The following is a 56,271-nucleotide window of genomic DNA, read 5'->3' on the forward strand; positions in this document are numbered from 1 at the left end:
CTGCCCAGTTCTTGTGGATCATAGTCCCTCCATTCCTGTCTGCCTCATGATCAAAAGGCAGACGCCCGAGGTTAAAATGACGGATTAGGGCCACGCGGAAAATACACGCAGCCCCAAGGCGTTTGTTAAATGCTTAGACGCGACGGCGCTTTGGTGGGCGGCAGCCGTTATGGGCCATTGGGGTCACGTCACGGATCGATGTGATGTTGAAACCAACGGCAGCCAGGGCGCGCAATGCGCTTTCACGGCCGGAACCAGGACCCTGCACTTCGACTTCCAACGTTTTCACGCCGTGGTCCTGTGCTTTGCGGCCTGCATCCTCAGCAGCCATCTGGGCCGCGTAAGGTGTCGATTTCCGAGAGCCCTTGAAACCCATGGTGCCAGCAGACGACCATGAAATGGCGTTGCCCTGCACGTCAGAGATCAGGATTTTGGTGTTGTTGAAAGAAGAGTTCACATGCGCCACACCAGCGGCGATGTTCTTGGAGACCTTCTTTTTGGTGCGTCTAGGATCGCGAGCCATAATGAATGCCCTCCCTTACTTCTTCTTACCGGCAATGGCCTTTGCAGGGCCTTTGCGGGTACGTGCGTTGGTGGATGTACGCTGGCCACGGACAGGCAGGTTGCGGCGGTGGCGCAGGCCACGGTAGCAGCCCAGGTCCATCAGACGCTTGACGTTCATCGTAACTTCGCGGCGCAGATCGCCTTCAACCATCAGGTTGGCGTCGATATACTCGCGGATGGATAGGATCTCAGCATCAGACAGATCGTTCACACGGCGGTGACGCTCAATCTTGGTTGCTTCACAGATTTCTTCGGCTTTGGCGTTACCAATTCCGGTGATGTAGGTAAGGGCGATTGGAACCCGCTTCGCAGTGGGTATGTTTACGCCGGCAATACGTGCCACGTGTGCAATTCCTTTTCGTTGCGGGTCCGTAGTTCCAGACCCTTTTTTCACAACGTAAGCCCGGTGCGTTTGGGCGCCGGGCTGCGTCATATCTAGGTGGTCTGTGGCATCAGGGTGCGACCCTTAACCACAATGCTGATTCTCTTACGAGATGGCGTTGTGTAGGAGGGTTACAGATAAGCGTCAAGGGCTAGAAATGATTGGCCCGTGATCGATCTTAGACGCAGGCGCGGCTTGACCCAAAGGCTTATACTTCACACCCGACAGCATCTTCTTCATGACCGCTGGCCAATATATTAAATAAGCAAAGCCAAGCGTCACAATCGACAAAAATATCCAGATGATCATGTGTCCTATGATTTCGCCAAGATTGACGTCGACATGTAGCTGAGCAAGCTTGTCACCGTTTTGATCAACGACGAATGTCTTGTTGATGGGCCCTTTGAGGAAATAGTACGGTAACACAAACAGCGCCAACCCCAATGTGACGATAATAAGTAAAAACCAAATAACCAATTGGCCGATAGCTTCGCTGACCGAATACTCACACTTCAAACCGCAACCCAACATATCCCCGAACCCCCTTAAAGATAGTAAAGGGACTGAATATCACCCCAGGATTGAAGTCAAGCGCGCCTTACTTCAGAACTTTTGCGATGCTCGCTGCGACCTCATCCATGCTGGCCAAGCCATCAACAGCTTTCAGATCGCCTTTGGCATAGTAATAGCCCACCAAAGGGCTGGTCTGTTTGTAATAGGCAAACAGACGGGTGCGCATGCTCTCTTCGTTGTCATCTGGGCGGACAGGTTGACCGGCGGCCTCCGCCTCTTTGGCGCGGCCAATGACACGCTCAACGATGACATCATCATCAACCTGCAATTCGATCACGGCATCCAGGTTCTCGCCCATATCAATCAGCAAACGGCCCAGTGCCTCGGCCTGGGCCAATGTGCGGGGGAAACCATCAAAGATGTAGCCGCCTGCACCATTGTCCTGTTCAAGCTGGTCACGAATGATACCGATGACAACCTCATCAGGAACCAGATCGCCGCGATCCATGATCTCGCCGGCTTTTTTACCCATCTCAGTGCCTGCACGGCGGGCCTCACGCAGCATGTCCCCAGTGCTCAGCTGCACCATGTTCCGTTCTGCAACAAGCCTCGCAGCCTGCGTGCCCTTACCCGCTCCTGGCGGGCCCAGTAGTATAATATTCATTTACGTGCCGGCCCTTTACGTTTCTTGGCGCTACGCTTGCCACGCAATTGAGACTTCTCAATCAGGCCTTCGTATTGATGTGCGACCAGATGAGACTGGATTTGTTGGATTGTGTCCATACCTACGGACACAATAATCAAAATTGATGTGCCGCCAAAGTAGAATGGGATGGACAGTTCTGCCCGGATGATCTCGGGCAGCAAGGCAACCAGCGCCAGATAACCAGAGCCCAACACCAGAATGCGGGTCACCACGTAGTCCAAATATTCCTCGGTCTTTTTACCGGGGCGAATGCCGGGGACAAAACCATTTTGGCTCTTCAGGTTCTCGGCGACATCTTCGGTCTTAAAGGCCACCTCACGGGTGTAGAAGTAGGTGAAGAAAACAATCATGCCGCCAAAGAAGATCAGATAAAGGGGCTGACCGGGGCCAAACAGGGCCAGGATCGTGGACATGAACGGGCCGGATGTGCCGCCGCTAAAGGTGCTGATGGTCGTGGGCAGCAAAAGCAGGGCCGAGGCAAAAATGGCCGGGATCACACCAGCGGGGTTCACTTTGATGGGCAAGTGGCTGCTTGAGCCATCATAGACTTTCTGACCGCGCTGCTGACGGGGATACTGAATATGGATCTTGCGCAGTGAGCGCTCCATGAACACGACAAAGGTCAAGACAGCGGCAAGCATGACGATGATGCCGACAACAACAGCGGGGCTGATGGCGCCCGAACGGCCTTGGCTCAGGAACTGGGCCATGGCGGCGGGGATTTCGGCGATGATGCCAACAAAGATGATCAGGGAAATACCGTTACCGATGCCGCGTGCGGTGATCTGCTCACCAAGCCACATCAGGAACATACAACCACCCACGATGGTGATGACAGTCGAGGCTTGGAAGAAGAGACCCGGATCAGAAGCCAGACCGCCGGTTTCCAGGCTGACAGCCAGGCCATAAGCTTGGACGGTGGCCAGAACCACGGTGCCGTAACGGGTATATTGGTTCAGCTTGCGACGTCCCTGCTCACCTTCTTTTTTCAAGGCTTTCAGCGGTTCATACATGGAACCAAGCAGCTGCATCACGATGGATGCGGAAATGTAGGGCATGATGCCCAAGGTAAAGATGGCCATCCGGGACAAGGCGCCGCCGGTGAACATCGACAAAATACCGCCAATGCCTGACTGGGCATCTTCCATAAACTGTTGCAGGGCGGCGGTATCAATACCGGGAACCGGGATGAACGTGCCAAGGCGGTAAATGATCAGCAAGCCAATCGTAAACAGAATGCGCTGACGAAGTTCAGTCGCTTTGCCGAAGGCGCTCCAACTGACGTTGGCTGCCATTTGCTCTGCTGCAGAAGCCATATGGGTCTCTTTTCATGCTAAACGCCGCTGCGGTTTCCCGATCAGCGGCGTTTGGGAAAACTTGAAAGGTTATGTAAGCGACGGTTGCGCCGCTCACAAGGTCTTACTCAGCCGCTGCCGGTGTTGTGACAGTCAGTGAACCGCCTGCTTTGGCAACTGCATCAACGGCACCCTTGGATGCGCCTGTGACGGTGATGTTGGCTTTGGCTTTGAATTCACCTTTGGCCAGCACACGGATACCGTCTTTCTTGCGGCGAACCAGACCCGAAGCAACCAGCGCATCTTCGGTGATGTCGGCTTTGGCGTCGATCTTGCCTTCGTCGATGAATTTCTGGATCAAGCCCAGATTTACAACGGCAAATGCCTTGCGGTTTGGCTTGTTAAAGCCACGCTTAGGCAGACGTTGGTAAAGGGGCATTTGGCCACCTTCGTAGCCATTGATGGCAACACCCGAACGGGATTTTTGACCTTTGATACCACGGCCACCGGTCTTACCGACGCCGGAGCCTGGACCACGGCCAATACGTTTCTTACGGCGGGTTGCGCCTGGATTGTCTGAAAGCTCATTCAGCTTCATGTCGCTTCTCCTTATGCCGGAACTACCCCCCAGCGACGGGAGCGGGCAAACACGGCGTTACATCTGAGTCGGGGCAAGAGCGCCGTCCGACCGGGCGCGTATAGAACGAGGGGTGAGAGAGGTCAACAATTGGATGTACGAAGCACATTCGAGCACGATAATCTAACGCAGGAGCACAACCGCAGCAGCTCACTTAAGCTGACATCTTATGCGATACCTTTCCTCCGCCCGCTTGCCTTTGCGGCGTTCCATCTTTCATCGGCCTCTTTGTCTTCCTTCTTGCCTTGCTCGATGTTCTTCATCTCTTCTTCAGTCGGCTTCAATGTTATTGGCACAGCAAAACTAACCCGGCTCACCTGCTCACCGGAATAGGCGGACGTTCCATCTCCCCCTAACTCAAGTGATAAGACGCGGATCCCTGCTTTACCGCCCAGTTCTTTTGATGTTGCAGCGGTGACCGCAACATCAAAAGATATATTCTGTACTCTGCGCATCGTGTAATTCCTACTACCAGATAGATACACGTCAGACCCTGACTGCGCCGACGGCGGATTTATCAGTATTTGCTCATCTGCATACTTTGACTGAAGTTCAGACGTCGCATCGGCGATCGCTGCGATCGTCTCGGATATAAATTCTTTTAGTTCCAATGCATGTCCTCCTTCGACACTGCTTATCACAAAATTTGCCGATAAAAAAACGCCCCGCAGTTCCCTGCGAGGCGTCTTGAAATCAAGCCGGTAAGTCGGGGTTAGCCCGACAAAGCATTTAGCCTTTTTCTTCGATGATCTCGACCATATGGCTGATCGAATTCACCATGCCGCGGACGGAAGGGGTGTCTTCCAGTTCGCGGGTGCGGTTCATTTTGTTCAGGCCCAGACCGATCAGCGTTGCGCGCTGTTTTGCGGGGCGACGGATGGGCGAGCCCACCTGTTTGACAACGATTGTTTTAGCCATCTGTCTGCTTCCTTATGCTTCAGCTTCGGCAGGGGCAGGCGCAGCCTCTTCCCGCTTGGGCAGGATATCAGCAACCTTCTTGCCACGACGCTGGGCCACATTGCGCGGGCTCTGCTCTTTTTGCAGGCCGTTCATGGTGGCGCGGATCATGTTGTAAGGGTTCTGCGAGCCGATGGACTTGGACACAACGTCCTTAACGCCCAGCATTTCAAACACGGCACGCATCGGACCACCGGCGATGATACCAGTACCCTCTGGGGCGGTGCGCATAACGACTTTACCAGCGCCGTGGCGGCCCTGCATGTCGTGGTGCAATGTCCGTCCGTCGCGCAGTGGCACGCGGATCATCTGGCGCTTGGCTTGCTCTGTGGCCTTACGGATCGCCTCAGGAACTTCCTTGGCTTTACCCTTGCCAAAGCCGACACGGCCTTTCTGGTCACCTACAACAACAAGTGCGGCAAAACCGAAGTTCTTACCACCTTTGGTCGTCTTGGATACCCGGTTGATGGCGACCAGACGGTCGGCAAACTCGGGCGCTTGCTCTTCACGGTTACGGCCACGGCCGCGGTTTTCACGTTCTGCCATCTAGGGCATCCTTTTGCTGTGGGCCGCGCGCGGCCCGTTGTCCAATCCAAGTGTCCCGGACCTGATCCGGGACCTCGATCATCGAAGGTGGGTTTCACCCACCCTACAGGTCGTTGGTAGGGTGGGTGAAACCCACCGCCACCTTTAGATTTTCAGACCACCTTCACGGGCAGCTTCGGCCAAAGCCTTGATCTTGCCATGAAAGAGGAAACCACCACGGTCGAAATAGGCAACTTCGACACCAGCTTTCTTGGCACGCTCTGCAATTGCAGTGCCCACTTTGGTCGCGGCTTCGATGTTGTTCTTTCCAACCACGCCCAGTGCTTTTTCGAGCGACGAAGCCGAGGCGATAGTCACGCCGTTGACGTCGTCGATCAGCTGGACGCTGATGTTTTTGTTGCTGCGATGTACCGACAAACGGGCGCGGCCCTGGTTGGCGGTGACGCTGCGCAGCTTGTTCCGAACGCGCATACGGCGCTTCAGAAACAATTGTCTCTTGCTGTTTGCCATTACTTCTTCTTCCCTTCTTTGCGGAAGATATATTCGCCTTTGTACTTGATACCCTTGCCTTTATAGGGCTCGGGCTTACGCCATTCGCGGATGTTCGCCGCAACCTGGCCGACAAGCTGTTGGTCAATACCTTCAACGATCACATCAGTTGGCTTGGGGGCGGTCACTGTGACACCCTCAGGCACTTCGAAGTTCACGTCGTGGCTGTAACCCAGCGACAGTTTCAACACGTTACCCTGCATTTGCGCACGATACCCAACACCGGACAGCTCAAGCTCTTTCTTGAAGCCGTTGGTGACGCCTTCCACAAGGTTGGCCACCTGGGTGCGGCTCATGCCCCACTGCTGGCGGGCGCGCTTGGACTTACCGCGCGGATCGACGGACACAGCGTCGCCATCAACCGTGATGGTGACATCATCTGTGGCCGTAAAGCTACGGGTGCCCTTGGGGCCCTTCACTTCAATGGTCTGGCCGCTGACCGAGGCACTCACACCTGCAGGCAGCTCAACCGGTTTTTTACCAATACGAGACATCGAATTCTCCTTAGAATACGGTGCAAAGCACTTCGCCACCAACATTGGCAGCACGCGCTTTTGCATCCGACATCACACCCTGCGGGGTAGAGACAATCGACACGCCCAGGCCCTGACGGACAGATGGGATGTCATTTGCGCCCATGTACACGCGACGACCGGGTTTTGAGACCCGCTTGACTTCGCGAATAACAGGAGTGCCCTCGTAGTATTTCAGCTCGATGTTGAAAGCAGGGTGGCCATCTTTGCCGTCCTTCTTTTCATATCCGCGGATGTAGCCTTCGTCAGAAAGCACATCCAGCACCCAGCCGCGCAGTTTGGACGCAGGTGTTTCCACCGCTGCCTTGCCGCGCATTTGGCCGTTGCGGATACGTGTGAGCATATCACCGATAGGATCGTTCATAATATGTGCTCCTTACCAGCTTGACTTGACCATGCCGGGGATCTCGCCATTGGAACCAAGGTCCCGCAGCGCAATCCGGCTGATCTTCAGTTTACGGTAATAGGCGTGTGGACGCCCGGTCAGCTGGCAACGGTTGTGCAAACGGGTCGCAGAAGAGTTCCGGGGCAGTTTTGCCAGTTCAAGGGTTGCCTTGAAACGCTCTTCCACAGGGACTTCTTTGTCGTTGATGATTGCCTTCAAGGCGGCACGCTTTTCGGCATACTGCTTGACCAGCTTTTCACGCTTCACTTCGCGTGCGATCATGGATTTCTTAGCCATATCTAATTTCCCCTCAGCTGTTGAACGGCATGTTGAAGTGCTTCAACAGTGCCTTTGCTTCAGCGTCAGTGTTCGCTGTTGTGCAGATGACGATGTCCATGCCCCAGTTCTCATCGATCTTGTCAAAGTCGATCTCGGGGAACACCAGATGCTCTTTCAGGCCGGTGGCATAGTTGCCGCGACCGTCAAAAGACTTGCCAGATACGCCGCGGAAGTCACGGATACGAGGCATAGCAACAGTGATCAGACGATCCAGGAATTCAAACATACGGTCGCCGCGCAAAGTGACCTTTGCACCAAGGGGCATGTCTTCACGAACGCGGAAACCAGCGATAGATTTCTTGGCGCGCGTTGTCATGGCCTTCTGACCGGCGATGATAGTCAGATCTTCCTGAGCGGATTTTGCTTTCTTGCTGTCACGAACAGCTTCAGCACCGCAGCCGATATTCAGGACAATCTTGTCCAGCTTCGGGATCTGCATGTCGTTTTTATACCCAAACTCTTCTTTCAGAGCAGCCCGGATTGTACCGGTATATTGGGTCTTCAGGCGGGGGGTGTAGTTTGCAGCGTCAAGCATCAGATCGCATCCCCTGTTGTCTTGGCATAACGAACCTTGTTGTCGCCATCCATACGGAAGCCAACGCGGGTCGCTTTGCCATTTGCATCAACAATCGCTAGGTTGCTCAGCTGGATTGGCATCGCCTTGGGCGTACGGCCACCTTGTGAGGTCTGAGATTGCTTTGTGTGACGGATAGAGATGTTGACGCCATCGACAACAGCCTTGCCAGTTTTCGGGTCAACCGACGAAATCTCGCCTGTTTTACCCTTGTCCTTACCGGCCAGGACGATGACCTTGTCACCTTTACGGAGTTTGGCAGCCATGATTACAGCACCTCCGGAGCAAGCGAGATGATCTTCATGAAGTTCTTTGCGCGCAGTTCGCGAACGACTGGGCCAAAGATACGGGTGCCGATCGGCTCACCGTTATTGTTGAGGATCACAGCAGCGTTGCTGTCAAAACGGATGGCGGTGCCATCTTCGCGGCGAACTTCTTTGGCGGTGCGTACGACGACGGCCTTACGGACGTCACCTTTCTTTACGCGACCGCGTGGAATGGCTTCCTTCACCGATACGACAATGATGTCTCCAACACTGGCGTAACGACGGTGGGAACCACCCAGAACCTTGATGCACTGAACACGGCGGGCGCCGCTATTGTCAGCAACATCCAGATTGGTCTGCATCTGGATCATTTGGTTTCTCCGACCTTTGGGGGAATGCCGATTTCTGACCGGCGCCCCAGGGTTTCATTAAACCGGGTGTGATGGCCTTAAGAGGCAATCACCTCCCAGCGTTTCGTCTTCGACTTGGGGGCACATTCCTGAATGCGGACTGTGTCACCAACGTTGAATGCGTTGTTCTCGTCATGGGCCCGGTACTTTTTGGACTTACGGACGGTCTTTTGCAGCAGCGGGTGCTTAAAGCGGCGCTCAACCGAAACAGTGACGGTCTGGGCGTTCTGGTTGCTTGTAACAACCCCTTGCAGGATACGCTTAGGCATAGTGTTAAGCCTCCGATGCTGCTGCAGCAGCTTTTTCGTTCAGAATTGTTTTGACCTTCGCGGCGTTACGACGTGCTTTACGCATCGCAGCTGTGTTTTCCATCTGGCCTGTGGCCTGCTGGAAGCGCAGGTTAAAGGATTCTTTCTTCAGATTTGCCAGCTCATCACGAAGCTGATCGGGAGTTTTCTCCCGCAGTTCTTTGGCATCCATTGCCTTGGTCCTTTCAACATCACCGGTGGGCCGTTTGATACGTCACCCGATTCCCGGTGGAGGGGTATAGAAGTGCGCCGTATAGGGGGGAGGAAGAGTTGGCAAGCCTTGAAATAGACTGGGAGAATATTCTCGGTACCGCCGATCTGTTTAGGCTTCATTAATTGTGCAAAAGGCACCATATATCAACCGCGAGGTTACGGCATCAAATTGAGAAGGAGGTCAAATTGGGAAAATCTTCAACAGTACGGTCTCCGGTCAACGGAGGCTGGGTCGCCCGCAGCGCAAAGACCGGTCGTTTTATCGAAGTTCACAACGGCAACGGCAAAAGCGTTGCGCGTGCGACCACATCAAAAGTTGTAAAGGAGGCTTCAGCCAAACGCAGCGCCGCGCTGAAGCGTTTGGCTGATCGCTAGGAGACACTATAAGGTCACGCTAGCAGACGCATTTACGGCGCATGATGAAGCTTTGACATATGGCGGCTTGGATGGTGTGACCAGCCTCCACTTAATCGAATCTGGCTTGTCGCGCCCTTACTCAGGATATCATCGTTTTATCTACAGTAAGGCTGCTGCATTACTGCACAGTATGATCAACAATCATGGATTCACAGACGGAAATAAGCGAACGGCGTGGTTGTTGGTCGAAATCCTGATCTAAAGAAGCGGCTACACGCTCAATATCGATGACGACGCACCTGTGGATGACTTTGTTGTATCCGTCGCCGACAATCAAATGAATTTTGACCAAATCAGCGATTGGTTCATGCACAGAATTGAAAGCCAGTAGTTTTCGCAACGTCAGCGAACCAAACAGCACAACGCTACCACGTCTAGCACCGTCACACGCGACACCACCGTTCCAAACGCCTTCCAGGTCAGGCGTTCCCCTCGGCACACAATCCCAGGCCGTCCCGGACTTGATCCGGGACCTCTACCCCCCCCCAAAAAAAAACCGGGCCCAAGCAACGCCCGCCACCTTAACCTCTCTCCGCCGCATATACCGATACATACGCTCTCTGTACGGCATCTGTACGCATTGCATAACGCCATATCCCTTGTTTCCATGGCCGTTAACCATGTTTAGGCAGAAATGCGGTCTCCGCCCCCTCGCCCTGCCCGATCCGACAGGCTATGAAGCCCCATGCCCGATATTAAATCCCTCTTCGCGACCCGCCTCTACCATGCCCCCCTCTCGGCCCACACGCCGACGATTGACCAAGATGAGCTGGAAAATTCCTGCCTCGTAATCGCCGGTGATGATGAGGCCGGTCAGGACTGGTGCGAGGCCAATGATTTTCCCGGATATACCTCTTATGCGTCGCTGACTGATCTGCCTTGGCGGTTTCCAATCTTTGCTGATCTGGTCAAAGCGCTCGATGCACATGTCATTGAATTTGCAAAGGATTTGCAATTTGATCTCGGTGACGGGAAACTGGTTCTTGATAGTCTGTGGATCAATATCCTGCCCGAAGGCGGCATCCATACCAGCCACATCCATCCCCATTCCGTGATCAGCGGCACGACCTATGTAGCGATGCCGGAAGGGGCCAGCGCGATCAAATTCGAAGACCCGCGCTCTGCCATGATGATGGCCGCCCCCACACGGCAAAAGGACGCCAGGGACGAGCTGAAATCCTTCTTTTACGTCGCCCCCGCCGTGGGTGACGTGTTGCTTTGGGAAAGCTGGCTTCGCCACGAAGTGCCCATGAACATGGCCGAGGAAGAGCGGATTTCGGTCAGCTTCAACTATGGATGGGAAAAATAGCGCAGCCTTATCAATGCGTTACAAAATACGATCCAAATGCGTATAACCCCCATCGACAAAGCACCATTGGCCCGTCGTATGTCCACTGCGCGCCGATAACAGGAACAAAACCTGATTGGCCAGCTCCGCCGGTTCTGTCATCCGTCGGCCCAATGGAATGCGATCCGTAATCTCCCGTTTCGCCGCCTCAGGATCGTCAAACGTCTCTAGCCAGCGGGCATATAATGGTGTCATGGATTCAGCCGGAATGACCGCATTCACCCGGATCCCATCTGGCGCCAAAGCCGCCGCCCATTCGCGGGTCAGCGCCAATTGCGCGCCTTTCGCTGCCGCATAAGCCGATGTGGCGCCCTGCCCCGTCACAGCAGTTTTCGACGAGATGTTGACGATCGCCCCCCTGCTGTTGCGCAGATGTGGTAGACACAGATGCGCGAGCGTATAGTAATGGGTCAGGTTCTGTCCGATAGATCGACGAAACGCGTCCGGCCCGGCCTCTAGCCCAACCTTGTCATTCGCCCCCGCATTATTCACCAGCCCATAGATCCCGCCAAGCAGCGATACGGCCTGCGCCACCGCCGCAGCGCATTGCGCGTCATCGGTCAATTCGGTCTGGATCAGCATGGCTTTGGGCGATTTTTCCTGCAGTGCCGCAAGCCAACCCGCATCAGCAGCACGGCGGGCCAGGATCACCGGGATAGCGCCCTCCTCGGCCAAGCCTTCACAGATGGCAGCCCCAATGCCCGACGCACCGCCCGAGACCAAAACCACCTTGTTTCGCAGACCTAAATCCATCCGTTATCCCCCCGTAAATGCATAGTCCGCCAAGGATTGCGCATGCATTTCAATCGAAAACCCCGGTGCGGTGGGCGGCATATAGGCCGCATCGCGGATGACGCAGGGATCGCGGAAATGTTCATGCAAATGGTCCACATATTCAATCACGCGGCCCTCATAAGTGCCTGCGATACAAAGGTAATCGATCATCGACATATGCTGAACATATTCGCAAAGACCAACCCCGCCCGCGTGGGGGCACACCTTAAGCCCATGTTTGGCGGCCATCAGCATAACGGCCAATACCTCGTTTAGGCCGCCCAGACGGCAGCTGTCAATCTGCACCACGTCAATCGCGCCCTCCATGATGAACTGTTTGAAAACAATGCGGTTTTGGCACATCTCGCCAGTGGCCACCTGCACGGGGGATACGGCTTCGCGGATTTTGCGATGCCCGGCGATGTCATCAGGGCTGGTCGGCTCTTCGATGAACCAGGGCTGGACAAAGGACAGTTTCTTGACCCAGTCAATCGCTTCATCGACCTCCCATACCTGATTGGCATCGATCATCAGATGAACGTCAGGGCCACATTCATCACGGGCGATTGTCAGGCGACGGATATCATCATCCAGATCGCGCCCAACCTTCATTTTGATATGGCGGAAACCGGCATCCACGGCCTCGCGGCAAAGACGGCGCAGTTTGGCATCATCATAACCAAGCCACCCGGCAGAGGTGGTGTAACACGGATAGCCAGACGCCTTTAATGCGGCGACACGTGCCGATTTTCCGGCCGCTTGCTGCGTAAGAAAATCCACAGCCCATTCAGGCGTGATGCAATCGGTCAGATAGCGAAAATCGATGCAGCGCACCAATTCGGCAGGAGTCATGTCTGCGACCAATTGCCAAACAGGTTTGCCCACAGCCTTAGCCCATAAGTCCCACGCGGCATTCACAACAGCGCCAGTCGCCAGATGGATCGCGCCCTTGTCTGGGCCAATCCAACGCAGTTGACTGTCCGAGGTGACATGCCGCCAAAAACGGCCCATATCCTCGGCAATCCAATCAAGCGAAAGGCCAACGACCAATGGGCGCAGGGCCTCGATTGCGGCGATGCAAATCTCATTGCCGCGTCCGATGGTGAATGTCAGACCATGCCCCTCAAGCGCCCCATCGGTTTCCAGAATGACGTAGGCGGCCGAGTAATCCGGATCAGGGTTCATCGCATCCGATCCATCCAGCGCATCCGAGGTCGGGAACCGGACATCGACGCTCCGCAGGCCAGTGATTCGGGTCATGCCGGGCGGACCTTTTGTGTCTGTACACCCAGCTTATCGATGCCAAGGCGCATGACCTCACCGCCTTTCAGATAGACCGGTGGGGTCTGCCCCATGCCTACGCCGGGCGGTGTCCCGGTTGAGATAATATCGCCCGGCTGCAACGACATAAATCGCGAGCAATAGGAAATCAGATGCGGCACCTTATAGACCATCGTGGCTGTGCTGCCGTCCTGATAGCGATGGCCATCCACCTCGCACCACATTTTCAGATTGTCATAGTCACCGACCTCATCGGGGGTAACAAGCCACGGGCCGGTCGGGCCAAAAGTATCGCAGCCCTTGCCCTTGTCCCAGGTGCCTGCCCGCTCAATCTGGAATTCGCGTTCTGAGACATCATTGACGACGCAAAACCCGGCCACATGGTTCAGCGCATCAGGCTCTTCAATATAGCTGCCGCCCGTGCCGATGATAACGCCCAGCTCGACCTCCCAATCGGTTTTGACGGAACCGCGAGGGATCTGCACATCATCATCCGGCCCCACAATGGCCGAGGTCCATTTGTTGAAAATCACCGGCTCTGGCGGGACGTCAAGACCGCTTTCTTCGGCGTGATCGGCATAGTTCAGACCAATACAGATGAATTTCCCTGTGGCGCCGACACAAGGGCCGAGGCGCAGATCACCCTGCGCTGTACCGGGCACCGCAGGCAGCGATTGTGGATCAATTGCGGCGATCTTTTTCAGGCTATCCGGCGCCAAGGCATCCCCTGACAAATCAGGGATCAACTGGCTTAGATCACGGACGATACCGTCCTCATCCAGCAGCCCCGGTTTTTCCTGGCCGCTTGGCCCGTAGCGCAAAAGTTTCATGATAGTCCCTTGGAATATAGTGCAGGTGACCCGGGGCTGTCCCCCGGATCACCCGATTTGCCTGTTTAGTCGTAAAGAACGGCGGCGATTTGCGGCTCGTCCATGTTGCCGGCGTCATAATAGTAAAAGCCGGTATCGATGATCTCGGGCACGGTTTCGCCATTGATGGTCATCACCGCGGCTTTCACGGTTTCATAACCGATGCCAACCGGGTTCTGGGTGATCGCGCCCGCCATCAGACCAGAGCGCACAGCGTCTTTCTGCGCAGCCCCGCTATCGTAGCCAATGATCACAATGTCCGCCCCGCTTTCGGTGACGCCGTTCACCACCCCAATGGCCGAGCCTTCATTGGCGCCAAAAATCCCCTTGATATCGGGGTTCGCCGTCAGGATTGATTTGGTGATTTCGGTTGAGATCAGGTGATCACCACCGCCATACTGGATCGAGACGATTTCGATATCAGGATATTTCTCGGCGACCTGATTGACGAAACCATCCACCCGCTCAATCCCGGTGACACTGGTCTGGTCATGCGAAATAATCGCGACTTTCCCTGCGCCGCCGATGGCTTCGGCCATCTTATCTGCGGCCAGCGCCGCCGAGGCGAGGTTATCGGTAGTGCAGGTGGTCACAGGCAAATCACTGGCCACGCCGCTGTCAAAAGCGATGATCGGTACGCCGGCTGCATCGATTTCACGCAGCATGGGGATTGAGGCCTGACTGTCGACAGCGGCAAAACCAATCGCTGCCGGGTTCTTGGCCAGAGCCGCCGCCAACATGTCGATCTGCCGGTCAACCTGCCCTTCATTGTCGGGGCCTTCGAAGGTAACATCGACGCCGAATTCTTCGGCGGCCTGTTCCGAGCCCAGCTTGACCGCCTGCCAGAACTGGTGTGAAAATCCCTTTGAGATCAGCGGAATATAATGCCGTGTCTGACCAACAGCGACTGTCACACTGGCCAAAACGGTGGTCGCACTCAAGCTTCCAATCATTGTTCTTCTGTTCATCATTATTTGGTTCCTCCCTTAGAATGATGATGTGATGAATGCCGCTTCACGCGGTCTTTTTGCGTCGAACTGTGTCTGCATAAACGGCCAGGATGATGATCACCCCGGTCACAACAGTCTGCCATTCCTGCGCGACGTTCAGGATACGCAGCCCGTTCAGCAACACGGCCATGATCAGCGCGCCGATCAACGTGCCCAGGATTGTCCCTCGCCCCCCCGACAGGGACGTACCACCGATGACAACGGCGGCAATCGCCTCAAGCTCGTATCCAAGCCCCAGGGCCGGCTGCGCGGAATTCAGGCGCGATGCGATGATCAGCCCGCCGATCCCGACAATTGCGCCGGACAAGCTGTAGATCGCGATTTTCCAGCGGTCCGTATTGACCCCGGACAGGCGCACGGCCTCTTCGTTGCTGCCAAGCGCAAAGCAATAACGCCCCAGCACCGTGCGGCTGAGAATATAAGACGCAGCCCCCGCTACGAGAAACAAGATTAACACACCATTGGGGACTGGCACCGCCGGGAATATCTCTCCGATCAGTGACCCACGCGAGATTTGGTCAAAACCTGGCGTGTCGTTAAAGTAAATCGGCCGCGTGCCCGAGACGACAAGGGACATACCCTTGAGGATCAACATCAGGCCCAGCGTGGCGATAAAGGGGGGAATTTTCATTTTGGCGACCAATGTGCCGGACAGGCATCCGGCCATGGCCCCGGTTGCGATCGCGGTCAGAACACCCAGCGGCAAAGGCAGACCCAGATAGGTCAGCACCACGCCGGTCATCACCGCGCAAAAGGTCATCAACGTACCGACAGACAGATCAATACCACCGGTGATGATCACCAACGTCGCTGCGATGGCCAGCACCCCGTTCACGGATGTCGCCTGCAAGATAGCCAGAATGTTGGCCGTTTGGAAAAAATTGGGCGAAGCGATGCTGAACCCGATCATCAACACCACGAGACTGGCGAAGGCGAGCAGTTTTTGGGTTGCCCCGCTTGCGGCCATTTTGGCAAATATCGTTTGGGGTGCGTCGCTTGCTGCGCTCATGCTACCTGCTCCTGCGGGGTGGATTTTGTTTGTGTGGCCAACTGCATAATGCTTTCCTGGCTCGCCTCATCGCGGCTAAGGATGCCGGTCAGATGCCCTTCGCACATGACGGCAATCCGGTGCGACAGGCGCAGAACCTCAGGCAATTCAGATGAGATCACGATGATCGCCTTGCCCTGCTCGGCCAGCGCGACCAACAGTTTGTAGATTTCCGCCTTTGCACCCACATCAATACCGCGCGTCGGTTCGTCAAAGATCAGGATATCGCAATCACGCAAAAGCCATTTGGCGATAACGATCTTTTGCTGATTACCCCCCGACAACAGCCGGACCTCTTGCTGGTCTGACGGCGTGCGGATGTCCAGTTTTCGGATATAATCCTGCGCCACCTGGGCCATTGCGGCCTCATCCAGCACGCCCGTCTTGCTAGCAAACGCCCCCAGATGGGTCATGGCGATGTTTTCGCGCACCGTCATACCGGTCGCTAAGCCAAAATGCTTGCGATCCTCTGACAGATATCCAATCCCGGCAGCCACTGCATCCGCCGGAGACCGTATCTGCACGACCTGCCCATGCGCCTTGATCGTGCCACCCTCACGCGAATCAGCCCCGAATATCGCGCGTGCCACTTCGGTCCGGCCAGCGCCCATCAGCCCGGCAAGGCCTAATATTTCACCCTGGCGCAGTGAAAAACTGACGTCCTTGATCTCGCGCCCTCGGCGCAGGTTTTGCACCTCAAGCGCCACGGGGGCATCCGTCACATCCGGCAGTGCCAGCGCCGTTTCATCCAGCGCCCGGCCCACCATCATCGAAATAATCTGACCAACCGGCGTGGTTGCCGCATCAACCGTGCCGATGGTTTCGCCATCGCGCATCACCGTCACCCGGTCAGCGATCTGTTGCAGCTCGTCCATTTTATGGCTGATATAGATGATCCCCACCCCTTCGGCGCGCAGTTTGCGCACGATGGTGAAAAGCTCTGCGATTTCAGCGTCGTTCAGCGCGGCGGTGGGTTCATCCATCACCAGCACCCGGCTGTTGAAGCTCAGCGCCTTGGCGATCTCAACCATCTGCTGCTTGGCAATGGTCAGCCGCTCCACCGGCACGGTGGGGGCCAGATCAAGGTTCATCTGCGCAAAAATCGCCGCCGTGTCACTATTCAGTTGTGCCTCATCCAGCCGTCCAAACCGGCGGCGCGGTTCGCGGCCGATATAGATATTCTGGGCCGCGGTCAGATCATTCATCAAGCTCAGCTCTTGATGAATGATACAGATACCTGCATCCTGCGCGGCCTTCGGCCCGTCAAAGGCAACAGCATCCCCGTCCAGCAGAACCGTGCCACCATCGGATTGATAGACGCCAGACAAGACCTTCATCAATGTCGACTTGCCTGCACCGTTTTCCCCCATCAAGGCATGGACCTCGCCCGGGCGCAGATCGAAATGGACGTTCTTCAATGCATGCACGCCGGGAAAGCGTTTTTCGATGCCGGTCATGGTGATCAGATTGCTCATGCGGCCTCCAATCCATAAAAACTGCGGGCCGTGCCGCCATAGATCGCAGCGCGTGCAGAGGCGCTAAGATCGGATAACAATGCATCGCTTAACACCGCCCAGCCCGCGTAATCCCCGGCCAAGGTCAAGACCGGCCAATCAGAGCCCCACATCAACCGATCAGGGCCAAACCACGTTAGCAAATCTTCAACGATCGGACGCAATATCCGGGCGGCTTTCGGCAAATCCGCCTTGCACATTTCAGTCAGCAAACCGGAAAGCTTACAAAACGCACCCGTATCCTCCGCCAATTCGCGCATCCCCTGGCGCCATGACGCCCCTTCGGTCCCGTCCATCCCTCCCGCGAGCGGCGGTTTAGCGGCGTGATCGATCACAACCTGCAGATCGGGGTTGGCGCGTGCAAATCCCAGCAGATGCGGTAGATGCCGGGTCGTCACCAACGCATCAAAACGCAGATCAGCGCGCAGCATCGCGGCAATGCAATCGGGATGGGTCTGTGTGCTGATCCAGTCGGACGCAGCAATATCCTGCAGCATCGGACGTAGTCCCTTAAATTTGGGATTGGTCGCCCAAAGTGCGATCTGCGCGACACTTGCTGGATTGCTTAGATCAACCCAACCAACGACGCCCGTCACCTGCGGGGTTTGCCTAGCAAGACCCAGCATAAAGTCTGTTTCTGCCATGGTCGCGGCGGCCTGCACCAAAACAGCGGCTTTAACGCCACAAACGTCCATTTGCGCCCCTAAATCCGCCGGCCCGAAATCCCGGGCAATCGGCGCAAGATCAGGATTGGCTGGATCAAGCCATGCATAGTCACCCCGACCAAGCGACCATAGATGGCAATGGCTATCCACCCGGCCCGCCATCAGATCGTCACGCCGCCATCGACAAGCAGCGCCTGCCCGGTCACAAACCGGCTCTCATCCGACAACAGATAGCGGATCATCGGGACCATATCGTCGACAGTGCCCAGCCGCATCATGGGCTGGCGGGCGACAAAATCCTTTTCGGCCTGCACCGGATCTGCGGCCTCGGCAATGCGCCCCCGCAAAGATGGCGTGTCGATGGTTCCGGGGCAAAGCGCGTTGCAGCGCACCCCCTGCCCGACAAAATCGGCGGCAACAGCCTTGGTCAAGCCAATCACAGCCGCCTTGGTGGCGCCATAGGCGGTTCGGCTTGGAAACCCTTTCACGGAAGAGGCCATAGAGGCCATATTCAGAATTGAGACAGAGCCCGTCTGCTTGGCCCGGTTCAGCATCCCCGGCAGGAATGCGCGGATCATGCGGACCATCGAAGTGACATTCAGGTTCAGACTGGCATCCCAGGCGGCATCATCCAGATCCAGGATCGTGCCGTTATGCACCATGCCAGCACAGTTGAACAAACCATCGAGATCCAGGCTCTCTGCGGCCATTGCCAGAACGGCGTCAGGATCTGTGACATCCAGAACTTTGGCCTGAAGCCGACCGTCAATATCGGGCAAAGCCGCGAGCAGGTCGCGATCACGGTCCGTTGCGATCACATTGGCCCCCGCCTGCGCCAAGGCAATGGCACTGGCACGGCCCATACCTTGACCGGCTGCTGTAATCAGCAGGGTCTTCTCCTCCATCGACATGCCTGTTTCCTCCCGGCGTTTGATCAAATATGGTCCGACTATTCATATTTGGTCAATTGTTTTTTTCTAGCGACTGGCCTATTGATCGTTGCAGCCGTCAGCCAAACAGGATGGAGCCCTGCGTGAACGCCCCTGATACAGCCGTGAAATATCGCGCCCCTGCCCTTGATAAGGGTCTCGACATTCTTGAATTACTAGCTGCGCAGCCCGCAGGCATGACCCGCGGCGAGATCGTCAGGGCGCTAGACCGCGGCCCAAGCGAGATTTACCGGATGATCGAGCGTCTCGTGGCCCGGGGCTATGTTGGTCGCTCGGTCGAAGGGGACCGCTACGCGCTGACGATCAAGCTGTTTCAACTTGGTTCGGCCTTCCCGCCGCTGCGCAGGCTTGTCGCGCAGGCCCAGCCCTTGATGGATTTGTTTGCCCAAGACACCGGACAATCGGTGCATCTGGTGACCCCCGATTTGGGCCAATCATACGTTGTGGCGCAGGCCAGTAGTTCGTCGCCCTGGGAATTTCGGCTGCGGCTAGGGGCAGAGCTGGATTTATTCACCACGGGGTCAGGCCAAACCCTGCTGGCTTTCATGACCCCTGCGCAGCTGGAACATACGCTGAATATGCGGGGCGGCGCAGAGCGCGAGATACCCAGTCCTCTTGCCACAGCACTGGAAGAGATCAGGCTTGCCGGATACCGGATGGCGCCTAGCCAGCAATTGGTTGGGGTCAGCGATATTTCAGTGCCCGTTGCAACAGGCGGACAGGATATCGTCGGGGTATTGACCTGCCCGTTCCTGCCCCTGGTTGGCGCCAAGGGCAGCAGCGTTGAAACGCAATTGGCTGACTGCCTGAGCGCATTGCAAAATACAGCCAATCGGATCGCGTTGATCTAAAGACTGGACGGGAACGCCCGCCCTAAGCAAAGAAAAACCCCCGGCGCAGATGCGGCGGGGGCTTAATTCTTTTTGGTAGAAGGCCCCATGGGGGCCCTATGTTTACCAGTCTTCGCGAACGATTGTCCGTGTTTTAATCGGAAGCTTCATCGCAGCCAGGCGCAGGGCCTCGCGGGCGATTGGCTCGGACACGCCATCGATTTCGAACATCACGCGGCCTGGTTTGACCTTGCATGCCCAAAAATCAACGGAACCCTTACCTTTACCCATACGCACTTCGACAGGTTTCGAAGTCACTGGGGTATCAGGGAAGATACGGATCCAAACCCGACCTTGACGCTTCATGTGACGTGTCATGGCACGACGGGCGGCTTCGATCTGACGGGCGGTGATCCGCTCGGGTTCGATCGCTTTCAGGCCGTAAGTACCAAAGTTCAGGTCAGAGCCACCCTTGGCCAGACCTTTGATCCGACCTTTGTGCAGCTTGCGGTGTTTTGTACGCTTTGGTTGCAGCATATCCTGCCCTCCTTAGCGGCGTGGGCCGCGAGGGACAGCGCCCTCTTGCAGCTCAGCGTTTTTGCGATCATGCGCAGACGGATCATGCTCCATGATGTCACCTTTGTAGATGAACACCTTGATGCCGATGATGCCATAAGGCGTCATGGCTTCGTAATGAGCGTAATCAATGTCAGCGCGCAGAGTGTGCAGCGGCACGCGGCCTTCGCGGTACCATTCGGTACGGGCGATTTCAGCACCACCAAGACGGCCTGCCAAGTTCACCCGGATGCCCAGGGCACCCATGCGCATGGCGTTCTGAACCGAACGCTTCATGGCGCGGCGGAAAGAGACACGGCGTTCCAGCTGCTGACCGATGCTTTCGGCGACCAGTTGGGCGTCCAGCTCAGGCTTGCGGACCTCAACGATGTTCAGGTGCAGCTCTGACGTGGTCAGACGCGACAATTTCTGGCGCAGGCCTTCGATGTCAGCACCTTTCTTACCGATGATGACACCGGGGCGGGCTGCGTGGATCGTGACGCGGCACTTTTTGTGCGGACGTTCGATGATCACGCGGCTGATGCCGGATTGGGCGCATTCTTTCTTGATGAAATCCTTGATGGACAAGTCTTCCAACAGCATGTCGCCATAGTCTTTGGTGTCAGCGTACCAGCGGCTATCCCAGGTGCGGTTCACCTGAAGACGCATACCGACGGGGTTTACTTTGTTACCCATTATGCTTGCTCCTCAACTTGGCGAACCACAATTGTGATTTCCGAAAACGGCTTGATGATCTTGCCGAACCGGCCACGGGCACGGGGACGACCGCGCTTCATGATCAGGTTCTTGCCGCAATAGGCTTCGGCGACAACCAATTCATCAACATCCAGGTTGTGATTATTTTCTGCGTTGGCGATGGCGGACTGAAGACATTTCTTCACGTCGCCAGCGATGCGTTTCTTGCTGAAGGTCAGGTCAGTCAGCGCCTGCTCAACCTTCTTGCCACGGATCATGCCCGCAACCAGGTTCAGCTTCTGCGGGGATGTCCGCAGCATGCGCAGCTTGGCCATGGCTTCATTGTCAGCCACGCGGCGAGGGTTCTTATCCTTGCTCATTTGCGCTTTGCCTTCTTATCGGCGGCATGACCATAATAGGTCCGTGTTGGGGAATATTCACCAAACTTCTGACCAATCATGTCTTCCGTGACGTTGACAGGGATGTGCTTCTTGCCGTTGTACACACCAAAGGTGAGACCAACGAACTGAGGCAGGATAGTCGAACGGCGTGACCAGATCTTGATCACTTCGTTGCGGCCGCTTTCGCGTGAAGCTTCTGCCTTTTTCAAGACATAGGCGTCGACGAACGGGCCTTTCCAGACGGAACGAGCCATAATTACCGACCCTTCTTCTTGGCGTGACGCGAACGGACGATAAGCCGCTGCGACGCTTTGTTTTTGTTACGGGTACGCTTGCCCTTGGTGTCTTTGCCCCAAGGAGTAACCGGCGTACGACCACCGGATGTGCGGCCTTCACCACCACCATGCGGGTGGTCGATCGGGTTCATCGCAACACCGCGAACGGATGGGCGGATGCCCTTGTGGCGCATGCGGCCCGCTTTACCAAAGTTCTGGTTGGAATTGTCAGGGTTCGACACAGCACCAACAGTGGCCATGCATTCCTGACGAACCAGACGCAGCTCGCCCGAAGACAGGCGGATCTGCGCGTAGCCACCGTCACGACCAACGAACTGCGCATAAGTACCAGCAGCACGGGCGATCTGGCCGCCTTTGCCGGGCTTGAGTTCGATGTTGTGAACGATTGTCCCGATGGGCATGCCGCTGAAAGGCATTGCATTACCGGGTTTGATGTCGGCCTTGGCCGAGGCAATCACCTTGTCACCAACAGCCAGACGCTGCGGGGCAATGATGTAATTCTGAGTACCGTCTTCGTACTGGATCAGCGCGATGAATGCAGTGCGGTTCGGGTCATATTCGATCCGGGCGACAACAGCGGACATGTCCAGCTTGTTCCGCTTGAAATCAATGATGCGGTAAAGACGCTTTGCGCCACCGCCTCTACGACGCGAGGTGATCCGTCCGGTATTGTTCCGGCCGCCCGATTTTGTCAAACCCTCGGTGAGGGATTTGACTGGACGATCTTTCCAAAGCTCCGAACGGTCGATCAGCACCAGCCCACGCTGGCCCGGCGTCGTCGGTTTGTACGACTTGAGTGCCATGTTAGCTTCTTCCGTTTGCTTGGCGGCCACTTGCGTGGCCTATGTGGTTAAGGCCCCCGTAGGTGCCCGGTTCGTGGTGGCGTAGGGTGGGTGAAACCCACACGTCGGCCAAATCAAAACACCCCGAACGAATCCGGGGTGAAGCGATTGGCGGCTTATAGGATGGCGAGAACCCTCTGACAAGGGGTAGCGGGAGTTCAACAAAGTAGGGCCGAGGTATTTGCCGGAGACGCGCCTAGACCCTAAAATGAGCGGGCTTCAAAATACGGCCATAATAGCCCGATAGCAGAAACATTGCACATCATGCGATTAGTACCGCAAAAGGAGAAACTCATGACTACCTTAGACCAAGCCACGTTGGTTTGCAGCCATGTTCTTAAAGATGTCGCAGCAGCAGGATTCGTGTGCAATACGATCAGCGGGTGGGCAGCAGGGTGCTCCGAAGAATGCTTAGAGCGTTCCGGACCGAATTCACTCGGAATGGTCTGCCTCGGACACCTTACAAATATTCCCGACTTACCGCGATGGTTTTATGAGACACCTCCTAACTTTGCTTTTCAACATCTAAGCGGCAGATGGCACCTCGACTACTATGAAACTGACGATGAAGGTGAAGGCTTTGAACTGCCTGAGCATAGTTTGATTGGCGCCCCACATGATAGCTTGCTGCGCGCAATGCCTTGTGAAGTGTTAGTTACGGCAATCATCCTACCCGACAAAACTCTCGCGGTTCTTAATTTTGAGGAGACTGGACTTCGTAGCATCCCATTCTGGACCGCCCCCGAGCTACCTTCAGAAATGTTAGAGAAGTTAGACGGAACCGAAACGATATCGGAAATACCGCTTCAGCACATCAGGGATTTCGCCATTCGAAACTCTATTCGCTTTCTCTTGGCCAACAATCTCGTCGGAAGGACATCATTTGTCTTATTGGCGAATGAAGGCTCCCAGTAAGCCTCTGTCATCTGGTACAATCCGCGGGCGCCGGGCGGGCTGGCGCTTGGGTGCCGTTTTGCGTAACGCATCCTCGGCGCATGGGTGGCTGCCATAAAGTGCCAGACATCAAGGGCAGTTGCGCCCGGGGCTCCGCCCGTTTGCGGCTAAAACGATCCACCGGATCGTTTCTACTCCGCCGCAAACACCCACGGGCAGACGCGACCGGCTTCCGCTACCATGGTATAGCCGGAGAGAACCCCGGCCTACGTAGGTCGGGGTTCTCCCCGACAAAGCTTGCCGATTGACCTGATCCGGATCAAGACCGCAAGATATTCTCAAACTTCTTGCCCCGCGCCAGTTCATCCACCAGCTTATCAAGATAGCGGATTTCCTGCATCAAAGGGTCTTCGATATCCTCGACCCGGACACCGCAAACGACGCCCTTAATCAACGCCCGGTTCGGGTTCATCTTGGGCGCATCCGCAAAGAACGCCTCAAAATCCCGCTGGTCCGCGAGCACCGCCGCCAGCCCATCCGCGTCATAGCCCGTCAGCCAAGCAATGATCTCATCCAGCTGCGCTTTGGTCTTGCCCTTCTTCTCAACCTTGGTGACGTAATGCGGGTAAACGCTGGCAAAGCTCATTTGAAAGATCGGGTGCACCATGGGGGTCTCCTGTCTGTGACGACCGGAAGGTAACCGATGAACGGCGGCGGGCAAAAGTTCACGCTGGCGGTCGTCAGCAAGATCACCCCGACCCAGCCCCATACGCCGATAGTGCCCGTCAATGCAGCGATCACAGGTAGCATGCCCAGAACGAAACGCGCGATACGGTCCCAATATGCTAGATTACGCGTCATATGCAATCTCTCCATTTCAGATAGAACAACCTAGCAGCAGACAAATGTTTGGAAAATGAAATGCTTTTGACCGGCCGGCACAAAAAATCCCCGGCTGCCTGCGCAACCGGGGATCAATTTCCAACATAAGCGGCGATCAGAGACCGGTGCTTACGTCGATTGTGTTGCCCTCTTCGAGGGTCACATAGGCTTTTTTGACATCCTTACGAGTGCCGAGCGAACCGCGGAAGCGCTTCACTTTACCTTTGGTGATCGATGTGTTGACCGCTTTGACCTTCACGCCAAACAAGGCTTCAACAGCCTGCTTGATCTGTGGCTTGTTGCTGTCAATCGCCACTTCGAAAACCACGGCACCATTTTCAGAGGCCATTGTGGATTTCTCGGTGATGATCGGCTTGCGGATCACGTCGTAATGTTCTGCTTTCGCGCTCATGACAAACGAGCCTCCAGTGCTTCGACGCCTGCTTTGGTCAGGACCAGCGTGTCAGACCGCAGGATGTCGTAGACGTTCGCGCCCTGGCTGGGCAGTACGTCCAAGGTTTTGATGTTTTGGGCCGCCTTAGCGAAGTTTTCGTTCACTTCAGCGCCGTCGATGACCAAAGCCCGCTTCCAACCAAGTGCGCCGACCTGCTTGGCCAGAGCGCCCGTTTTGGCGTCTTTGACATCGATGCTATCCACGACAACCAGCTCACCCGCAGCCTGCTTGGCAGACAAAGCGTGCTTCAGGCCCAGCTTGCGGACCTTCTTTGGCAGATCATGGGCGTGGCTGCGCGGCGTTGGGCCCTTGTAGATACCACCCGAGCGGAAGATCGGTGCACCGCGCGAGCCGTGGCGTGCGCCACCTGTGCCCTTTTGGCGGTAGATCTTCTTGGTCGAATAGCTCACTTCGGACCGTGTCAGCACGTCATGCGTACCTGCCATGGCCTTGTTACGCTGCCAGCGAACGACGCGGTGCAGGATGTCCTTGCGGGGCTCCAGACCAAAGATGTCGTCGTTAAGGTCAACGGAACCGGCTTTGCCGCCGTCCAGTTTGATTGCATCAGCCTTCATTGGTTTCGACCTCCTCAGCTGGGGCCTCGGTTGCTGCGGCCTCGATCGCCGCCGAGCGCAGACCAGCAGGGTATACTACGTTTTCAGGAACGGGCTTTTTGACCGCATCCTTCAGGGTCACCCAGCCGCCTTTGGAACCGGGCACGGCACCTTTGACCATAATCAGGCCACGGTCGGCATCGGTCTTGACGACCTGCAGGTTCTGGGTGGTGACTTTGGCAGCGCCCATATGGCCAGCCATTTTCTTGCCCTTGAAAACCTTACCCGGGTCCTGACACTGACCTGTCGAACCATGCGAACGGTGGCTGATCGAGACACCGTGCGTGGCGCGCAGACCGCCGAAGTTGTGGCGCTTCATCGCACCGGCAAAACCTTTACCGATGGATGTGCCGCACACGTCGACATACTGGCCTTCGAAATAGTGATCAGCGGACAGCTCGGCGCCCACATCGATCAGGTTCTCAGGGGCCACGCGGAATTCAGCGACCTTGCGCTTTGGTTCCACTTTGGCAGCTGCAAAATGGCCGCGCATCGCTTTGGATGTGCGCTTGGCCTTGGCCGCACCGGCACCCAGCTGAACGGCAACATAGCCGTCTTTGTCAGCGGTGCGCTGTGCAACAACCTGTAGGTTTTCGAGCGAAAGAACGGTCACAGGAATCTGCTTGCCGTCTTCCATGAACAGCCGGGTCATCCCGACTTTCTTAGCGATAAGTCCGGTACGGAGCATCTATCGATCCTCCTTATACGGAAATCTGAACATCAACACCGGCGGCCAGGTCGAGCTTCATCAGCGCGTCCACGGTTTGCGGTGTTGGGTCAACGATGTCGAGCAGACGCTTATGCGTGCGGATCTCGAACTGATCGCGGGATTTTTTGTCAACGTGAGGGCCACGCAGAACGGTGAATTTTTCGATCTTGTTTGGAAGTGGGATCGGACCACGGACAGAAGCGCCTGTGCGCTTGGCTGTGCTGACGATTTCCTGTGTACTTGCATCAAGCACCCGGTAATCAAACGCCTTCAGGCGAATACGGATGTTTTGGCTCTGAGCGGCCATATGTCATCCCCTTATACTGGGGTGAAGATCGGATTGGAGGACACCAGCTCATCCAGCACCCTCATCGCGTCTTTTCGTCCAACGTATAAAGGGCACGCGATGGCGCACCCTTGCTGGATGAGCGGCGTATAGGGGGAGTCGGGGGATGTGTAAAGGGGGATTCCTACTGACCAGAAAATGCAACTGAATTCCACGATGTCTTAGTGTTGCAGCCTGTAGTACAAAACTCGACTATCGGCAAACCAGAGCCGTTCGTCTCTGCTCCCTGAAAGTCTGCGAAGACACGAACTGGCAAATTTGGAATGAAATCGTGTCTCAGCGTGGAATGCGATGTCGCAGTGCGATTTAGTAGCCTTACTCTATTTGATTCATGCCATTCGGAGGTCTCTAAAGCAATCTGGAAGTCTATGCTCCGAAAACTCACCTCTACTATATCCGACGTCAATGCTTCGACTTGAAATTCACAGCTAACCGAACCGCCACCGTTGAAGCAACCAACTAAGTCGACCTGAAGGTCGCCAATACGTTTGGTCTCAAACTCGCTATCAAATATGAACTGTTCGCGCACCTCTGGACTTGCCAAAGCGACCGCCGTTGTTGTTCCAGTTGCTTCGCCTGCAGGACCCTGGTCACCCTGCGGCCCCTGTTCACCTTGAGGGCCGCGCGGTCCCGTATCACCGCGCAATGCGTCGCCGTAGTTTTCGAATAAGGCATCGGCCACATCTGAAACATCAATATCCGCCGTTGCAGCGGCGGGGCGCCGTTCGAGATCAGCAATACGCGCAAGTAACCCGTCGAGCTGATCGAAATCAGTGGGCGGTGGAAGGCTGGCGAGCATCGCCTCCAAACGTTCGACTTCCGCGGTACTTTCTATTAGTCTTTCGGTTAAACGTTCTTGATTACTTTCAAGACGCGAAATTTTCGAGGCATATTCGCTGAAGCTGATGTCATTTGATCGCGAGTTGTCCCGCTCTCCATCGATATAGGTGTACAAAAGCGCCAAAGCAGAAACCCCAACTGCTGTAAGCGTTGCAATACGTTCTACACTCATTCAATTCTCCAAAAACACTCGATTCAATTTCTAGCTTAGGAAAAGAAGCTAAAACAAGAGCGGATCTGCAAGTTAAAGGGTAGCCGGTTGAGGAGGGAATCCTATTTGTTGAGTCGAGACCCATCTTACAGGGTTTGGGACGCATGGCACGTCAATGCGAAAGGCCGCCCCTGATTGGAGCGGCCTTTGGTCTTTGTCCCACGGGTGCGGGTTCTCGAAGTTTTCCTTTGGAAAACATCTGCCACCCGCGCGGTGCGTTTGCGGTCAAAGACCGCAAGCCGCCCCGTACTTACTCGATGATTTTTGAGACAACGCCCGAACCAACGGTCCGGCCACCTTCGCGGATCGCGAAGCGCAGGCCGTCTTCCATCGCGATTGGCGCGATCAGCTCAGCAGACAGTTTCAGGTTGTCACCAGGCATCACCATCTCGGTCCCTTCGGGCAGCACACATGTGCCGGTCACGTCAGTGGTCCGGAAGTAGAACTGTGGACGGTAGTTCGCAAAGAACGGCGTGTGGCGGCCGCCTTCTTCCTTGGTCAGGATGTAGACCTCGGCCTCGAACTTGGTGTGCGGCTGCACAGAACCCGGCTTACACAGAACCTGACCACGCTCAACCGCGTCACGGTCGATCCCGCGCAGCAGGGCGCCGATGTTGTCGCCAGCTTCGCCGCTGTCCAGCAGCTTGCGGAACATTTCAACACCTGTGCAGGTGGTTTTCTGGGTGTCTTTGATGCCAACGATTTCGATCTCGTCACCAACATTGATCACACCGCGCTCAACACGGCCGGTCACAACTGTCCCGCGGCCAGAGATCGAGAACACGTCCTCAACAGGCATCAGGAACGGCTGGTCAACCGCACGGGCTGGTGTTGGGATATATTCATCCACAGCGGCCATCAGCTCGGCGATTTTCTCTTTACCGATGTTGTCATCGCGGTCTTCCAAAGCGGCCAGAGCCGAGCCTGCAACGATTGGAATATCGTCGCCTGGATACTCGTAAGAGCTCAGCAGCTCGCGGATTTCCATTTCAACCAGCTCGAGCAGCTCTTCATCGTCGACCTGGTCAACTTTGTTCATGAAGACAACCATATGCGGGATGCCAACCTGGCGGCCCAGCAGGATGTGCTCGCGTGTTTGGGGCATCGGGCCGTCAGCTGCGTTCACAACCAGGATCGCGCCGTCCATCTGGGCCGCACCGGTGATCATGTTCTTGACGTAATCGGCGTGGCCGGGGCAGTCAACGTGGGCGTAGTGGCGGGTCTCGGTCTCATATTCCACGTGCGCGGTTGAGATGGTGATGCCGCGGGCTTTTTCTTCGGGCGCACCGTCGATTTCGTCATAGGCCTGGAATTCACCAAACTGCTTCGTGATCGCCGCCGTCAGTGTCGTCTTGCCGTGGTCAACGTGACCAATCGTACCGATGTTAACGTGCGGCTTGTTACGTTCAAACTTTTCCTTAGCCATGATGGCCTCCTTGTTTTGTCTTGGGTGGTGGGTTGGCACCCACCCTACGGGTTGGTGGTAGGGCGGGGTTATCCCCGCCGTCCCGGTTATGCGTATTTGGCCTGGATCTCTTCCGAGATGTTGTTTGGCACAGGTTCGTAATGGTCGAACTGCATGGTGAACTGGGCGCGGCCCGAGGACATCGAACGCAGCGTGTTGATGTAGCCGAACATGTTCGCCAGAGGTACCATCGCATCGATGGCAATCGCGTTGCCGCGTGTGTCCTGACCGGACACCTGACCCCGACGGGATGTCAGATCACCAATGATACCACCTGTGTATTCTTCAGGTGTGATCACTTCGACTTTCATAATGGGCTCAAGCAGTTTCGCACCCGCTTTGCGCATGCCTTCACGCATACACATCCGTGCCGCGATTTCAAACGCAAGGATCGAAGAGTCAACATCGTGGAACTTACCGTCCAGCAGTTGCACCTTAAAGTCGATCACAGGGAAGCCCGCCAAAGGACCGCTGTCCATCACGGACTGAATGCCCTTTTCAACACCGGGGATGTATTCCTTTGGTACCGCACCACCAACGATGAGCGATTCAAACGAATAACCTTCACCAGGCTCTGTTGGCATGATGTTCAGCTTCACCTCACCAAACTGACCGGATCCACCGGACTGTTTCTTGTGGGTGTATGTATGCTCAACCGCGTGGCCGATAGTCTCACGATAAGCCACCTGAGGCGCACCGATATTCGCCTCAACCTTGAACTCGCGCTTCATGCGGTCGACCAGAATGTCGAGGTGCAATTCGCCCATGCCCTTCATGATGGTCTGACCGGATTCCAGATCAGTTTCCACGCGGAAGGACGGATCCTCGGCAGACAGACGCTGCAGGGCAAGGCCCATCTTTTCCTGGTCGCCTTTGGTCTTAGGCTCAACCGCGATCTCGATCACCGGATCAGGGAAAGTCATCGTCTCCAGGACAACTGGGTCGTTCTGGGCACAAAGCGTATCCCCTGTTGTGGTGTTCTTCAGACCACCCAAGGCGATGATATCGCCGGCGAATGCTTCATCGATCTCTTCGCGATCGTTTGAGTGCATCATCATCATACGGCCCACACGCTCTTTACCACCTTTGGTGGAGTTGAGCATGGTGTCGCCCTTGTTCAACTTACCGGAATAGATCCGTGTGAAGGTCAGCGAGCCAACGAAGGGGTCGTTCATGATTTTGAACGCCAGGCCAGAGAAGGCCATATCGTCATCCGCACGGCGGGCGATGTCACGAACTTCGTCTTCGTCTCCGGGTTTGAAGCCCATGTAATCAACAACGTCCAGCGGGCTGGGCAGATAGTCGATCACAGCGTTCAGCAAAGGCTGCACACCTTTGTTCTTGAAGGCAGAACCGCCCAGAACAGGGACAAACGCCATGGACAGGCAGCCTTTGCGGATCAGCGCGCGCAATGTTGGAACGTCAGGCTCATTGCCTTCGAGATATTCCATCATGGCTTCGTCGTCTTGTTCGACGGCGTTTTCGATCAGCTTGCTGCGCCATTCGTCTGCCTGATCCTTCAGGCTGTCGCGGATTGGGGCTTTGACCCAGGATGCGCCCAGATCTTCGCCCTGCCACAACCACTCTTCCATGGTGACCAGATCAACCAGGCCTTCCAACTCGGTTTCAGCACCGATTGGGAAAGCCACTGGAACAGCAACAGCACCTGTACGCTCTTCAACCATGTTCACACAGTTAAAGAAGTCAGCACCGATCTTGTCCATCTTGTTGACGAAGACCATGCGCGGAACTTTGTAGCGGTCAGCCTGACGCCAGACGGTTTCTGTCTGCGGCTCAACACCAGCGTTGGCGTCCAGAACACAAACGGCACCGTCAAGCACGGCTAAGGAACGCTCAACCTCGATGGTGAAGTCAACGTGGCCGGGGGTGTCGATGATGTTCAGGCGGTGCTTGGGACTGTCAGCGGATTGACCGTCTTCTGTGCGCTCCCAGAATGTGGTTGTCGCAGCAGAGGTGATCGTGATGCCACGCTCTTGTTCCTGCTCCATCCAATCCATGGTGGCGGCGCCATCGTGAACTTCGCCAATGTTGTGGGATTTACCTGTGTAATACAGGATACGCTCGGAACATGTGGTCTTACCGGCGTCGATATGCGCCATAATCCCAAAGTTGCGGTAAAGTTCGAGAGGATACTCGCGTGCCATCTGGATGTTTCCCTATTACCAGCGGTAGTGGCTGAACGCTTTGTTCGCGTCGGCCATTTTATGGGTGTCTTCGCGCTTTTTCACGGCAGTGCCGCGGTTGTTGACGGCGTCAATCAACTCGCCCGCCAGGCGCTCTTCCATGGTGTTTTCGTTGCGGTTTTTGGCTGCAGCGATCAACCAGCGGATGGCCAGCGCTTCGCGGCGCTCAGGGCGCACATCCACAGGCACCTGATAGGTGGCACCACCAACGCGGCGCGAGCGGACTTCGAGGTTAGGTTTGATGTTGTCGAGACCTTCGTGGAACACTTCCAGAGGGCTTTTCTTCAACTTGTCTTCAACGCGATCAAAAGCGTTGTAGACGATGCGTTCAGCGACAGCTTTTTTACCATCGATCATCAGGTTGTTCATGAACTTGGTCAGAACGATATCGCCAAATTTGGCGTCGGGCAGAACTTCGCGTTTTTCAGCGGCGTGACGGCGTGACATCTGATCTCTTCCTTACTTAGGACGCTTCGCGCCGTATTTCGAACGGCGTTGTTTACGGTCTTTGACACCCTGGGTATCCAGAACACCGCGCAGGATGTGGTAACGCACACCAGGAAGGTCTTTCACACGGCCGCCACGGATCAAAACAACAGAGTGTTCCTGAAGGTTGTGGCTTTCACCGGGGATGTAAGAGATGACTTCAAAGCCATTGGTCAGGCGCACTTTGGCGACTTTCCGCATGGCCGAGTTCGGCTTCTTAGGTGTCGTTGTATAAACGCGTGTGCAAACCCCGCGTTTCTGGGGGCATGATTCCAAGTGCATGGACTTGGATTTGTTCACTTTCGGCTGGCGCGGCTTGCGGATCAGCTGCTGAATCGTTGGCATCGTTTGATGTTCCCATCTATTCACATATTGCGTCCGGCAAACGCGGGTTTCAAAACTGCGCTTCAAAAAGCACAAAAATTCCGCAGTCGAACCCTTACCGGAGGTTCGGTGCGGTGAGTTTCCAGAGGAACAAAGCAATAAGCGCTCGGTTCTTGGCCACTACGGGGTCTGATAACAAGGCAGCAGGAAAGCCCCACGCCCGGTTGAGCGGCGTATAGGAGGAGTCGCTGTGCCTGTCAACAGCCGGGAAATACAGGGCGTTCAAGGCAATAACACGCCGTGTTATTCGATAGCCGCGCGCCCTTATTGTATAGCAACTCCAAGACACGCAAAGCTGAAGCAATCAAATCAAATGCCCAAACGCAGTATCGGAGTTCGAACATGATGAAACCTATCAGTGCCAGCTTGATCGTGATGGCCAGCCTGTCAGCCTGCGCCACCCCGACACCGCCGACAGTGACAGCATCAGATGTGGATGACGCCTTTGACGAGGCAACGCGGATCAGTGCCCTGCCCCAGACAGCCATTGCGGACCTGCCCACCGGATCAGTGACCTATAACGGGCAAATCGGCGCAAATGTCAGCGGCGATGCACAAGGAAGCATCCTTGCAGATATGACTATGATTGTTGGGTTCAGTAGCAACGATATTGATGGCAATGTCAGCAATATCAACTTGATCAATCCCGACGGCACCCCCGATCAGTTGCTGACGGGCACGCTCCAGATGTCCGGCATCGAAAGCAATGGGGACCTGGACGCAACCGCTTCAGGCACAGTGCAAGGTGTCGACAATAGCGGTTTTGTCGTGAATTCGGACATGAATATCGTTCTTGATGGCGCGGTTTATGACGATACCGGGCAAGGTGATGCGGTCTATGGCTCGGCCGAAGGCGCTGCAAATGGCGATTTTCTGTTGGACATTGACGGGGTCTTTTTCGGGACCAGCAACTAACGCTGGCGCCTGCTTTGCGGGGCGATGGGCTGCTTGATCTGTTTTTCGCGGTAAAGCGTGAACAGCCCTGTCGCCACAACGATACTCGCCCCCAAGATCGTGATCAGGTTTGGCCATTCGTCAAACAGCAATACCCCTAGGATCAACGCCACCAAAAGGCTGGTATAACGAAACGGGGCGACAAAGCCGATCTCGCCGACGCGCATGGCACTGACCGACAGAATATACCCGACGCTTAGGAACAAGGTAGCGCAGGCAATGTAACGGCCCGCATCGCCCGTGATCGGTTGCATATCGGTAAAAGCCGTCCCGACACAGCCCAGCAGGGTCGTGCCAATGGCCGTGATCAAAGCGACGAAAACGGGCGGAACATCATGGGACATGCGCCGCACGGCCAGATCACGCACAGTGACGCAAAGCACCGTGATCAGGGCGTAAATGCTGTAACTGTTAAAATCCGCACCGCCGGGCTGAATAATCAGCACCACGCCCACAAAACCAATGGCAATAGCCGCCAAGCGGCGCCAGCCAAGCGGTTCGCGAAACAACAGGGCGGCCCCAAGGGCCACGGTCAACGGCAGCGCCTGCAAAATGGCGCTGATATTGGCAATTGGCATATGCAGCAGGGCGGTCAGAAAGAAATAGGTGCCCGTCACCTCGCATAAGGTACGCAGGGCAATCAATGCCCAGTCGGAGGCACGGAAATCAAACCGGAACTGCCCCATAAAGCGACACATCAGCGCCAAACATAGCACCGCACCAAAACCGCGGATCATGATGGCTTGGAATAGCGGAAAATTGGTGGTGGCAAGCTTCATGAACGCGTCATTGACAGTGTAGGCACACATGGCACCCATCATCAAAAGAGCACCGCGGCTATTCTCTGAAGATTTAGTCATGAAAGATGCGTAACCGCTTGCCGGGTAACGCGCCAGAGAAACGCTTAGATACCGGTATCAGGCCGGATCAACGAACCACGGCATGATGATGTTTCCAATATCAGATGGCATCAACATCCCCGGTGTCGCGTTGAAGGACGCCATACGACCGACAATCTGTCCAGGTTCATCAACGAAACTCAGGCGTATCTTGCAGTGTGCAAGCCGTAAATAGTTCTGCCACGCAAACAAAAAGGGCCCTCGCATCGCGAAGGCCCTTTTCCAATTCTAACCACGTCTCTTTACAGATCGCCGCCTTCTGGTGTGTCAACGATCAGCGCATCATCGGCGTCAACATCGCTCGCCATCTCCATCGGGGCAGCAAGACGTGCGGCCTCTTCTGCTTCTTCCCGGCGGGCTTCGATGACCACGTTGTCACGGTCAGCAGCCACGCGGCGCATCTGCTGTGTCGCCCCGCCTGTACCAGCCGGGATCAGACGACCCACGATGACGTTCTCTTTCAGACCAATCAGCTTATCCTTCTTACCCTGCACCGATGCTTCGGTCAGTACGCGGGTTGTTTCCTGGAAGGACGCAGCCGAGATGAACGAACGGGTCTGCAAGGACGCTTTGGTGATCCCCAAGAGGATCGGCTCACCTTGTGCCGGACGATCACCACGTTTCAGCGCCTTGGCATTCGCCTCGTCAAACTCGGCCTTATCGACGTTTTCGCCTTTCAGCAGAACCGTGTCACCACTGTCCTGGATTTCCCATTTCTGGAGCATCTGGCGGACGATCACTTCGATATGCTTATCGTTGATCTTCACACCCTGCAGGCGGTAAACGTCCTGAACCTCGTCGATCATATAATCAGCCAAGGCCTCAACCCCCATAACCGCAAGAATATCATGCGGGGCGGGGTTACCATCCATGATGTAGTCGCCCTTTTTGATAAAGTCACCTTCCGCAACCGGAATGTGCTTACCCTTGGGCACCATGTATTCGACCTTAACCTCTGCATCATCAGAAGATTCAATCGCGATGCGACGTTTGTTCTTATAGTCCTTGCCAAAGCGCACGTAGCCATCGATTTCGGCGATGATCGCGTGATCTTTTGGACGGCGGGCTTCGAACAATTCGGCCACACGTGGCAGACCACCGGTGATGTCCTTGGTCTTGGCACCCTCACGCGGAATACGCGCAACAACGTCACCAGCTTTGATTTCCTGACCGTCTTCAACCGACAGGATCGCATCCACGGACATACCGTAGGACACGGGGTTACCATCGTCCTTGACGGCAGGTTCACCATCCGCACCAACCACGATAATTTTCGGGGCCAGTTCGTTGCCTTTGGGGGCTGCACGCCAGTCCGCCACGATACGCTGAGTCATCCCCGTTGCATCATCGGTTTCCTCGCGCACCGCGATCCCGTTGACCAGATCGACGTATTTCGCCGTACCGGATTTCTCGGCAATGATCGGCAGGGTATATGGATCCCATTCAAAGAGCTTATCACCGCGCAGGATATCCTGCCCGTCTTTGACAAATACTTTGGAACCATAACCAACCTTGTGGCTGGCCAGCTCGGTGCCTTCCTTATCCGTGATCGACAAGGTCATGTTCCGGCCCATGACAACGGTCTCACCAGCTGCATTTTCCAGCAGGTTGGCGTTGTCGAACCGGATCAGACCGGGCTGCGATGCTTCGAGGAAGGACTGCTGACCACCCTGGGCAACACCACCGATGTGGAAGGTCCGCATCGTCAGCTGTGTACCAGGCTCACCGATGGACTGGGCGGCGATGATACCGACCGCTTCACCGATGTTGACGCGTGTACCGCGGGCCAGGTCACGACCATAGCACATGGCACAAACGCCATCTTCGCTTTCGCAGGTTAGCGGGCTGCGGATACGCATCTTGGTGATGCCAGCCACATCGATCATGTCAGCTTTACGCTCGTCGATCAGCTCACCCAACTCGACGATCACCTCATCCGTCCCCGACTTGATGACATCCTCGGCGGCGACACGGCCCAGCACACGCTCGGCCAGAGACGCAACAACCTCACCATCATTCACAGCCGCTTCGGCAGTGATCGAGGCTTCGGTCCCGCAATCCAGCTCGCGCACGATACAGTCTTGGGCGACGTCAACCAAGCGGCGGGTCAGATAACCCGAGTTCGCTGTTTTCAACGCCGTATCCGACAGCCCCTTCCGGGCACCGTGGGTCGAGTTGAAGTACTCAAGAACGGTCAGACCTTCTTTAAAGTTCGAGATGATTGGCGTCTCGATGATTTCGCCATTCGGCTTGGCCATCAAGCCGCGCATCCCGCCCAGCTGCTTCATCTGTGTGACAGAACCACGGGCACCAGAGTGGGCCATCATGTAAACACTGTTTGGTTCGCCTTGCGATCCGTCTTCCAGCGTTGGGGTTTCCCCGATGGTGGCCATCATGGCGTCGGTGACTTTGTCGTTCGACTTTGACCAGGCATCGACAACTTTGTTGTACTTCTCACCTTGGGTGATCAGACCGTCCATATATTGCTGTTCAAAGTCCTTCACCTGCTCGCGGGTCTCATTGACCAGATCCCACTTGGTGTCAGGGACAACCATGTCGTCCTTACCAAAGGAAATACCGGCTTTAAACGCTTCGCGGAAGCCCATGGTCATGATCTGGTCGCAGAAGATGACAGACTCTTTCTGACCACAGTAACGATAGACGGTATCGATGACCTGCTGCACTTCTTTCTTGCGGAGCAAACGGTTGACCAAGGCAAAAGGCGCCTTCGCGTTCAGCGGCAACAGCGCACCCAGACGCAAACGGCCAGGGGTTGTTTCAAAGCGCTCAAGCACTTCGTTGCCTTCATCATCGATCTGCGGCATCCGCGCGGTGATCTTGGCGTGCAGATGCACTTCACCAGCAGTCAAAGCGTGTTCGACTTCTTCGATGTCCGAGAATGTCAGCCCCTCGCCCTTCATGCCTTCACGCATGATAGTGGTATAGTAGAGACCCAGGATCATATCCTGCGAAGGCACGATGATCGGCGCACCGTTCGATGGGGACAGCACGTTGTTCGTGGACATCATCAGAACGCGGGCTTCCAACTGGGCTTCCAGTGAAAGCGGTACGTGAACCGCCATTTGGTCACCGTCAAAGTCAGCGTTAAACGCAGAACAGACCAGCGGGTGCAGCTGAATAGCCTTGCCTTCGATCAGGACAGGTTCAAACGCCTGGATGCCCAAACGGTGCAGCGTTGGCGCACGGTTCAGCATGACGGGGTGTTCGCGGATCACCTCATCCAGAATATCCCAAACCTCGGGACGCTCTTTTTCGACCAGTTTCTTGGCTTGCTTCACTGTGGAAGACAGACCCTTGGCCTCAAGGCGCGAATAGATGAACGGCTTGAACAGCTCCAACGCCATCTTCTTGGGCAGACCACATTGATGCAGTTTCAACTCCGGACCAGTCACAATGACCGAACGACCCGAGAAATCGACACGTTTCCCCAAAAGGTTCTGACGGAAGCGACCCTGCTTACCCTTCAGCATATCGCTGAGGGATTTCAGAGGACGCTTGTTCGCACCGGTGATCACACGACCACGACGGCCGTTATCAAACAGCGCATCCACAGATTCCTGCAACATCCGCTTTTCGTTCCGGACGATGATGTCAGGCGCGCGCAACTCAATCAGACGCTTCAAACGGTTGTTCCGGTTGATCACACGACGATACAGATCGTTCAGATCGGAGGTCGCAAAACGACCACCATCCAGCGGCACCAACGGACGCAATTCTGGCGGGATCACAGGGATCACGGTCAGAACCATCCACTCAGGGCGGTTGCCAGACTCCAGGAAGCTTTCGACGATCTTCAAACGCTTGATGATCTTCTTGGGCTTCAATTCGCCAGTGGCTTCTTTCAGGTCAGCACGCAGCTGTTCTGCTTCGCTTTCCAGATCGATCTGAGACAGCATTTCACGGATCGCTTCAGCACCAATATTGGCCTGGAACGCGTCCATCCCGTAAAGGTCTTGCGCGTCGTTGAACTCTTCCTCGGTCATCAACTGGCCGTAAGTCAGGTCAGTCAGGCCGGGTTCGATCACAACGTAGTTTTCGAAATACAGGATGCGTTCCAGATCGCGCAATGTCATGTCCAGCATCAGGCCGATGCGGGATGGCAGCGATTTCAGGAACCAGATGTGCGCAACAGGTGCAGCCAATTCGATGTGGCCCATCCGCTCACGGCGGACTTTCTGCAGGGTGACTTCCACACCACATTTCTCGCAGACAACGCCGCGATATTTCATGCGCTTATATTTACCACAGAGGCATTCGTAATCTTTGATCGGGCCAAAGATACGCGCGCAGAACAGACCGTCACGCTCAGGCTTGAATGTGCGGTAGTTGATGGTTTCCGGCTTCTTGATCTCACCAAAGGACCACGACAGTATCCGCTCGGGGGATGCCAAAGACACCTTGATTTCGTCAAACGTTTTTGCCGGGGTCAGCGGGTTAAACGGGTTATTTGTCAGTTCCTGGTTCATCTTCAATTCCTTGAATTGGGGTGCGTTGGGAGGGAAAGAGCGAACAAATTTCTAGAAATTTGTTCTGCCCCAAGAATTTTCTAGAAAATTCTTATTCCTCATCCTCCGCATCCAGGAGTTCCATGTTAAGGCCGAGGCCCCGGACTTCTTTCACAAGCACGTTGAACGATTCAGGCACACCGGCCTCAAAATTGTCCTCGCCCTTGACGATGCTTTCATAAACTTTCGTCCGGCCTGCCACGTCATCCGACTTCACAGTCAGCATTTCCTGCAGGGTGTAAGCCGCGCCATAAGCTTCCAATGCCCAGACTTCCATTTCCCCGAAACGCTGGCCACCGAACTGGGCTTTACCGCCCAACGGTTGCTGCGTGACAAGGCTGTAAGGCCCGGTAGAACGTGCGTGGATCTTGTCGTCGACCAAGTGGTGCAGCTTCAGCAGGTATTTCACACCCACCGTCACCTTACGGCTAAACTGCTCACCTGTGCGGCCATCATAGAGCACAGACTGACCAGAGGTGTCGAACCCAGCGCGTGTCAGCGCGTCGTTCACATCAGCCTCTTTAGCACCATCAAAGACAGGCGTCGCAATTGGCACACCGCGTGTGATGTTACCAGCCGCTTCAACCAGTTCGCCTTCATCCATGCCCGCAACGCCTTCGTCATAGACGTCATCGCCATAGACGATCTTCATCGCATCACGCACGGGGGTCAGATCGCCAGAACGGCGATATTCACCCAACGCGTCATCAATCTGGATACCCAGACCACGTGCAGCCCAACCCATATGGGTCTCAAGGATCTGCCCGACGTTCATACGCGACGGCACACCCAGCGGGTTCAGACAGAAGTCAACCGGCGTACCATCAGCAAGGAACGGCATGTCTTCCATGGGGACAACCTTAGAAATAACACCTTTGTTCCCGTGACGACCGGCCATCTTGTCACCGGGCTGCAGCTTACGCTTCACGGCAACAAAGACCTTGACCATCTTCATGACACCTGGGGGCAGATCGTCGCCGCGGCGGACCTTTTCGACCTTATCCTCAAAGCGGGCATCCATGGCCTTTTTCTGGATCTCATACTGCTCGTTCAGGGCCTCAACGACCTGCGCGTCAGCTTCATCCTTCAGGGCAATCTGCCACCACTGGCCACGGCTGAGCTCAGACAGGGCCTCTTCTGTGACAACTGAGTTCGGCTTGAACCCTTTTGGACCTTTCACGGCTTCTTTGCCCAGGATCATGTCCTTCAGACGGGCGTAGATGTTCCGATCCAGGATGACCAATTCGTCATCACGGTCACGGGCAAGGCGTTCAACCTCTTCGCGTTCGATCTGCAGGGCACGTTCGTCTTTTTCCACACCGTGGCGGTTAAAGACGCGGACCTCAACAACAGTACCGAAATCACCAGGCTTCACGCGCAGCGATGTGTCGCGGACGTCAGATGCCTTTTCACCAAAGATAGCGCGCAAAAGCTTTTCTTCGGGGGTCATCGGGCTTTCGCCCTTTGGTGTGATCTTACCAACAAGAATGTCGCCTGGTTCAACCTCAGCACCGATGTAGACAATACCGGCTTCATCAAGGTTGCGCAGCGCTTCTTCACCGACATTTGGAATATCGCGGGTGATTTCCTCTGGCCCAAGCTTTGTATCACGGGCAGCGACTTCAAATTCCTCAATATGGATTGAGGTAAAGACGTCATCACGGACGATCCGCTCAGAGATCAGGATGGAGTCCTCATAGTTATACCCGTTCCAAGGCATAAAGGCGACGACCACGTTCTTACCCAGGGCCAATTCACCGATATCGGTGGATGGACCATCGGCAATCACCTGACCTTTTTGAACCGTGTCGCCCACTTTCACCAGCGGACGCTGGTTGATGCAGGTGTTCTGGTTCGAGCGCTGGAATTTGCGCATGCGGTAGATATCAACGCCAGCATCGCCCAGTTCAAGGTCAGAGGTCGCACGGATCACGATCCGCTGCGCATCCACCTGGTCGATGATCCCGGCACGTTTCGCCATGATCGCCGCACCCGAATCGCGGGCAACGACCTCTTCGATACCAGTACCGACCAAAGGTGCCTCAGCCTGAAGCAAGGGCACAGCCTGACGCATCATGTTCGAGCCCATCAAGGCCCGGTTCGCATCGTCATTCTCAAGGAATGGGATCAGCGAGGCCGCAACAGAAACCAGCTGCTTGGGCGAGACGTCGATCAGGTCCACGTTTTCGCGTGGGCTCAGCGTGTAATCACCGTTTTTCCGGGTCGAGACCAGTTCGTTGTTGAACGAACCTTCGTCATTCACATTCGCATTCGCCTGCGCCACAGTGTGACGCATTTCTTCGGTCGCGGACATATAGCTGACCTCATCGGTCACCTTGCCCTCAACCACTTTACGATATGGGGTCTCGATAAAGCCGTACTTATTTACCCGGGCGAAAGTCGCCAGGCTGTTGATCAGACCAATGTTTGGCCCTTCCGGCGTTTCAATCGGACACATACGGCCGTAGTGGGTTGGGTGCACGTCGCGCACCTCAAAACCAGCACGTTCGCGGGTCAAACCACCGGGCCCAAGCGCGGACAAGCGGCGCTTGTGCGTCACCTCGGACAGCGGGTTGGTTTGGTCCATGAACTGGGACAGCTGGGAAGAGCCAAAGAACTCACGCACAGCGGCAGCGGCAGGTTTGGCGTTGATCAGATCCTGTGGCATGACCGTGTCGATTTCGACGGATGACATACGCTCTTTGATCGCACGCTCCATGCGCAGCAGACCAACGCGGTACTGATTTTCCATCAACTCGCCAACAGAACGGACACGGCGGTTCCCTAGGTGGTCGATATCGTCCACATCGCCTTTGCCGTCACGCAGCTCAACCAGTGCCTTGATGCAGGCCACGATATCTTCCTTGCGCAGGGTGCGCATGGTGTCTTCGGCATCCAGATCAAGACGCATGTTCATCTTGACGCGGCCAACCGCAGACAGATCATAACGCTCAGCATCGAAGAACAGCGTGTCAAACAGCGCCGAGGCAGATTCAACCGTTGGCGGCTCACCCGGACGCATAACGCGATAAATATCCATGAGCGCGGTTTCGCGGTTCATGTTCTTATCCTGCGCCATAGTGTTGCGCATGTAAGAGCCAACAGTGACGTTATCGATATCCAGCACAGGGATCGTTGTGATGCCGGCATCAACCAGATCTTTGAGCGTGCCGCCGATAACGTCGCCATCTTTGTCCATCTCAAGGGTCAGCTCATCACCTGCCTCGACATAGATCGCACCGTTCTCTTCGTTGATGATGTCTTGGGCAACAAATTTACCGACGATGTTCTCGTAAGGCACCAGCAGATCAGTAACCTCGCCCGCGTCGATCAGTTTCTTAACCGAACGGGGGGTGACCTTTTCACCGGCTTTGGCAATAACTTCGCCGGTTTTGGCGTCTACCAGATCATGGGTCGGGCGGGTGCCGCGCACACGCTCAGGGAAGAACTTGGTCTGCCAGGCATTGGCCTTCTTGTCCAAGTGATACTCAACCGTGTCGTAATAGGCATCCATGATGCCTTCCTGATCCAGACCCAGCGCATAAAGCAGGGTGGTCACAGGCAATTTCCGACGACGGTCAATCCGGCAGAACACCAGATCCTTGGCGTCAAATTCAAAGTCCAGCCAGCTGCCGCGATATGGGATAATGCGGCAGGCAAACAGCAACTTACCCGAGGAATGGGTCTTGCCCTTGTCGTGGTCAAAGAACACGCCGGGTGAACGGTGCATCTGGGATACGATCACGCGCTCGGTGCCGTTGACGACAAATGTACCATTTGGGGTCATCAAAGGCATATCGCCCATGAATACGTCTTGTTCTTTGATGTCTTTGACAGACTTCGCGCCTGTATCTTCATCCACATCAAACACGATCAGACGGAGGGTGACTTTCAGCGGCGCGCTGTAGGTCATGTCACGCTGCTGACATTCCTCAACATCATACTTCGGCTTTTCCAGCTCATACTTGACGAACTCAAGCACGGCTGTTTCATTGAAATCCTTGATCGGGAACACCGACTGGAAGACACCTTTGATGCCTTCACCGTCAAGCGGTGTGTCACTGTCGCCAGAGCGCAGGAACAGATCGTAGGATGATTTTTGAACCTCAATAAGGTTCGGCATTTCAAGTACTTCACGGATTTTGCCGTAGTACTTACGCAGGCGTTTCTGACCAAGGAACGTAGAAGCCATGTTTGCCGGGTCTCCATAATGTCAGAACGCGCGCTTTGGCCGGGCAACCAAAACACACGTCCGATTGAGGTAGGATCGTTCCAATACCTGAGATGTATCCCAAACATCTCTCCCGAAACGATCAACTTACCTGTCAAAACGCGCAAGCGAAGCGCTTTGAAAGATAAGTTTCAAATGAGCTAGGGTTGTCTATGTCCGATTTCTGAGCGCCTGAACGGACCAATTAAGAGAGATTCGGCAAAAGTTCAAGGGCATTCCCAAAAATCAATAGGTTTTCGTAAACCCCGCGCCCGGGCGTCTTGCCTGACCGTGAAGCTGAAAAAAGGCGCCCGGCACGAACGCACCAATACCCCAGCCGTACATACAGGTTCTGTACGGAATACATACAGGATATTTCCCGGCAAGAAACCTGACAACAACACTAGACAAAGGCGGCAATTCACGCCCGAGTTGCCAGTTAAGAAACCAACTCTCCATAGCCCGCAGGACCTCATGCGTATTTCATTTTTCAGCATTCTGCTACTGGCCAGCACGACCATCGCGCAAGCCACGATCCAGCCTGAAGCGCTTCGCAAATTGGCATATGAAGGCAATTTCCAAGCGGTTGATGACGCGATGGCAGCGGCGCACCAAGAAAGCTTGACGGGCGAAATCAGCTATGATGATCTGGGAAATGTTTTCCTCCGGACGCATCCGGACATGGATGATTTCCGGGCGCTGTGGCTCGAAAACCTTCCGGATTCGCCCTATGCGCAAATGGCCACCGCGTGGTCGCTTTACAATCACAGCTTTTCGGTCCGCGGAGGGGCCTTTGCCCGCGACACGCCTCCGGCGGCATTAGATGCCTTTCGGGAATTGCAGCGGGAGGCCGCCGCGCTGACGGTGCGTGCCTATGACACGGCCCCAGATTATGTCCCCGCATCCGATGGCATTATCCGAATACAGCTGTCCGCTGGGATCATGATGGGGTGGCTCTTTCGCGGCGTCGTCAAGGATATCATGGAAACGACACCCAATTATGGAACACTTGAACGTCTCTCGTCGCATGCGCTTGTACATTGGGGCGGCCGGGGTCAGCGGGATATCGTCAATCTGTGCGATGCATATTTTGATAGACTTCCAGAATACCCGGACCTGACGTACGAAATATGCCTTGTCTCCCTTCTCGCCTATAATGACATGTTAGAGCCGAATTGGTCCTTCGTTGCAGATGTACTGGATCGCGAAAACCATGAATTGTTGACCATGGCACGCTTGGAACGCGCCTTAGCGCGGCGAACCGACGAAGACCTCCAAATTCTGATGGACTATCTCGACAATACGCGGTTCGACGAACCATGGATACGCGATCAGTACCGCATCGCAAGCAGCTTTGCCCGAATACACTGGAATTCTCGGTATCAAGAAGTCGGTGACTTTATGGCAGATTTTCAACCGCGCTTTTACACCGAGATCATGACCGAGTTGGCGCGCAATCCATTCAATTTAACTTTATTGGAAATTATAATTGAGGACGACAATCGAAGAAGGGTACGGCTGACCCGAGCTGACCCATTGCAAATTGGAAACTACAAACTTCGGCGTGCCTTCCTACAACCGTACCACAAAGGGAATTGGTCCGCTGCCGTTGCCCCATACGCTGAACTGGGCAATCCGACGGTTTTGAACACCTATGATATGCCTCTGTACAATGCGGTGGCGTACTCCAATCATGATATTTTTGCGATTAGGCATTTCCTGTTTCACAAGATTGAGCAATATGAACGCTTCCGAGACCCCATTGGAACACGCGGTTTCCGAGGTTGGTCCGAACACCCGGACGAAGATATTATTCGCGAAATTGGTTGCCGCGTGGCAACCCTTATTAGGCTCTTTGACGATGCGGCAAAGCGTCACCCGGAGCATATCAACTCTATTGACGGCTTTCGTATCAACCATAACCTGGATGAAGCCGAACTTAGAACGGTAAGTGCCTGTGATTATGTGTGGAGCGCGACCATCGGAGAGCTCAGATTTGAACCGATTGAATTGCAGGCAAGATATCTGTTGGTAATCCCGGACAGCACGCCTTTTGCGCCCCATCTGGGGATTTTTGAAAGAAACGTGCCCAGCGCAAGACGATAACCGCCCGCAGGAACCAGGCTGATATTTGATGCCAAAGGTGCCAAGTTCTTTACGATATGTGAGTTCGTCAAATAAGCCAGCTTGGGGTGTGGAGAAACGCATGCGCTTTAGCCCCCAGCACGGTGTACTTTCTATCGCAAGATCAGGCCACCCAGGCCCGCTGGCTGTCACCGCCGGTTTCGTCCGGCAAGGAAAAGAGCGTAACATAACCGCGCAAATCATCCGAACGCGCATGCAGCTGGTCGGTTGATGCTTTGATATTCTCCGCCATGGCGGCACTTTGTTTTGTCGCCTGATCCAACGATGCCGCCCCTTCCTTTATACCACCGAGGGTTTGAGAATACCCGACGAAGGTTTCGACCAGCGCGCTGACATCCTGGTCAACCGTGCGCACCCCGCCAATGGCCTGCTCCAACGATGTGCCGACATCCCGCACGAGATTGGCGCCGTTTTTCATCTGCTTGACAGAGTTTGAGATAAGCCCATGGATTTCGCGTGCCGCATCGGTCGTACGGTTGGACAGGTTTTGGATTTCGGTGGCGACCACAGCAAAGCCGCGCCCCGCCTCGCCTGCGCGCGATGCCTCGACTGCTGCGTTCAGGGCCAAAAGGTTTGTCTGGAAAGCGATATCTTCGATGACCCCGATAATCTTTTGGACTTCTGCTGAACTGGTTTCGATTTCGGACATCGCGGCCACCGCAGAGACCACGATATCGCCGCTATTCTTCACCGTTTCATTCGTTGACATCACCGTCGTTCTGACGCCCCTTGCACGGTCCACGGCAGTCTCCGTATGGGTTGCCGCCTCAGAGAGTGAGGCCAGAATATCGGACAATGTCCTGGCTTGATGATCCGCGCGCGTCGACAAATCAGATGCGGCCGAGACCAGTTGCCCAACTTCGTCATCCACGCTGGAACAGACGCTGGATATACTATGCAACGTCGTTCCCATGACATGCTGGGCGGTATTGAAGTTTTCGCGCAGAATTTCGAACTGCCCTGCAAATGGTTGCGCGATATGTGACGCAAGATCGCGATCCGCCAATGCGGCCAAACCGCCCGATAGCTCTTCAATTGCCGCTGATTTCGCGGCGTTATCGATCCGTTGCTCTTCTTGCATCTTGGCCGCATCTGCCAAAGCATGCTCAAGCGCGTGGAAATGCTGTTGAATTGATTTCATCTGGGTCAGATGGCCAAAATCATGCCGCGCAACGTCATAATGCCCCGCCTCTAAATCCGAGAGCGCACCACTGATTGAGCGCAGCGGCCGGCCGACCATGCGGCGCATCATCAAGATTACTAATGTGGTCCAGACTAGGAAGACCCCCGTCAAAACCCCTACAGCGGCCAGAGCTAATTTCACAATCGGGGCCTGGATTGCTGCTTGGTCCCAGACCATCAGGATAAATCCGGCCAGGTTGCCATTGGGTTGGATCGCAGGTGAAACCACCAACTGCAGGTCAGGTAGAGTAACCGGCTGCATCGTCTCGCGGATTGTCGCGAAATGGGGCTCCAAAAACCCGGCGGGCAGCCCATCTTCATCGCCCAGCGCGACCATGAGGCCGCCATCTTTGTTATGCACCGCGCCATAGACAAAGACATCGCCAATCCGTTCTATCAGTGCCGTAAAGGCGATTTCGATACGCCGGGTGACATTCCTATTAATGTCCTGCACGATTTGGCCAGAGAACAGATGCAAGGTTTCTTCCTGCCGTGTGGTCGCGTTTTCAACCCCTTTTTGCATCAGCTGTTGATAGTAGATGCTGGAGAGCAAAACGGCCACAATCAAACCAGCACCGCCGAGCGCCAAAGCAATCCGAAAGAAGAGAGACCTTATATCAAAGGTCGCAGCCAGCCTTTGATACAGGGACATGCGCGGACCCTTTGCATGTTTTGTCATCTGCGTCTCCTCTTTCAAGGAAGTTGGTAAACGCAAACTATTTAAGGTCCTCTAAATTTCTGGATGATAAAAACGGATCGTTCCAAGCGCACGATCCTTTGTGGACTTGCATTTCGTTGCAGCTGTGAAGCATGGGGTTTCATACGCCGCACGTTCAAAAACTAAACCCAAAACGCAGGCCACCGCTGGTCGTTTCCTGATCACCCCCCAGCCCCGACAGTTCAACCGAGCTGTCGAATATCACCCCGTTGGCCAGCTCTGTCGCAAAACTAAGACTGATGCGCCCGGTCCAATCACCGTCGGCGATCAAGTCGATCACCAGCGCGTTGTCCGAGGTGGTTTCAAGCCAATCTGCATGCAGCCCGACAAACCCTTCACCGCCTCCGAATTTCTACCCTCACGAACTAACGTTTATTTGCGGCCTGACGCGATCACCAAAAATTTGGCCTCCAAATCAGGCCTAAAGTAGACGGACCTGGGTCAGAGTTACGTCACCTAATGCACCGACGACTTGCGTGTTATTAAGTGCGCATGAACACACTCAGGCATTTTGGGAAAATTTGTTGCGTGGCCCGTGGGCCCCAAGTTTACAGCAAGGAAACGGCGGGCCGTCAGGTTCCATGGCGGCAACAAAAAACCCGGGCCGCCTACGCGCCCCGGGTTCTTGTGATCAATGTGATCGGGCTTAGGCCAGTTCGACTTCTGCGCCAGCTGCTTCCAGCTTGCCTTTGATGTCTTCGGCTTCGTCCTTGGCAACGCCTTCTTTGATCTTGCCGCCAGCTTCGACGAGGTCTTTGGCTTCTTTCAGGCCAAGACCTGTGATGCCGCGAACTTCTTTGATGACGTTGATTTTGGATGCGCCAGCGTTCTTGAGAACGACGTCGAATTCTGTCTTCTCAGCTGCTGCTTCACCGCCAGCGTCGCCGCCGCCAGCAACCATAACTGCGCCACCGGCAGCTGGTTCAATGCCATACTCGTCCTTGAGGATGGTTTTCAGTTCTTGTGCTTCGAGAAGGGTCAGACCAACGATCTCTTCAGCAAGTTTCTTCAGATCAGCCATTTGCTTTTTCCGTTTCTAAATAGTGTGTTCCAACGTGAGGCATTTGCCCCAAGTCAATCCAAGTTGCTTTATGCAGCTTTCTCTTCGATGGTTGAGAGAATGCTTGCGATGTTCGAAGCAGGCGCGCCAATGGCTCCGGCGATGTTGCTTGCAGGTGCACCGATGCAGCCAACGATAGAAGCAATAAGCTCTTCGCGGGACGGCATCGCGGCAACGGCTTTCACACCAGCCACGTCCAGTGCTGTATCACCCATTGCACCACCCAGGATCACGAGCTTTTCGTTATCCTTGGCGTACTTATCCACGACCTTCGCAGCTGCGACAGGGTCTTCGGAATAGGCGAGCACGGTCATGCCTTCGAGGTATTCAGCAATGCTTGCACACGGCTTTCCCTCAAGGGCAATCTTGGCGAGCTTGTTCTTGGCAACGCGTACGGAACCGCCCGCTTCACGCATGTGCGCGCGCAGGTCCTGCATTTCAGCAACTGTCATGCCTTCGTAGTGGGCAACCACAACGACGCCAGAGCTTTCAAAGATCTGGCCGAGATCGTCGACCAGCTGTTCTTTTTGTGCTCTATCCACAGTTTCACTCCAAGTTTGGCACCAGATCAGGTCCGGCACCGGCTCACATTTTGCCTGCGCGCGAACGCGCCGACAGTCGATGTCCACATTTACGGGGGTTGAGCCAGCTTGGGCTGAGGAGAGCCTCAGATCATTCCGGTCTATCCCGTCTCAGGCAGGAATTATCGGCACAAGGCCCACCCACCGTCTCGGACGAACAGATCAACAGGCGAATCGCACAATTGGTCTGGGACGTTGGTTACTGCTGATCAGGCGCATTGCCAAGCCCTTTCAGGACAAACCGCAGTAAATCCAGGCGGTGCAGATGCCAGTTCAGGGAAGGTGTAGATGATCATAACGACTTCTTTAAGGACCATGGGCTATCGTCGAGCGATGAGCGGGGTAACTGACAAAGATATTCGTAACCTTGAGGACTTTTCGGGGATTGCGTCAGATTGGTTTTGGGAAACCGATGCTGAGCATCGGTTTTGCTATTTCTCCGGCCGGATGGAGGAAACGACCAAGATCTGCCCAGATAATCTGATTGGCCTACGCCGGGATCATTTTGCCGAAGGATACATTAGTGACCCTAAATGGCGGGCCCATCTTGAGGATTTGCAGAACCATAGGCCTTTTCGAAACTTCGAATATGAAATCGAGCGTCCAACAGATGGCAGCAGCATCTCGATCCGCATCTCGGGCCAACCCTTTTTTGACGAAACGGGCACATTTACCGGATATCGGGGCATCGGCCACGACATCACCGCTGAAAAGGAAGCAATGCGCCAATTGCTTGAAACCAATGCAGCGCTGGCCGAACGCAACGAGGAATTGGATGAGGCCCGCAAAGCGCTTGAACGCAGTGCCTATGAGGACTTGCTAACGGGGCAACTTAATCGGCGCGCCTTTGAACGTGATCTCGCCGCCGCGCTCAGCATCCCACAAACCCGATCAGGGCTTTTGCATATCGATCTGGATCGTTTCAAATGGGTCAATGATACGATGGGTCATCCGGCGGGTGATGCCGTACTGGTCACGGCTGCAGAACGCATATGTCGCGTTATCGATAAGGGGGGGACAGTCTATCGGGTCGGCGGCGACGAATTCATGGTTATTCTCCAACCTCGCATGACAACCGATGCTGCGGTGATGATCGGCGACAGTATCATTGAGGCGATGGCCGAACCCATTGCCCATGAACATCAAAACGTAACTGTCGGTGCCAGTATCGGATTGGCGTTCGGCAAGGCGGGGCATATCAGCCCCGCGCAATTGGTCACGGATGCCGATGTCGCCCTGTACGAGGCGAAGGCGAATGGCCGCAACATCCTTTGCCAGATCAATGCCGAGGTGCAGGCGCGGATTCAAGCGCATCGCCGTATGGCAACGGATATCCCGCTGGCCATCGAACGAAGCGAAATCGTACCTTATTATCAACCGCAAGTGCATGTTGGAACCGGCGCTGTCGTCGGCGCAGAAGCATTGGTACGTTGGTTTCATCCAACCTTAGGTATTCTGCAGCCACGTATGTTTCTGGATGCAGCTTCCGAACTGGGTTTAATGGCCGAAATTGACCGGCTTATGCTCAGACAAGCGCTTGAAATGACAGGCCGGCTGCGCAGCAATGGTCAGATTTTGCCGTCGATCTCCGTCAATATCAGCGCTGCGCGGCTTATGGATCCAAACTTACCAAATGACATTGAAAGTTACTGGACTGACAAACGATGCCGGTTAAGCATCGAGCTTCTTGAAACAATCTATTTTGACGAAATGCGCGAGACACCGCAGATTTCAGAGAACCTGAACAGGCTACGCGAACTTGGCGTCCGCATTGAAATTGATGATTTTGGCAGCGGGCGCGCCTCGATTACGGGATTGCTGAAGATCCGGCCAGACAGGCTCAAGATTGATCGCAGCCTGATCCAATCGGCCGTGGCGGACCCGACCACCCGCAATGTCGTCGCAGCGATCCTGGACATGACCCATAGCCTGGGAGTTGAGGCCATGGCCGAAGGCGCCGAAACCAGGGCCGATATTGAGACGATCCGCGCCCTGGGCTGCAACGTTTTCCAAGGCTATGCCGTGTCGCATCCATTGGCAGAGGCCGAACTGGCGGCCTATCTGGGCACACGCCACCAAAGCGCCGCAGGATAAATACCATTTAGGACGGGGTGTTATCTGCAACGATCCAACGCAGCCCTGTGGTCGACACACCTTCGGTCCGCGGCAGATAAATCACCTCGCAATGCGCGCTTAGCTCATCGAACTTGCCCGCCCAGTCATCGCCCATCGCAAAAATATCCGCATCAAAGCGCTTTATGTCGTCCGCTTTCTGGTCCCAGCTATGTTCCGGGATCACATCATCAACATAGCGACAGGCCCGCAAAATAATCTCGCGATCAGCATAAGGCATAATGCACTTCTTGCCCTTGATGTCGTTGAATTCATCAGTCGAACAGCCAACGATCAAACGATCGCCTAATGCGGCCAATCGGCGCAATAGATGCACATGGCCCACATGGAACAGATCAAAGGTCCCATAAGTCAGAATGGTTTTTGGTTTGTTTGTGTTCGTCTCAATTGCAGCAAGTAGTTTGGCAAATTTACGATTTTGGGCTTTCCATGGAAAAACAAAACGCGGGTTTGGTGTGCGCCATCCAGAACCATAGTTCTGTTCCAAAACGCGCAACGGCGCAGCGGGAATTGGCAAACCACTTACCTCGCAGGTTCCCAGTGGCACAATATCTGACCGCTGAAGTGTTCCGGCAGCGTAAGGATAGACACTAAAGTTATCATCAGTGCCATATGCCGGAAACAGATCAACCTGAAATCCCGCGATTGATGGCAGTTTAATGATGGCCCCACCTCGACCGGCTAAATACGCATCGATCCCGATCGACTTCAATTGGTCAAAAAGGCGGAAAAAGGCAGCTGCAGCTTCGTCTGGCCCGGCCACATCGAAAATGACCGCAAGATCGATATCGTCGTCATAGGCAATTGGCGCCTTATCTCGGATCAGCCCGAGTAACGTACCAGAATTTGCAAAAACGGCGTACCCTAGTGACTTTAACTGCTGCACGACCTGATGAACTCCGCCGTAAATCTCAGCCGCGTCGACATCCCCCAAACGTGTCGTGACAAAACCATGCGCAGAAAATGACACTCCACCGCTGTGTTTTTCCAACAACTTTTCAAATGCCGTATACTTGTCGAGCTCATTTGCTTTTTCGCGCGCGGCATACAACATCGACATACGTCCGTGGGCGCGGGCGGGCATTGCGCGCGCAACAACAGCAAACATGATGAATGCTTCATGAAACATGGGACTGCGTCTTTGCGCAACAGGAAGCCCCTTGAGCGCCTGAAACTTAAACCTAGGACGCCCATTGATCGTGCCGCTGATCAGCGCCTCTTTCGCCTCAGCATGTAATGCTGCCAGTTTTTGGTCTGCGTCCGCTTGCATGAAGCTTTATCCCCCTGAATGTACGGCTGAAACAAGCCACCTTCATAAAAAAAATCAGGCCTACCACCGGCAGGCCTGATCAAATGCTTTACCAACAATCAGTCTTGGCGCCCTCTGGCACCGACCGATCAGGCGTTACCTGTCGCCGAAGCCACATCGATCGATACGCCTGGACCCATTGTTGAGCTGACGGCGATCTTTTTCATGTAAGTGCCCTTGGCACCGGTTGGCTTGGCTTTGCCAACGGCCTCGACAAAGGCCAGCATGTTTTCTTCAATCTGCTTCGCGCTAAAAGACGCTTTGCCGATCCCAGCATGCACAACACCAGCCTTTTCAGCCTTGAACTGAACCTGACCGCCTTTGGCGTCTTCAACAGCTTGCTTAACGTCCATCGTGACCGTACCAACGCGTGGGTTTGGCATCAGGTTACGCGGGCCAAGAACCTTACCCAGACGGCCAACAACGGCCATCATGTCAGGTGTCGCGATGCAGCGGTCGAAATCGATGGTGCCGCCCTGGATGGTTTCCATCAGGTCCTCGGCACCGACGATGTCTGCACCAGCTGCCTTAGCTTCGTCTGCTTTTTCGCCGCGGGCGAAAACAGCAACGCGAACCGTCTTACCTGTGCCGTGGGGCAGGCTAACCGTACCGCGCACCATTTGGTCGGCGTGACGCGGATCAACGCCCAGTGTCATTGCGATTTCAACAGTTTCATCGAATTTGGCTTTGGCATTATCTTTGACCAAAGACGCAGCTTCGGCCACTGTGACATTCTGCTTGCCGCCAAATGCTTCGCGGGCCGCAGCAGTCCGCTTTCCAACTTTTGCCATTACTTGACCTCCACACCCATAGACCGGGCAGAGCCCATGATGATCTGCATCGCGTTATCGATATCGTTCGCGTTCAGATCTTTCATCTTTGCTTCGGCGATTTCACGAACCTGCTTGGCCGTGATCGAACCAGCAACTGCTTTACCAGGTGTCTGAGACCCGGATTTCAGCTTGGCAGCCTTCTTGATGTAGTAAGACGCAGGTGGCGTCTTGATTTCCATCGAGAACGACTTGTCCTGATAGTAAGTGATGATGGTTGGGCATGGGGCGCCGGGCTCCATCTCGCCAGACTTGGCGTTAAAGGCCTTACAGAATTCCATGATATTGATCCCGCGCTGACCCAATGCAGGACCCACTGGCGGGGAAGGGTTAGCTTGACCTGCAGGAACCTGCAGTTTGAGCGTGCCCACGATTTTCTTGGCCATTGGCCATCTCCTTTTGCAACTCTTGGCACGGCGCGCCGCGACAAGATTTTCGTTGTGTGGTCCGGCGCCGCGCTCGCGAGCGTTTGGCCTCCCACATTTTGGCATTGCTGATCAGATCAACAACACGGGCGGTCGTTAGCCGAGCATAGCCATGTTTGCAAGATAATTCGGCCTGATAAGGCAGGGTTTCATGGCTATCGATGCCCGACCCAGCCCCGATCATCGGTGAACATGCGCCCCGGCGCGATCTCGACAGGCCTATAGTCTTCGGGCAAAGCATCCAGCGGCGCAAAAGGCTTTTGTCCCGCAGCGAGCACGATATTGGCATAGCCCCGCCCGCTGATCGGCCCGCGTATTGCCTGAACATGGGGGTATTGTTTTTGCAAAATCGCATAAGTGCTGCGGGCAAGCCGGCCATCCGGCGCATCAATCAGGTTCACATAGATCGGGCCATCGGTGATCTGACGCAGCCGAGCATAGGTTTCGACCGTGGTCAGATGCGCCGGAACCGAAGCGGATGAAAACGCATCCATCACAACCGCATCAAACCGGCGGGTCGTCTCATTGATGAAAACGCGCCCATCCGCATGCACGATCTGATACCGTGCGCCGACACCCTGCCCTGCAGCATCTCCCCCATCCCGGATAGTTCCAAACTGCGCAATCATCGCGCCCGCCTGCGGCAGGCGCTGCTGGACGACATGGGTGACAAGCGGGTCAATCTCAACGGCGACGGCCTGCGCCTCTGGCCGGGTTTGAAGCAGGGTGGTGGGCAGAGAAAAGCCCCCACCACCGATGAACAAAACGCTGGGCGCCGGCCCCAAATCCCGGTCCATGCGCGCCCAAAGCAATTGGGTATAGGCCAATGCCAACGCCTGCGCCGGGGTATCTGCGCCGATCTGTTCGGCAGCCTGTGTCGTCCGGTCCGCATAAAGGCGGATTTCATTGTCGCGGCGCTGCACATCAATGCAGGACAGCCCAGATTCATAGGTGCAGACGGGGCCCGTGGTCAGGCTTGCGGCAATGAGGGCGCCCGTCAGCACAGCCGGCGCCGGGCTTTGTGCCAATGTCTCGGGCTTATCAGGGGCCTCTACCCGCACGAAGAATGCACATATCAACGTTGCTGCGCCGCAACCGCTGAATGTCATCGCTGATCCGATAAGCGGCAGGGCCACGAACCCGGCGATAATCGCGCCCGCAATCGCCCCGACCGATCCCGCCGCCAAGACGATCCCAAGCGATGATCCCGCCCGTCCAGGACGTGCCTCAACCGCCAATTTTGCCAAAAAGGGCGATGGCAAGCTGACCAAAACAGAGGCCGGGAAAAAGGTGATGAGCACCGCCAGAAACATCCCACCCGTCCCGCGCAGGCCAATTCCATAGATCACAGCCAGGATCGTTGGGGACAGCGCCATTAAAACCGCCGTTGCGATCAACGCCTTTCGGATCGCGAGGGCCGCCGCAGCTTTCGGGCGTTCTGCGATAAAACCGCCAATTGCATTGCCCAGCGCGAACCCTGCCAGCACCGTGGCGATCACCGCGGTCCAGGTGACCAGCGATGTTCCAAAGAACGGCGCCAGAACGCGCCCGGCGGCAATTTCATAGGTCAGGCCAACGATGGACAAAACCAAGATCAGGCCGATCGTCGTCCAAAAGCGCATAAATACCTCAACTGCATGCTGCCTGCTTTACCCAAAAGCAGCTAGCGCTGCACCAAAACAGGGGCAAGGCCATAACGCCTAAACTGGCAGCGTTACGCATTATTCATAAGCTATTGAACCACCATCCAAGCCCACGCTGCGAAATTTTCCGCCGATGGACTGACAGCTCCGCGCTTTGTGAGATGGCTTCTTACCGTCGCCGCCCTACTATCAAAATGCCGTCCCCAAGGACCCCAGCCTGATCTTCGCGAGGTGACATATGAAATATTCCAAGACGCAAGTCGTCTATCACTGGCTAACCGCCGCGTTGATCTTCGTCATGCTTGGCACGGGGCTGGCCTATCGCTTTGATCTGGCAGATCGGGCGGCGCTGAACGCGCACCAGATCGCCGGTCAGTTGCTGATCGTGGTGCTGGCCCTGCGGGTCGGGGCGCGGCTGATGCGGCGCAGACCTGTAACGCGCCATCAGCACGCCGCTTGGGAGCGATTACTGGCCGGGGCCGTCCATTTCGGGCTTTACGGAACGATGATCGCCTTTGTGATCACCGGGTATGTCTCGGCCTCAGCGCTGAGCAGCAACAGTCTGATTGCGCCTGTCGATATCACCTTCGCCCGCTCTGATACGGGCGAATGGCTGCTGGATATTCATTACATGCTGAAATGGGTTCTTCTGGGCTTTTTCGGCCTGCATCTGGCAGGCGCGCTGAAACACCTGCTCATCGATAGGGATGACAGCTTTTCACACATGACCTTCACCTCAAAAAAACAGGAGCCACCTAATGCATAAACTCACACGCAGACATGTGATGTTGACGATGACCGGCAGCACCTTGATGCTGTGTCCGGCAATCTTGAACGCGCAGACTGTCTCGCCGGAATGGGACGGGCTGCCGGATACCACACCTGTCGGCGAAGACCAGTTAATCAATGTCGGCGAAGGCCCGGCCGAGGTGGACATCACGGATCTGGAACCAGGCCAAGTGACCGTGATCGCAAGACCCACAACCGATGAGGCCTATTCTGCCACGGGGCAGATCCAATATGTCGCCGTGCATTATCGCACCGAAGCGCAAATCGCATTTGGCGCCGAAAATGACCGCGACGGCACCGTTCAGGACCCGCGCTACTTTGTGGTCAATCTGGTATGTACGCACCGGGGCAAAGCCATTGGCATGACGGGTGATCCTGCTGCGCCATTTGCCTGTTTGGATCGGGGGGATCGCCATTCATCGGTGTTTGATGCCTCAGGCTTTGGCATCGCAGGCGCATCCGAGGATGAATATCTGTCTATCCCTGATTACAGCCTTACCACTGACGGGGATCAGGTCGTCCTGCAACTGGCCTGAACAAAAAAGGGGAGCGTCGGACGCTCCCCTTTCTCTATTCATTATGCAGCAAGCCTACTGCTTGGTGACCTGCGTATATTCCAGCTCGACCGGTGTGGCGCGGCCAAAGATGGACACGGTCACTTTCAGGCGCTGATTTTCTTCGTCGACTTCCTCGACCAGACCATCG

Annotated in this window: 64 protein-coding genes (2 of these 64 cut by a window edge); 9 read left to right on the forward strand and 55 right to left on the reverse strand. The window is 55.3% G+C overall.

Annotated elements, in window-relative coordinates:
- The 19 genes from AABB29_RS02915 to rpmC all read right to left on the reverse strand — a co-directional run.
- Positions 1-22, reverse strand: partial view of a DNA-directed RNA polymerase subunit alpha gene (locus tag AABB29_RS02915; protein WP_341368371.1) — the 5' end (the start) only. Its footprint begins 995 nt before the window's first position; only the first 22 of its 1,017 coding nucleotides appear in the window; it begins with the start codon at positions 20-22; the stop codon falls past the left edge of the window.
- A gap of 111 nt (positions 23-133) precedes the next feature.
- Positions 134-523 carry a 30S ribosomal protein S11 gene (gene rpsK, locus AABB29_RS02920; protein WP_341368370.1) on the reverse strand — a complete coding sequence of 130 codons (390 nt, stop codon included), beginning with the start codon at positions 521-523 and terminating at the stop codon, positions 134-136.
- Positions 524-538: 15 nt separating this feature from the next.
- On the reverse strand, positions 539-907 hold the full coding sequence (gene rpsM / locus AABB29_RS02925) for a 30S ribosomal protein S13 (RefSeq protein WP_341368369.1): 369 nt from the start codon (positions 905-907) through the stop codon (positions 539-541).
- A 183-nt stretch (positions 908-1,090) separates the two neighbouring features.
- Entirely contained in the window at positions 1,091-1,477 is a 387-nt protein-coding gene (locus AABB29_RS02930; protein ID WP_341368368.1) for a DUF6693 family protein, read from the reverse strand.
- A 67-nt stretch (positions 1,478-1,544) separates the two neighbouring features.
- Entirely contained in the window at positions 1,545-2,123 is a 579-nt protein-coding gene (locus tag AABB29_RS02935) for an adenylate kinase (RefSeq protein WP_341368367.1), read from the reverse strand.
- On the reverse strand, positions 2,120-3,481 hold the full coding sequence (secY, locus tag AABB29_RS02940) for a preprotein translocase subunit SecY (protein ID WP_341368366.1): 1,362 nt from the start codon (positions 3,479-3,481) through the stop codon (positions 2,120-2,122). Before secY ends, AABB29_RS02935 begins: the two co-directional genes overlap by 4 nt.
- A gap of 103 nt (positions 3,482-3,584) precedes the next feature.
- Positions 3,585-4,058 (reverse strand): 50S ribosomal protein L15, encoded by a 474-nt coding sequence (rplO, locus tag AABB29_RS02945; protein WP_341368365.1) that lies wholly within the window; start codon positions 4,056-4,058, stop codon positions 3,585-3,587.
- Positions 4,059-4,264: 206 nt separating this feature from the next.
- Positions 4,265-4,708, reverse strand: a complete 444-nt coding sequence (locus AABB29_RS02950; RefSeq protein WP_341368364.1) for a hypothetical protein — start codon at positions 4,706-4,708, stop codon at positions 4,265-4,267.
- Positions 4,709-4,826: 118 nt separating this feature from the next.
- A complete protein-coding gene (rpmD, locus tag AABB29_RS02955) occupies positions 4,827-5,015 on the reverse strand; it encodes a 50S ribosomal protein L30 (protein WP_045997893.1) in 189 nt (62 codons plus the stop codon).
- Positions 5,016-5,027: 12 nt separating this feature from the next.
- Positions 5,028-5,600, reverse strand: coding sequence for a 30S ribosomal protein S5 (gene rpsE, locus AABB29_RS02960; protein ID WP_341368362.1), 573 nt, complete (start codon positions 5,598-5,600; stop codon positions 5,028-5,030).
- 144 nt (positions 5,601-5,744) lie between these two features.
- Positions 5,745-6,110, reverse strand: a complete 366-nt coding sequence (gene rplR / locus AABB29_RS02965; RefSeq protein ID WP_341368361.1) for a 50S ribosomal protein L18 — start codon at positions 6,108-6,110, stop codon at positions 5,745-5,747.
- Positions 6,110-6,643 (reverse strand): 50S ribosomal protein L6, encoded by a 534-nt coding sequence (gene rplF, locus AABB29_RS02970; protein ID WP_341368360.1) that lies wholly within the window; start codon positions 6,641-6,643, stop codon positions 6,110-6,112. The genes rplR and rplF overlap by 1 nt, the downstream gene beginning before the upstream one ends.
- Before the next feature lie 10 nt (positions 6,644-6,653).
- Positions 6,654-7,046 (reverse strand): 30S ribosomal protein S8, encoded by a 393-nt coding sequence (rpsH, locus tag AABB29_RS02975; RefSeq protein ID WP_341368359.1) that lies wholly within the window; start codon positions 7,044-7,046, stop codon positions 6,654-6,656.
- A gap of 12 nt (positions 7,047-7,058) precedes the next feature.
- Positions 7,059-7,364, reverse strand: coding sequence for a 30S ribosomal protein S14 (gene rpsN, locus AABB29_RS02980; RefSeq protein ID WP_100367915.1), 306 nt, complete (start codon positions 7,362-7,364; stop codon positions 7,059-7,061).
- A gap of 13 nt (positions 7,365-7,377) precedes the next feature.
- Complete coding sequence (gene rplE, locus AABB29_RS02985; protein ID WP_341368358.1) at positions 7,378-7,941, reverse strand: 50S ribosomal protein L5; 564 nt, start codon at positions 7,939-7,941, stop codon at positions 7,378-7,380.
- Complete coding sequence (rplX, locus tag AABB29_RS02990) at positions 7,941-8,246, reverse strand: 50S ribosomal protein L24 (RefSeq protein ID WP_341368357.1); 306 nt, start codon at positions 8,244-8,246, stop codon at positions 7,941-7,943. The genes rplE and rplX overlap by 1 nt, the downstream gene beginning before the upstream one ends.
- Positions 8,247-8,248: 2 nt before the next feature.
- Positions 8,249-8,617 (reverse strand): 50S ribosomal protein L14, encoded by a 369-nt coding sequence (rplN, locus tag AABB29_RS02995; RefSeq protein ID WP_045997901.1) that lies wholly within the window; start codon positions 8,615-8,617, stop codon positions 8,249-8,251.
- Between the two features lie 77 nt (positions 8,618-8,694).
- Complete coding sequence (gene rpsQ, locus AABB29_RS03000) at positions 8,695-8,925, reverse strand: 30S ribosomal protein S17 (RefSeq protein WP_045997902.1); 231 nt, start codon at positions 8,923-8,925, stop codon at positions 8,695-8,697.
- A gap of 4 nt (positions 8,926-8,929) precedes the next feature.
- Positions 8,930-9,136 carry a 50S ribosomal protein L29 gene (gene rpmC, locus AABB29_RS03005; RefSeq protein WP_341368356.1) on the reverse strand — a complete coding sequence of 69 codons (207 nt, stop codon included), beginning with the start codon at positions 9,134-9,136 and terminating at the stop codon, positions 8,930-8,932.
- A 492-nt stretch (positions 9,137-9,628) separates the two neighbouring features.
- On the opposite strand from rpmC, the gene AABB29_RS03010 reads away from it, so the two are divergent.
- The gene (locus tag AABB29_RS03010; RefSeq protein ID WP_373636899.1) at positions 9,629-9,796 is read left to right on the forward strand and encodes a Fic family protein; all 168 of its coding nucleotides are present in this window, start codon (positions 9,629-9,631) and stop codon (positions 9,794-9,796) included.
- A 483-nt stretch (positions 9,797-10,279) separates the two neighbouring features.
- Positions 10,280-10,903, forward strand: a complete 624-nt coding sequence (locus AABB29_RS03015; RefSeq protein ID WP_373636769.1) for a TIGR02466 family protein — start codon at positions 10,280-10,282, stop codon at positions 10,901-10,903.
- A gap of 18 nt (positions 10,904-10,921) precedes the next feature.
- Here the strand turns inward: AABB29_RS03015 and AABB29_RS03020 are convergent, their stop codons facing one another.
- The 8 genes from AABB29_RS03020 to AABB29_RS03055 form a co-directional block, all read right to left on the reverse strand.
- Positions 10,922-11,695, reverse strand: coding sequence for an SDR family oxidoreductase (locus tag AABB29_RS03020; protein ID WP_341368355.1), 774 nt, complete (start codon positions 11,693-11,695; stop codon positions 10,922-10,924).
- A 3-nt stretch (positions 11,696-11,698) separates the two neighbouring features.
- On the reverse strand, positions 11,699-12,976 hold the full coding sequence (locus AABB29_RS03025) for an L-fuconate dehydratase (RefSeq protein ID WP_341368354.1): 1,278 nt from the start codon (positions 12,974-12,976) through the stop codon (positions 11,699-11,701).
- Positions 12,973-13,827 carry a fumarylacetoacetate hydrolase family protein gene (locus tag AABB29_RS03030; RefSeq protein ID WP_341368353.1) on the reverse strand — a complete coding sequence of 285 codons (855 nt, stop codon included), beginning with the start codon at positions 13,825-13,827 and terminating at the stop codon, positions 12,973-12,975. Before AABB29_RS03030 ends, AABB29_RS03025 begins: the two co-directional genes overlap by 4 nt.
- Positions 13,828-13,892: 65 nt before the next feature.
- Entirely contained in the window at positions 13,893-14,807 is a 915-nt protein-coding gene (locus AABB29_RS03035; protein WP_341368352.1) for an ABC transporter substrate-binding protein, read from the reverse strand.
- 73 nt (positions 14,808-14,880) lie between these two features.
- The gene (locus tag AABB29_RS03040) at positions 14,881-15,885 is read right to left on the reverse strand and encodes an ABC transporter permease (RefSeq protein WP_373636770.1); all 1,005 of its coding nucleotides are present in this window, start codon (positions 15,883-15,885) and stop codon (positions 14,881-14,883) included.
- On the reverse strand, positions 15,882-17,399 hold the full coding sequence (locus AABB29_RS03045) for a sugar ABC transporter ATP-binding protein (RefSeq protein WP_341368349.1): 1,518 nt from the start codon (positions 17,397-17,399) through the stop codon (positions 15,882-15,884). Before AABB29_RS03045 ends, AABB29_RS03040 begins: the two co-directional genes overlap by 4 nt.
- The gene (locus AABB29_RS03050; protein WP_341368348.1) at positions 17,396-18,265 is read right to left on the reverse strand and encodes an amidohydrolase family protein; all 870 of its coding nucleotides are present in this window, start codon (positions 18,263-18,265) and stop codon (positions 17,396-17,398) included. Before AABB29_RS03050 ends, AABB29_RS03045 begins: the two co-directional genes overlap by 4 nt.
- Positions 18,265-19,014, reverse strand: a complete 750-nt coding sequence (locus tag AABB29_RS03055) for an SDR family oxidoreductase (RefSeq protein WP_341368347.1) — start codon at positions 19,012-19,014, stop codon at positions 18,265-18,267. Before AABB29_RS03055 ends, AABB29_RS03050 begins: the two co-directional genes overlap by 1 nt.
- 122 nt (positions 19,015-19,136) lie before the next feature.
- Here AABB29_RS03055 and AABB29_RS03060 point away from each other — a divergent pair, with 122 nt between their 5' ends.
- Positions 19,137-19,904, forward strand: a complete 768-nt coding sequence (locus AABB29_RS03060; RefSeq protein ID WP_341368346.1) for an IclR family transcriptional regulator — start codon at positions 19,137-19,139, stop codon at positions 19,902-19,904.
- 102 nt (positions 19,905-20,006) lie between these two features.
- On the opposite strand, the gene rplP is transcribed toward AABB29_RS03060, so the two are convergent.
- Genes rplP through rplB form a run of 5 tightly spaced genes read right to left on the reverse strand, consistent with a single transcriptional unit; the run spans position 20,007 to position 22,634 of the window.
- Positions 20,007-20,420 carry a 50S ribosomal protein L16 gene (gene rplP / locus AABB29_RS03065; RefSeq protein ID WP_341368345.1) on the reverse strand — a complete coding sequence of 138 codons (414 nt, stop codon included), beginning with the start codon at positions 20,418-20,420 and terminating at the stop codon, positions 20,007-20,009.
- A gap of 12 nt (positions 20,421-20,432) precedes the next feature.
- Complete coding sequence (gene rpsC / locus AABB29_RS03070) at positions 20,433-21,134, reverse strand: 30S ribosomal protein S3 (protein WP_341368344.1); 702 nt, start codon at positions 21,132-21,134, stop codon at positions 20,433-20,435.
- Positions 21,134-21,514 (reverse strand): 50S ribosomal protein L22, encoded by a 381-nt coding sequence (gene rplV / locus AABB29_RS03075; protein WP_341368343.1) that lies wholly within the window; start codon positions 21,512-21,514, stop codon positions 21,134-21,136. Before rplV ends, rpsC begins: the two co-directional genes overlap by 1 nt.
- Positions 21,511-21,789: a 30S ribosomal protein S19 gene (rpsS, locus tag AABB29_RS03080; RefSeq protein ID WP_055295568.1), complete on the reverse strand. Its 279-nt coding sequence runs from the start codon at positions 21,787-21,789 to the stop codon at positions 21,511-21,513. Before rpsS ends, rplV begins: the two co-directional genes overlap by 4 nt.
- Positions 21,790-21,791: 2 nt before the next feature.
- Positions 21,792-22,634, reverse strand: coding sequence for a 50S ribosomal protein L2 (gene rplB / locus AABB29_RS03085; RefSeq protein ID WP_341368342.1), 843 nt, complete (start codon positions 22,632-22,634; stop codon positions 21,792-21,794).
- A 333-nt stretch (positions 22,635-22,967) separates the two neighbouring features.
- On the opposite strand from rplB, the gene AABB29_RS03090 reads away from it, so the two are divergent.
- Positions 22,968-23,588 (forward strand): hypothetical protein, encoded by a 621-nt coding sequence (locus AABB29_RS03090; protein WP_341368341.1) that lies wholly within the window; start codon positions 22,968-22,970, stop codon positions 23,586-23,588.
- A 298-nt stretch (positions 23,589-23,886) separates the two neighbouring features.
- On the opposite strand, the gene AABB29_RS03095 is transcribed toward AABB29_RS03090, so the two are convergent.
- The 11 genes from AABB29_RS03095 to rpsL form a co-directional block, all read right to left on the reverse strand.
- Positions 23,887-24,234: a DUF2200 domain-containing protein gene (locus tag AABB29_RS03095; protein WP_341368340.1), complete on the reverse strand. Its 348-nt coding sequence runs from the start codon at positions 24,232-24,234 to the stop codon at positions 23,887-23,889.
- Positions 24,210-24,428, reverse strand: coding sequence for a DUF2892 domain-containing protein (locus AABB29_RS03100; RefSeq protein WP_341368339.1), 219 nt, complete (start codon positions 24,426-24,428; stop codon positions 24,210-24,212). Before AABB29_RS03100 ends, AABB29_RS03095 begins: the two co-directional genes overlap by 25 nt.
- A gap of 136 nt (positions 24,429-24,564) precedes the next feature.
- Positions 24,565-24,861: a 50S ribosomal protein L23 gene (locus AABB29_RS03105; RefSeq protein WP_341368338.1), complete on the reverse strand. Its 297-nt coding sequence runs from the start codon at positions 24,859-24,861 to the stop codon at positions 24,565-24,567.
- On the reverse strand, positions 24,858-25,478 hold the full coding sequence (rplD, locus tag AABB29_RS03110) for a 50S ribosomal protein L4 (RefSeq protein ID WP_341368337.1): 621 nt from the start codon (positions 25,476-25,478) through the stop codon (positions 24,858-24,860). Before rplD ends, AABB29_RS03105 begins: the two co-directional genes overlap by 4 nt.
- The gene (gene rplC, locus AABB29_RS03115) at positions 25,468-26,205 is read right to left on the reverse strand and encodes a 50S ribosomal protein L3 (protein WP_341368336.1); all 738 of its coding nucleotides are present in this window, start codon (positions 26,203-26,205) and stop codon (positions 25,468-25,470) included. The genes rplD and rplC overlap by 11 nt, the downstream gene beginning before the upstream one ends.
- A gap of 13 nt (positions 26,206-26,218) precedes the next feature.
- Positions 26,219-26,533: a 30S ribosomal protein S10 gene (gene rpsJ / locus AABB29_RS03120; RefSeq protein ID WP_341368335.1), complete on the reverse strand. Its 315-nt coding sequence runs from the start codon at positions 26,531-26,533 to the stop codon at positions 26,219-26,221.
- A 163-nt stretch (positions 26,534-26,696) separates the two neighbouring features.
- Entirely contained in the window at positions 26,697-27,584 is an 888-nt protein-coding gene (locus tag AABB29_RS03125) for a collagen-like protein (protein ID WP_341368334.1), read from the reverse strand.
- A 289-nt stretch (positions 27,585-27,873) separates the two neighbouring features.
- Positions 27,874-29,049 (reverse strand): elongation factor Tu, encoded by a 1,176-nt coding sequence (tuf, locus tag AABB29_RS03130; protein WP_341368310.1) that lies wholly within the window; start codon positions 29,047-29,049, stop codon positions 27,874-27,876.
- Positions 29,050-29,135: 86 nt separating this feature from the next.
- Positions 29,136-31,253, reverse strand: a complete 2,118-nt coding sequence (fusA, locus tag AABB29_RS03135; RefSeq protein ID WP_341368333.1) for an elongation factor G — start codon at positions 31,251-31,253, stop codon at positions 29,136-29,138.
- Between the two features lie 15 nt (positions 31,254-31,268).
- Positions 31,269-31,739 carry a 30S ribosomal protein S7 gene (rpsG, locus tag AABB29_RS03140; RefSeq protein ID WP_341368332.1) on the reverse strand — a complete coding sequence of 157 codons (471 nt, stop codon included), beginning with the start codon at positions 31,737-31,739 and terminating at the stop codon, positions 31,269-31,271.
- 12 nt (positions 31,740-31,751) lie between these two features.
- Complete coding sequence (gene rpsL / locus AABB29_RS03145) at positions 31,752-32,123, reverse strand: 30S ribosomal protein S12 (protein WP_045998418.1); 372 nt, start codon at positions 32,121-32,123, stop codon at positions 31,752-31,754.
- Positions 32,124-32,504: 381 nt separating this feature from the next.
- On the opposite strand from rpsL, the gene AABB29_RS03150 reads away from it, so the two are divergent.
- The gene (locus tag AABB29_RS03150) at positions 32,505-33,077 is read left to right on the forward strand and encodes a hypothetical protein (RefSeq protein WP_341368331.1); all 573 of its coding nucleotides are present in this window, start codon (positions 32,505-32,507) and stop codon (positions 33,075-33,077) included.
- Here AABB29_RS03150 and AABB29_RS03155 read toward each other — a convergent pair.
- The 3 genes from AABB29_RS03155 to rpoB form a co-directional block, all read right to left on the reverse strand.
- Entirely contained in the window at positions 33,074-33,976 is a 903-nt protein-coding gene (locus AABB29_RS03155; RefSeq protein WP_341368330.1) for a DMT family transporter, read from the reverse strand. The two genes, AABB29_RS03150 and AABB29_RS03155, sit on opposite strands and share 4 nt — an antisense overlap.
- Positions 33,977-34,257: 281 nt before the next feature.
- The gene (gene rpoC / locus AABB29_RS03160; RefSeq protein WP_341368329.1) at positions 34,258-38,502 is read right to left on the reverse strand and encodes a DNA-directed RNA polymerase subunit beta'; all 4,245 of its coding nucleotides are present in this window, start codon (positions 38,500-38,502) and stop codon (positions 34,258-34,260) included.
- 91 nt (positions 38,503-38,593) lie between these two features.
- Positions 38,594-42,733 carry a DNA-directed RNA polymerase subunit beta gene (gene rpoB, locus AABB29_RS03165; protein ID WP_341368328.1) on the reverse strand — a complete coding sequence of 1,380 codons (4,140 nt, stop codon included), beginning with the start codon at positions 42,731-42,733 and terminating at the stop codon, positions 38,594-38,596.
- Between the two features lie 309 nt (positions 42,734-43,042).
- Here rpoB and AABB29_RS03170 point away from each other — a divergent pair, with 309 nt between their 5' ends.
- Positions 43,043-44,857: a hypothetical protein gene (locus AABB29_RS03170; protein WP_341368327.1), complete on the forward strand. Its 1,815-nt coding sequence runs from the start codon at positions 43,043-43,045 to the stop codon at positions 44,855-44,857.
- 142 nt (positions 44,858-44,999) lie between these two features.
- Here AABB29_RS03170 and AABB29_RS03175 read toward each other — a convergent pair whose 3' ends face one another.
- The 4 genes from AABB29_RS03175 to rplJ form a co-directional block, all read right to left on the reverse strand.
- Positions 45,000-46,757, reverse strand: a complete 1,758-nt coding sequence (locus tag AABB29_RS03175) for a methyl-accepting chemotaxis protein (protein WP_341368326.1) — start codon at positions 46,755-46,757, stop codon at positions 45,000-45,002.
- Positions 46,758-46,911: 154 nt separating this feature from the next.
- Positions 46,912-47,076, reverse strand: a complete 165-nt coding sequence (locus AABB29_RS03180) for a hypothetical protein (RefSeq protein ID WP_341368325.1) — start codon at positions 47,074-47,076, stop codon at positions 46,912-46,914.
- Between the two features lie 366 nt (positions 47,077-47,442).
- Positions 47,443-47,817, reverse strand: a complete 375-nt coding sequence (gene rplL, locus AABB29_RS03185) for a 50S ribosomal protein L7/L12 (protein WP_341368324.1) — start codon at positions 47,815-47,817, stop codon at positions 47,443-47,445.
- A 68-nt stretch (positions 47,818-47,885) separates the two neighbouring features.
- Complete coding sequence (rplJ, locus tag AABB29_RS03190) at positions 47,886-48,398, reverse strand: 50S ribosomal protein L10 (protein ID WP_341369009.1); 513 nt, start codon at positions 48,396-48,398, stop codon at positions 47,886-47,888.
- Positions 48,399-48,752: 354 nt separating this feature from the next.
- Here rplJ and AABB29_RS03195 point away from each other — a divergent pair, with 354 nt between their 5' ends.
- On the forward strand, positions 48,753-50,531 hold the full coding sequence (locus AABB29_RS03195; protein WP_341368323.1) for an EAL domain-containing protein: 1,779 nt from the start codon (positions 48,753-48,755) through the stop codon (positions 50,529-50,531).
- Positions 50,532-50,538: 7 nt separating this feature from the next.
- Here the strand turns inward: AABB29_RS03195 and AABB29_RS03200 are convergent, their stop codons facing one another.
- The 4 genes from AABB29_RS03200 to AABB29_RS03215 form a co-directional block, all read right to left on the reverse strand.
- The gene (locus AABB29_RS03200; RefSeq protein WP_341368322.1) at positions 50,539-51,840 is read right to left on the reverse strand and encodes an adenylyltransferase/cytidyltransferase family protein; all 1,302 of its coding nucleotides are present in this window, start codon (positions 51,838-51,840) and stop codon (positions 50,539-50,541) included.
- Positions 51,841-51,968: 128 nt separating this feature from the next.
- Positions 51,969-52,670, reverse strand: a complete 702-nt coding sequence (rplA, locus tag AABB29_RS03205) for a 50S ribosomal protein L1 (protein ID WP_341368321.1) — start codon at positions 52,668-52,670, stop codon at positions 51,969-51,971.
- Complete coding sequence (gene rplK / locus AABB29_RS03210) at positions 52,670-53,095, reverse strand: 50S ribosomal protein L11 (protein ID WP_341368320.1); 426 nt, start codon at positions 53,093-53,095, stop codon at positions 52,670-52,672. The genes rplA and rplK overlap by 1 nt, the downstream gene beginning before the upstream one ends.
- Positions 53,096-53,289: 194 nt before the next feature.
- Positions 53,290-54,756 (reverse strand): fused MFS/spermidine synthase, encoded by a 1,467-nt coding sequence (locus AABB29_RS03215; RefSeq protein WP_341368319.1) that lies wholly within the window; start codon positions 54,754-54,756, stop codon positions 53,290-53,292.
- 259 nt (positions 54,757-55,015) lie between these two features.
- On the opposite strand from AABB29_RS03215, the gene AABB29_RS03220 reads away from it, so the two are divergent.
- A complete protein-coding gene (locus AABB29_RS03220; protein WP_341368318.1) occupies positions 55,016-55,543 on the forward strand; it encodes a cytochrome b/b6 domain-containing protein in 528 nt (175 codons plus the stop codon).
- Positions 55,536-56,102: a hypothetical protein gene (locus AABB29_RS03225; protein WP_341368317.1), complete on the forward strand. Its 567-nt coding sequence runs from the start codon at positions 55,536-55,538 to the stop codon at positions 56,100-56,102. Before AABB29_RS03220 ends, AABB29_RS03225 begins: the two co-directional genes overlap by 8 nt.
- Before the next feature lie 54 nt (positions 56,103-56,156).
- Here AABB29_RS03225 and nusG read toward each other — a convergent pair whose 3' ends face one another.
- Positions 56,157-56,271 carry the 3' portion of a transcription termination/antitermination protein NusG gene (nusG, locus tag AABB29_RS03230; protein WP_341368316.1) on the reverse strand. 416 nt of this gene lie beyond the right edge of the window, so the window shows 115 of its 531 coding nt (coding positions 417-531); the start codon falls outside the window, past its right edge; the stop codon is at positions 56,157-56,159.

It is taken from the genome of Yoonia sp. BS5-3 (genome assembly GCF_038069655.2).
Lineage (GTDB): Bacteria > Pseudomonadota > Alphaproteobacteria > Rhodobacterales > Rhodobacteraceae > Yoonia > Yoonia phaeophyticola.

Bases quoted from the DNA above. Each gene is read 5' to 3' on its own strand.
- AABB29_RS02930 (WP_341368368.1), bottom strand. From the start codon at position 1,477: ATGTTGGGTTGCGGTTTGAAGTGTGAGTATTCGGTCAGCGAAGCTATC.
- secY (WP_341368366.1), bottom strand. From the start codon at position 3,481: ATGGCTTCTGCAGCAGAGCAAATGGCAGCCAACGTCAGTTGGAGCGCC.
- rpoC (WP_341368329.1), bottom strand. From the start codon at position 38,502: ATGAACCAGGAACTGACAAATAACCCGTTTAACCCGCTGACCCCGGCA.
- rpsE (WP_341368362.1), bottom strand. From the start codon at position 5,600: ATGGCAGAACGTGAAAACCGCGGCCGTGGCCGTAACCGTGAAGAGCAA.
- AABB29_RS03090 (WP_341368341.1), top strand. From the start codon at position 22,968: ATGACTACCTTAGACCAAGCCACGTTGGTTTGCAGCCATGTTCTTAAA.
- AABB29_RS03220 (WP_341368318.1), top strand. From the start codon at position 55,016: ATGAAATATTCCAAGACGCAAGTCGTCTATCACTGGCTAACCGCCGCG.
- AABB29_RS03125 (WP_341368334.1), bottom strand. From the start codon at position 27,584: ATGAGTGTAGAACGTATTGCAACGCTTACAGCAGTTGGGGTTTCTGCT.
- AABB29_RS02935 (WP_341368367.1), bottom strand. From the start codon at position 2,123: ATGAATATTATACTACTGGGCCCGCCAGGAGCGGGTAAGGGCACGCAG.
- rplR (WP_341368361.1), bottom strand. From the start codon at position 6,110: ATGGCAAACAGCAAGAGACAATTGTTTCTGAAGCGCCGTATGCGCGTT.
- AABB29_RS03095 (WP_341368340.1), bottom strand. From the start codon at position 24,234: ATGGTGCACCCGATCTTTCAAATGAGCTTTGCCAGCGTTTACCCGCAT.
- AABB29_RS03195 (WP_341368323.1), top strand. From the start codon at position 48,753: ATGGGCTATCGTCGAGCGATGAGCGGGGTAACTGACAAAGATATTCGT.
- rplL (WP_341368324.1), bottom strand. From the start codon at position 47,817: ATGGCTGATCTGAAGAAACTTGCTGAAGAGATCGTTGGTCTGACCCTT.
- rpsC (WP_341368344.1), bottom strand. From the start codon at position 21,134: ATGGGTAACAAAGTAAACCCCGTCGGTATGCGTCTTCAGGTGAACCGC.
- AABB29_RS03225 (WP_341368317.1), top strand. From the start codon at position 55,536: ATGCATAAACTCACACGCAGACATGTGATGTTGACGATGACCGGCAGC.
- rpsL (WP_045998418.1), bottom strand. From the start codon at position 32,123: ATGCCAACGATTCAGCAGCTGATCCGCAAGCCGCGCCAGCCGAAAGTG.
- rpsN (WP_100367915.1), bottom strand. From the start codon at position 7,364: ATGGCTAAGAAATCCATGATCGCACGCGAAGTGAAGCGTGAAAAGCTG.
- rplP (WP_341368345.1), bottom strand. From the start codon at position 20,420: ATGCTGCAACCAAAGCGTACAAAACACCGCAAGCTGCACAAAGGTCGG.
- rpoB (WP_341368328.1), bottom strand. From the start codon at position 42,733: ATGGCTTCTACGTTCCTTGGTCAGAAACGCCTGCGTAAGTACTACGGC.
- rplV (WP_341368343.1), bottom strand. From the start codon at position 21,514: ATGAGCAAGGATAAGAACCCTCGCCGCGTGGCTGACAATGAAGCCATG.
- rplO (WP_341368365.1), bottom strand. From the start codon at position 4,058: ATGAAGCTGAATGAGCTTTCAGACAATCCAGGCGCAACCCGCCGTAAG.
- rplN (WP_045997901.1), bottom strand. From the start codon at position 8,617: ATGATCCAGATGCAGACCAATCTGGATGTTGCTGACAATAGCGGCGCC.
- rpsH (WP_341368359.1), bottom strand. From the start codon at position 7,046: ATGAACGATCCTATCGGTGATATGCTCACACGTATCCGCAACGGCCAA.
- rpmD (WP_045997893.1), bottom strand. From the start codon at position 5,015: ATGGCTAAAACAATCGTTGTCAAACAGGTGGGCTCGCCCATCCGTCGC.
- rpmC (WP_341368356.1), bottom strand. From the start codon at position 9,136: ATGGATGCCAAAGAACTGCGGGAGAAAACTCCCGATCAGCTTCGTGAT.
- rplF (WP_341368360.1), bottom strand. From the start codon at position 6,643: ATGTCTCGTATTGGTAAAAAACCGGTTGAGCTGCCTGCAGGTGTGAGT.
- AABB29_RS03215 (WP_341368319.1), bottom strand. From the start codon at position 54,756: ATGCGCTTTTGGACGACGATCGGCCTGATCTTGGTTTTGTCCATCGTT.
- AABB29_RS03015 (WP_373636769.1), top strand. From the start codon at position 10,280: ATGCCCGATATTAAATCCCTCTTCGCGACCCGCCTCTACCATGCCCCC.
- rpsJ (WP_341368335.1), bottom strand. From the start codon at position 26,533: ATGGCCGCTCAGAGCCAAAACATCCGTATTCGCCTGAAGGCGTTTGAT.
- rpsS (WP_055295568.1), bottom strand. From the start codon at position 21,789: ATGGCTCGTTCCGTCTGGAAAGGCCCGTTCGTCGACGCCTATGTCTTG.
- rplA (WP_341368321.1), bottom strand. From the start codon at position 52,670: ATGGCAAAAGTTGGAAAGCGGACTGCTGCGGCCCGCGAAGCATTTGGC.
- tuf (WP_341368310.1), bottom strand. From the start codon at position 29,049: ATGGCTAAGGAAAAGTTTGAACGTAACAAGCCGCACGTTAACATCGGT.
- AABB29_RS03050 (WP_341368348.1), bottom strand. From the start codon at position 18,265: ATGGCGGGCCGGGTGGATAGCCATTGCCATCTATGGTCGCTTGGTCGG.
- AABB29_RS03105 (WP_341368338.1), bottom strand. From the start codon at position 24,861: ATGAGCGCGAAAGCAGAACATTACGACGTGATCCGCAAGCCGATCATC.
- rplD (WP_341368337.1), bottom strand. From the start codon at position 25,478: ATGAAGGCTGATGCAATCAAACTGGACGGCGGCAAAGCCGGTTCCGTT.
- AABB29_RS03045 (WP_341368349.1), bottom strand. From the start codon at position 17,399: ATGAGCAATCTGATCACCATGACCGGCATCGAAAAACGCTTTCCCGGC.
- AABB29_RS03040 (WP_373636770.1), bottom strand. From the start codon at position 15,885: ATGAGCGCAGCAAGCGACGCACCCCAAACGATATTTGCCAAAATGGCC.
- rplC (WP_341368336.1), bottom strand. From the start codon at position 26,205: ATGCTCCGTACCGGACTTATCGCTAAGAAAGTCGGGATGACCCGGCTG.
- rplK (WP_341368320.1), bottom strand. From the start codon at position 53,095: ATGGCCAAGAAAATCGTGGGCACGCTCAAACTGCAGGTTCCTGCAGGT.
- AABB29_RS03025 (WP_341368354.1), bottom strand. From the start codon at position 12,976: ATGACCCGAATCACTGGCCTGCGGAGCGTCGATGTCCGGTTCCCGACC.
- fusA (WP_341368333.1), bottom strand. From the start codon at position 31,253: ATGGCACGCGAGTATCCTCTCGAACTTTACCGCAACTTTGGGATTATG.
- rplE (WP_341368358.1), bottom strand. From the start codon at position 7,941: ATGCTTGACGCTGCAAACTACACCCCCCGCCTGAAGACCCAATATACC.
- rpsG (WP_341368332.1), bottom strand. From the start codon at position 31,739: ATGTCACGCCGTCACGCCGCTGAAAAACGCGAAGTTCTGCCCGACGCC.
- AABB29_RS03030 (WP_341368353.1), bottom strand. From the start codon at position 13,827: ATGAAACTTTTGCGCTACGGGCCAAGCGGCCAGGAAAAACCGGGGCTG.
- AABB29_RS03150 (WP_341368331.1), top strand. From the start codon at position 32,505: ATGATGAAACCTATCAGTGCCAGCTTGATCGTGATGGCCAGCCTGTCA.
- AABB29_RS03175 (WP_341368326.1), bottom strand. From the start codon at position 46,757: ATGACAAAACATGCAAAGGGTCCGCGCATGTCCCTGTATCAAAGGCTG.
- AABB29_RS03055 (WP_341368347.1), bottom strand. From the start codon at position 19,014: ATGTCGATGGAGGAGAAGACCCTGCTGATTACAGCAGCCGGTCAAGGT.
- AABB29_RS03100 (WP_341368339.1), bottom strand. From the start codon at position 24,428: ATGACGCGTAATCTAGCATATTGGGACCGTATCGCGCGTTTCGTTCTG.
- rpsK (WP_341368370.1), bottom strand. From the start codon at position 523: ATGGCTCGCGATCCTAGACGCACCAAAAAGAAGGTCTCCAAGAACATC.
- AABB29_RS03155 (WP_341368330.1), bottom strand. From the start codon at position 33,976: ATGACTAAATCTTCAGAGAATAGCCGCGGTGCTCTTTTGATGATGGGT.
- AABB29_RS03200 (WP_341368322.1), bottom strand. From the start codon at position 51,840: ATGCAAGCGGACGCAGACCAAAAACTGGCAGCATTACATGCTGAGGCG.
- rpsQ (WP_045997902.1), bottom strand. From the start codon at position 8,925: ATGCCTAAGCGTATCCTGCAAGGGGTTGTTACAAGCAACCAGAACGCC.
- AABB29_RS03020 (WP_341368355.1), bottom strand. From the start codon at position 11,695: ATGGATTTAGGTCTGCGAAACAAGGTGGTTTTGGTCTCGGGCGGTGCG.
- rplB (WP_341368342.1), bottom strand. From the start codon at position 22,634: ATGGCACTCAAGTCGTACAAACCGACGACGCCGGGCCAGCGTGGGCTG.
- rplX (WP_341368357.1), bottom strand. From the start codon at position 8,246: ATGGCTGCCAAACTCCGTAAAGGTGACAAGGTCATCGTCCTGGCCGGT.